Origin of the sequence: Paracoccus sp. PARArs4, assembly GCF_947311865.1 — a bacterium.
Taxonomy (GTDB): domain Bacteria; phylum Pseudomonadota; class Alphaproteobacteria; order Rhodobacterales; family Rhodobacteraceae; genus Paracoccus; species Paracoccus zeaxanthinifaciens.
The window spans coordinates 165,809-216,071 of record NZ_CAMZMW010000005.1; the positions used below are offsets into that span (position 1 = coordinate 165,809).

Sequence of the window (50,263 nt, forward strand, 5' to 3'; positions counted from 1 at the left end):
GACGGCGAGGCGCTGGAATGGGCGCATCGCCGCATGGCCAAGCGGTCCGAGGCGCGCAAGATCCTGATGGTCATTTCCGACGGGGCGCCGGTCGATGACAGCACGCTGTCGGTGAACGCGGCCAATTACCTCGAACGCCACCTGCGCGACGTGATCGCCATGATCGAACGTCGCCGCGCGGTCGAGCTGCTGGCCATCGGCATCGGGCACGACGTGACGCGGTACTATGAACGCGCGGTCACGATCACCGATGCCGAGCAGCTGGCAGGCGCGATCACGGAACAGCTGGCCTCGCTGTTCGACGCCGATCCGCGCAAGCGGGCGCGGGTGATGGGCATGGCCTCGCAGCGGCGCTGAGGGGTCAGCCGTGTTCCTCGGCGGCGGTGTCGCACAGGGCCTGGTTGAAGGCCCGCAGCGCATCGACGTGATGGACGATGCCCACGATCCGCAGCGGGCCGTCTTCCTCACCCGGCGCGGGGTCCGCGACGACGGGCAGGAAGGCCGAACCCTCGCGCTCGAACCGGGCCAGCGCCACGTCGAGGCGGCTGCCTTCGGGCAGTGACAGGCCCTGTTCGGCCAGGTTGCGCAGCAGGTCGGGCGAAGGTGCGCCCGCGCCGTCCGGGGTCCGCATCACGGGGGTGATCCGCAACTGACGCGGCAGCCAGTCCTGCGGCCCCTCGGCCAGGCGGATGCCGCGTCGTTCCAGTTGCGTCAGGAAGAACGACCGCTTGACCAGCCGCGATGCCAGCGCCGAGCTGAGCGAGACCGAGGTCATCACCGCCAGCCCCGTCTGCCAGTCGCCCGTCAGTTCGAACACGATCAGCGCGGTCGATATGGGGGCGCCCAGCACGGCGGCGCCCACAGCACCCATGCCCGCGAAGGCATAGATGTTCACCTCGCCCGAATACTCGGGCGCGATCGAGGTGGCGATGATCCCGAAGGCCAGCCCCGTCAGCGACCCCATCACCAGCGCGGGCGAGAAGACGCCCCCGCCCATGCGCCCGCCAAGCGTGATCGCGACGGCGACGGCCTTGACGACCGCGAAGACCAGCGCCTCGGTCAGGCCGATGCGGCCCGACAGGGCGGCGGCGGTGGTCTCGTATCCGACGCCGATGATATGCGGAAAGGGGATTGCGATCAGCCCGAGCGCCAGCCCCGCCAAGGCCGGGCGTGCCCAACGCGGCCAGCCCAGCCGCGCCATCGCCCGCGCGGCCAGCCGGTCCGCCCCGAAGATCCCGCGCATCATCGCCGCCGCCACCAGCCCCGCGATCAGGCCAAGCGCCATGAAGGCGGGCAGCTCGACATAGAAGGCGAGGTCCACGGCCTCGTTCAGGCGAAACTCGGTCAGGCCGCCGAATTGCAGGCGGTTGATGACGGTGCCCGCCACGGCGGAAATCGCGATGGGCGCGAATGCGTGGACGGCGAAATGGCGCAGCACGATCTCGTGGGCGAACAGCGCCCCCGCGATGGGCGCGTTGAAGCTGGCGGCGACCGCGCCCGCGACGGCGCAGCCCAGCAGCTCGCGCCCCGTGATCGGGCTGGCCTTGATGCGGTCCGCCACGCTGGTCGAGATGACGCCCGCCAGGTGGACGACCGGCCCCTCGCGGCCCGAACTGCCCCCGGTGCCAAGCGTGATCAGCGATGCCAGCGCCGAGGCCAGCCCCTCGCGCTTCTCGACGCGGCCGCCATCGAGCGCCGCCCCCTCGATCACGTCCGAGACCGACCTGACGCGCCCGTCCGGCGTGAACCGGTCGAGGATCAGCCCGACGGCAAGGCCGCCGAGGCAGGGCACGACCAGCACCCAGTACCAGGGCAGGCTGCCCGCCGTGCTGGCCAGCGTCAGGTCGTCCGCCCCATAGATCGCGCGTTGCAGCGCCGAGATGCCCAGCCGGAAGCCCAGTGCCGCGACGCCCGCGCCGATCCCGATCAGCAGGGCCAGCACCCAGAACTGCAGCTGGCTGGGGCCGCGATCGCGCATGATGTGCATGGCGCGTCGCATCCTGCGGCGCAGCGGGCGAAGCAGGCGGGCGGGCATGGTCGGTCGTGTCCTGTCTGGCATGGTGGGGCCTTCCGTCGCCCAAGCCGATCACAGATTCGTGGCAGCGTCCAGAAGGCGCGGGATTTCACGGCGCAACCCGTCCAGTCCGCGTGGCCGCCAGCCCGCATGACGCAGGAATGCGCAGTCGAGGACCCTCAGCGTGTCCGCATCGGCGGCATCGGGCAGCGGCAGGTCGCGGCCCAGCACGTCGTTCACCATGCCCAGCAGGACGCGGCGGTCCAGCGCGATGTCGCTGGCATTGACGGTGGCGGGCGGGCGGGGATGATCCAGCAGCAGGATCAGGGCGGCGGCAAGATCCTCGGCGTGAAGCTCGGTCCCGATGCGGGGCGCGACGGGGCGCTGCGCAAGATGGTCGCGAAACAGCGCGGTCCATTTCATCGCCGGACCCGGCCCGTAGACGCCCGTCGCGCGGATCGCGCAGCCCGTCAGCGGAAGGTTGGACAGGTGCTCCTCGGCGCGGGCCTTCACCTCGCCATATAGGCTGGTCGGGCGGGCGGGCAGGTCGTCGGGCAGCAGCCCCGCCGGATGGCCGTCATGGACCGCCCGCGACGACAGGAACAGCACGCGCCCGACGCCCGCCCGTGCGGCATCGTCGAACAGCCGCCTGCTGCCGTCCAGATTGGCCGTGACGAAGCCCTGCGGATCGTCGCCCTCGCCGCCGCGATACCGGCCGGGCGCATGGGCGAAGGCGCAATGGACCAGCGCGTCCTGCCCCCTCAGCGGCGCGGGCAGGCCCAGCCGCCAGCCGCTGTCGCGGTCCAGAACCGTTACCGCGTGACCCGCCGCCAGCAGCGCCCTTCGGGCAAAGCTGCCGACGATGCCGCCGGCCCCCGTCAGCGCGACCCGCATCGGGCCCCCGGCGCGGGCATCCCCGACAGGTCGGGCATCGGGCCGCCATCCGCGATCTGGCGCCACAGGTCGATCAGTGGGCGCAGCCGGTCGGCCTTGTCGTGATCCTGCCACGGTTTCTCGTACTGGAAATGCAGGACGCGGATGTGGTCCCAGCTCCACAGCTCGGGCATGGAGAACCAGGCGTATTGCAGCATGTTGTGATGCACCGACAGCCCGTGCCAGTCGGGAAAGAAGTCCTGCAGGAAGGTCTGGTCCGTGCGCCGCCAGAAGATGCCGGGCCGGTCCAGATGCGCCATCATCGCGGCGAATGTCGCGGGATCGGGTCGCGCCGTGAAGATGCCCGAGTTCATGCGGTGGAACCCGTCCAGCCCGTCATAGACATTGGGCGCGGCGCAGAACTCGGGCATCCCGAACAGCTTGTCGATATTGCGCAGCACGATCGCGTCCGCATCGACGAAGACGACGCGGCGATAGTCCAGCTGCCACAGCCGCAGCTTGATGAAATTGTCCAGCGGCGTATGGAAATCGGGCTTGCCGCCCTTGGTGAAGGCCGCGCGGGCATGCAGCGCGTCGCGGGCATGCGTCCGGTCGAATTCCTGCGAGGTGGGCAGCAGCTGCGCCCGGACCGTCCTTGCGCCAAGCGCGCGCAGCGATGTCAGCGCGTCCTCGGGCAGGTCGCGGTGCAGCACCACCATGTCGGCCTGCGATCCGACCAGCCGCAGGGACCGCAGCAGCGCCAGCGCCCCCGGCAGATAGGCCTCGTTGCTGACCAGCGTGACATAGGCGCGATCGCTGCGGGCGGGGCCGTCGGGGATCAGTCCATCGGGCAGGGGCGTTGGGGTCATCCGTTGTCCTTGCATCGCTGCGGGCATCGTTCGGGTCGCGCCAAGATGTGACAGCATGCGCGCCCGCGGCCAAGCCCCGATACGTTCCGTCGCAGGCGGGGCGCGGGAACCGCGCGGTTCAGGCGGCGTTGGCTTGCCAAGTAATCGAAGGGAATTCCCGATGTCCTACAACAACGAAGAACCGCCGCAGGCCGCGCGGCGTCACAAGCCCGCTGTCATCGCCATCGTGGCGATGCTGGCGGTCGTCCTGATCCTGACGCTGGTCATGCGTCCCGGCACCGAGGATTCCGAGGATACCGGCATTGCGACCACCGCGCCCCCCGCCGAAACCCCGGTCGAGGATGCCGAGGGGAACGGCGATGCGCCGACGCCCACGGCCGTCCCCGAGGACGGCGATCCCGATGCGGGCGATGCCGCGCCCGAGCCTTCGAACTGACCATCGGCGGGCCCCCGCGGGCCTGCCTCAACTGACGAGTTCGTGATCCCCGCCCTGCCATGACAAGTTCTCACGCATTTGAGATAACCGACCGAACCGGTGCGTCATGCGCCGGACAAACTCTGGATCGGGAAAGAGGTCGGGGCAGGGATGAAAACCTTCGGAAAACTGTTGATCGCATGCCTGGCGCTGTCGCTGGCGGTGTCATGCGCGCGAACGCCGCCAAGCGGCGGCGGATATCGCAACGCACCGGGGCCGGGCGCGAATTCGCAGCTGGGCGACCGCGCGCCGCACGATTGGGACTATGCCGCGCCCTATGGGCACCAGGTCCACGGGATCGACATTTCCCGCTGGCAGGGCGATATCGACTGGAACCGCGTGCGCGGGGCGGGGATCAGCTTCGCCTTCATCAAGGCGACCGAGGGCGGGGACCATCTGGACCCGAACTTCCACCGCTACTGGCGCGAGGCGGGGCAGGCGCGCATCCCGCGCGGGGCCTATCACTTCTACTATTTCTGCCGCTCGGGGGCGGAAAACGCGGCATGGTTCATCCGCAACGTCCCGCGCGAGGCCGGTTCGCTTCCGCCCGTGCTGGACATGGAATGGTCGCATTCGCGGACCTGCCCGCGCCGTCCCTCGGCATCCGAGATCAAGCGCGAGGCCGAGGTGTTCCTGCAGATCGTGGGGCGTCACTACGGGCAGCGGCCCATCATCTATACCACGGTGGATTTCTACCGTGACAACCGGATGGGCGACATGCGTGCCGAGTTCTGGCTGCGCTCTGTCGCCAATCACCCCAGCCGGATCTATCCGGGTCAGCGTTGGGGCTTCTGGCAATATACCGGCACCGGGATCGTCCCGGGCATCAAGGGCGATGTCGATCTGAACGCCTTTGCCGGTTCCGCAACGGATTGGGCAAGATGGTTGCAGACACGAATGGTGCGGTAGTCACGCATCGCTGGCTGAGGATCGAGTTCACGGCGCTCTATTTCGGGGCGCCGCTGGCCATGGCGGTGTTCCTGCCGCCCGGGCGCCTGTTCCAGGCGCTCGCGCTGTTCAGCCTTGCGGGCATCGCCCTTCTGTACGTGACCGGCGGCTTCCAGTGGCGGACCCTGATCCGCGGCTGGCGCCGCCTTCCCTGGCTGGAGATCGGGGGCATATCGCTGGCGACCCTGCTGGCGGGCTGGGCGATCCTTGCGACGCTGCAGCCCGACGCGCTGTTTTCGCTGATCCGCCAGCGCCCCGAATTCCTGCCCTTCATCTGGGTCTTCTATCCGCTGCTGTCGGCCCTGCCGCAGGAGCTGATCTTCCGCCCGCTGTTCTTCCATCGCTATGGCGCGATCCTGCCCGAGGGGCAGGCCGCGATCGCGCTGAACGCGGCCGTCTTTGCCTTTGCCCACCTGATGTACTGGTCGCTGATCGTGGCCGTGATGACCTTCGTCGGGGGCTGGATCTTCGGGCGCGCATATCTGCGCCACGGCTTCCCCTCGGCCTGGGTGCTGCATGCTGTGGCGGGGAACGTGCTGTTCGCGGTTGGGATGGGGGCCTATTTCTATACCGGCAACGTGGTGCGGCCCTTCTGAGCGGTTGACTTCCAGCCTTTGGCGCTGTTCATGCGGGGGCTGAACAAACCCGAAGGACCGACCATGCACGCCTATCGCAGCCATACCTGCGGCGATCTGACTGCCGCCAACGCCGGTGAAACCATCCGCCTTTCGGGCTGGGTGCATCGTGTGCGGGACCATGGCGGCGTCCTGTTCGTCGATCTTCGCGACCATTACGGCATGACGCAGGTCCTGGCCGACAGCGACAGCCCCGCCTTCGCCGCGATGGAGAAGCTGCGCGCCGAAACCGTCATCCGCATCGACGGCCGCGTGAAGCTGCGCGACGCCAGCCTCGTGAACCCCAAGCTGCCCACCGGCGAGATCGAGGTCTATGCGACCGACCTGGAGGTGCTGGGCGCCGCGGACGAGCTTCCGCTGCCGGTCTTCGGCGATCAGGATTACCCGGAAGAAACGCGCCTCGCGTACCGCTTCCTCGACCTGCGCCGCGAGAGCCTGCACAACAACATCATGCTGCGTTCGCAGGTGATCCGGTCGATCCGCAACCGCATGTGGGACCAGGGCTTCACCGAATTCCAGACGCCGATCATCACGGCCAGCAGCCCCGAAGGCGCACGCGACTTCCTGGTGCCCTCGCGTCTGCATCCGGGCAAGTTCTATGCCCTGCCGCAGGCCCCCCAGCAGTTCAAGCAGCTGATCATGGTCGCGGGCTTCGACAAGTATTTCCAGATCGCGCCCTGCTTCCGCGACGAGGATCCGCGCGCCGACCGCAGCCCGACCGATTTCTACCAGCTGGACCTGGAAATGTCCTTCGTGGACCAGGAGGACGTCTTCGCCTCGATCCAGCCGGTCGTGCAGGGCCTGTTCGAGGAATTCGGCAAGGGCCGCAAGGTCGATACCGAATGGCCGCGCATCCCCTATGCCGAGGCCATGCTGAAATACGGCAGCGACAAGCCCGACCTGCGCAACCCGATCGAGATGCAGATCGTCAGCGAGCATTTCCGCGGTTCGGGCTTTGCGATCTTCGCCAAGCTGCTGGAACAGGACGGCACCGAGGTCCGCGCCATTCCCGCGCCGACCGGCGGCAGCCGCAAGTTCGCCGACCGCATGAACGCCTTCGCGCAATCGCAGGGCCTGCCCGGCATGGGCTATATCCTGTGGCGCAAGGACGATAACGGCCAGATCGAGGCCGCAGGCCCCGTCGCCAAGAATATCGGCCCCGAGCGGACCGAGGCGATCCGCCAGCAGCTGGGTCTGGGCATCGGCGATGCCGCGTTCTTCCTTGGCGGCAAGCCCGAGGCGTTCGAGGGTGTCGCGGGCCGCGCCCGCAACGAGATCGGCCGCGAGCTGGGCCTGACCGACGAGAACCAGTTCAAGTTCGCCTGGATCGTCGATTTCCCGATGTACGAGAAGGACGACGAGGGCAAGATCGACTTCAGCCACAACCCGTTCAGCATGCCGCAGGGCGGTCTGGACGCGCTGAACGGCGATCCGCTGGCGGTCAAGGGCTTCCAGTACGACCTGGCCTGCAACGGCTACGAGCTGATCTCGGGTGCGATCCGGAACCACAAGCCGGAAATCATGTTCAAGGCGTTCGAACTGGCCGGTTACGGCGCAGACGAGGTCGAGAAGCGCTTTGGCGGCATGGTCAAGGCGTTCCGCTATGGCGCGCCCCCGCATGGTGGCTGCGCGGCCGGCATCGACCGGATCGTGATGCTGTTGGCGGATGAACAGAACATCCGCGAGGTCATCATGTTCCCGATGAACCAGCGCGCCGAGGACCTGATGATGGGTGCCCCGTCCGAACCCACCAACGAGCAGATGCGCGAGCTTCGCCTGCGCGCCCTGCCGAAAGAGTGATCTGACAGGCGGGCCCCCTTCGTGCGATGTTGCCGCAAGGCAGCATTCACGACGGGGCCCGCCGCATGATACCTTTCGATCAGCTTGCCGCGATCCGGCTGGGCTTCGGCCTGTCGCCGCGGCAGGCCCTGCCCGACACGCCTCAGGCCCTCATGGCCGAGCTTGCGGCCTCGACCCGCGCGGGCGAACTGACCACCGACCATGTCAGCACGATCATCGCCGAGGGCCGCGATCTGCGCCGCGCGTTCCGCAATGGCGATGCGGCGGCCAAGGAGCCCCTTCGCGTCCATCGCAGGCAGGCGCGGCAGCGTTTCCATGCCGCATTCCGCGAACGCGTCGCGCGCGCCGTCGATGCGCCCTCGGGGCTGGGAGAGCGGCTGGTCTGGTTCTGGGCCGACCATTTCACCGTCGAAGGGGCCGACATCTATCAGGATCTTCTGTGCGAGACCTTCGTGGACGAGGCGATCCGCCCGCATGTGAACGGTCGCTTCGCGCAGATGATGTTCAAGGCCGAGACCCATCCCGCGATGCTGCGATACCTGGACCAGGTGCGCTCGGTCGGGCCGGGCAGCGCGCTGGCCCAGAGGCGTCCGGCCAAGGGCTTCGGCCTGAACGAGAACCTTGCCCGCGAGATGCTGGAGCTGCACAGCCTGGGCGTCGGCGCCGATTACAGCCAGCGCGACATCGAGCAGCTGGCCGAGTTGCTGGCGGGCCTGTTCTATGGCCCGAAGCAGGAAAAGCTGTTCCTGCCCGCCCGTTCGGAACCCGGCCCCGAGACGGTCCTGGGCGTCGAGTACGGCACCGAGGGTCGCGGTCGCCTGCAGGACATCCGCGCGGTGATCGACGATCTGGCGGTTCATCCCGCGACGGCTGCGCATCTTGCGCGCAAGATGGCGGTGCATTTCGTATCCGACGATCCGCCCGCGGGGCTGACTGACAGGCTGACCGCAGCCTATCTGGAAAGCGATGGTGCGCTTGCGGCCATGAACCGCGTGCTGGTGCGTGCGCCGGAACTGCGGGACGGCTTCCGCGCGAAGATGCGCCAGCCCTTCGATTATATCGTGGCGGGTCTGCGGGCACTGGGGCTGACGGGCGACGATATCCGCGCGCTGGACGACCGCCAGACCCGGGTGAACCTGATCGAGCCGCTGAAGCTGATGGGCCAGCCCTGGGGCGTGCCGGGCGGGCCGGACGGCTGGCCCGAGGACGCTGCCGCCTGGGCCACGCCTCAGGGATTGGCCGCGCGCATCAACTGGTCGATGGCCACGCCCCGCCGCCTGCTGGACCGCCTGCCGGACCCCCGCGACTTCGCGGCGACCGCGCTTGGCGACACCGCGTCCGAGCCGCTGGCATGGGCGGTCCCCAAGGCCGAAAGCCGGGTCGAGGGCGTGGGCATCGTGCTCGCCTCGGCCGATTTCAACCGGAGATGAGACCGATGGATCGTCGCCTTTTCCTCAGGCATGCCGCGCTGATCGGCTGTTCCGCCGCCGCCAGCCCGTTGATCACGCCGATGGCCTTCGCCTCGGCCCCCGGCGACAACCGGCTGGTCGTCATCGTGCTTCGCGGTGCGATGGACGGGCTGGATGCGTTCCAGCCCTATGGCGATCCCGACCTTGCGGGGCTGCGCAGGACGATTTCCTTGGGCCCGGATCACGGTGCCCTCGATCTGGACGGGTTCTTCGCGCTGCACCCGGCGCTGTCGGGGCTGATGCCGCTGTGGCAGGCGGGGCAGCTGGCCTTCGCGCCCGCCGTCTCGACGCCCTATCGCGACAAGCGCAGCCATTTCGACGGGCAGGACATGCTCGAGGCGGGGACGGGCACCGATGCCCCGATCCGCAACCAGACCGACGGCTGGCTGAACCGCCTGCTGCAGCAGATGCCCGACCAGTCGTCGCAGACCGCCTATGCCGTCGGAGGAGAGCGGATGCGTATCCTCGACGGGGCCGCCGACAGCATGAGCTGGTCGCCGCGTTCGACGCTGAACCTGTCGCCGCAGGCCGAGCGGCTGCTGGCCCATGTCTATCACGACGATCCGCTGCTGCGACATTCCAGCGAACAGGCCATCGCCATCGCCGAAGGGCTGTCGCCCGACATCCTGTCCGAGGGGCGCATGTCCGAACACCTGGAACTGGCCCGGTTCACCGCCGACCGCCTGAACCGCGAGACGCGGATCGCGACCTTCTCGATCTCGGGGTGGGACACGCATGCGGCGCAGGCCAACACGCTGAAACGGGCGCTGACCCAGCTGTCCGAGGCGATCCTGACCCTGCGAGATGAGCTGGGCCGCAACTGGGACACGACGACCGTCATGGCGATGACCGAGTTCGGTCGCACGGCGCGCGAGAACGGGTCCGCCGGAACCGATCACGGCACGGGCGGGGCGATGCTGGTGGCGGGCGGCGCCGTCCGGGGCGGTCGCGTGCTTGGCGAATGGCCGGGCCTGGCCGAGGGGGATCTCTATGCCGGGCGGGACCTGATGCCCGTCCGCGACATCCGCGCCTATGCCGCCTGGGCCATGCACCAGAAGTTCGGCATCGCGAGATCCACGCTGGAGGGCGCGATCTTCCCCGGGCTGGACATGGGCGGCGACCCGCGCCTGCTGGCCTAGAAGCCCGCCACGCGGTCCAGCCGGTCCTGCACCATGCCGCTGATCCGCACGAGGTCGCTTGCCACCGCGTTCCCCGCCATGTGGTCACGCGCAAGCTCGGACGCGGCCTGTTCCAGCGCGCCGTCGCGCGCCGAACGCGCGACGCTGGCAAGGAAGCGCGCGATATAGTCGATCGAGCCGGTGTCCCGCGCCGAAGACAGCACCTCGGCCACGTGATTCAGGTCGTCGCGCAGGCCCGATTCATCGGGCTGCACCACCTCGGTCGGCAGGGCGCGGGGGGCCATGCGCGACATTTCCGGCGGCATTGCCCGAAGGATCGTCTGCTGGAAGACCGCAAGGCTTTCGACCGGCTTGGCAAGGAACCCGTCGGCGCCCGCGCCGATGGCGGTATCGCGCCCGTCGGGATCGCCCGACATGCCGAGGATGACCGGAATGCGCGGCTCGGCCGCGGTCAGAGTGGCGATCAGGTCGGCGCCGTTCCCGTCGGGCAGCCCCAGATCGACGATGGCGACCATCGGGCTGTAGCTGCGCAGATGGCGCGCGGCCGATCGCAGGCAATCCGCGCGCCTGATCCGTGCGCCGGATCGCAGGCACAGAAGGCGCACGGCCTCGCTCGCGAACCTCGAATCCTCGATCACCAGCACGGTCAGGCCCGTCAGCGGGCGGTCGGGCTGCATCAGCCGCCATTTCGGCAAGGGCTGGGCGGTGTCGGCCTTCTGTTCCGTCAGCATGTCGCAATCCCCCTTGGGCTTCTTCGTCCGGACTAGCAAGGGAATCGCTAAGGATCGGTTAATCGCGCAGCTTTTCCTTTCACCCATCCGCCGTTCGCCCTAGTAATCGGTGCAAACGGAGGATGAGATGATCGGTCGCCTGAACCATGTCGCCATCGCGGTGCCGGACCTCGACGCTGCCGCCGCGCAATACCGCAACACCCTTGGTGCCAAGGTCGGCGCACCGCAGGACGAACCCGATCACGGCGTCACCGTGATCTTCATCGAACTGCCCAACACCAAGGTCGAGCTGCTGCATCCGCTTGGGCAGGACAGCCCCATCCAGGGCTTTCTGGACAAGAACCCCTCGGGGGGGATCCATCACATGTGCTTCGAGGTCGAGGACATCATCGAGGCCCGCGACCGCCTGAAATCCGAGGGCGCCCGCGTCCTCGGCACCGGAGAGCCGAAGATCGGCGCACATGGCAAGCCGGTGCTGTTCCTGCACCCCAAGGATTTCAACGGCTGCCTGATCGAACTGGAGCAGGTCTGATGAACCTGACCGGCGGCATCGTCCTGTTCACCGTCCTGTGGTTCCTGACCCTGTTCGTCGTCATGCCCATCGGGCAGCGCAGCCAGGCCGATGACGGAGAGATCGTTCCCGGCACCCATGCAGGCGCCCCCTCGGGCACCCCCTGGCGGCGCAAGCTGATCCTGACGACCCTGATCGCGGGCGCGATCTGGGCCGTCATCGCGGGGGTGATCCTGGGCGGGTTCGTCACCCGCGGGGATATCTCGAACCTGGACGCGCTGATCCGCTGACCATGTGGAACAGATGCGTGAACGACGCCGCCGCCAGCAGCGGGACGGCGATGTTCACGACCGGGATCGACAGCGCGATCGCCGTCAGCACGCCCGTCACGGTGACCGCGACCCCCCGGCTGCGGCGCAGCGCGTGGGCGTCCTGGTCGGACAGGTGACGGCGCGCGGCCATCTGGAAGAACTCTCGTCCCAGAAGCCAGCCATTCGCGCCGAAGAACAGCACCGGCGCCAGTGGACCCAGGAACGGCGTCAGGATCAGCGACAGCACCGCCACGCCAAGCACTGCCGCCATCACGGCCAGCGATTCCAGCAGCCCGTCCAGGAAATCGGGCGATGCGCCCTGCCTGCGGGGATAGTGCATCCTCTCGACCGCGGCGGCGACGTTCTCGGCGAACAGCCCCGAGAAGCCCGCCGCGACCGGCGCCATCAGAAAGATCCCCATGACCGGCAGCAGCGCAAGCGAGGTCCAGGACAGCGCCTGCCCCAGGTCCAGCGTCCCGATCCAGGGCAGCGTCAGCCCGCCCGGCAGCCAGATCCGGATCGCCCAGAAGATCGCGGCCTGCAGCGCGACGAACAGCAGCAGGGTCAGCGCGATGCCTAGGATCACGAGCTTCAGGACCGAGGGGCGCAGCAGGTCGGCCCACCCCCTCAGCATGGCCCGGACGGGCAGGGTCACAGCCATGTGGTGATCGCGTCGATCTCGGGGCGGGGGCGTTCGGGCGGCGTGCTGCCGCGCGTGCCGATATGGATCAGCCCCGCGATCCGTTCCTGCGGCCTGACGCCCAGATGCGTGCGCCCGAAATCGTGGTTCAGCGCCGCGAAGCCCGTCAGCCAGCACGCCCCCCAACCCGAGGCCAGCGCCGCGTTGACCAGCCCAAGGCACAGCGCGCCCGCCGACAGCTCCTGTTCCCAGGCGGGCACCTTGGGGCTGTCCTTGGGGCTGAAGACGACCGCGACCACGACGGGCGATGCCAAGGCCGAGGCCGCCTTGTCGGCCTGCGCCTGATCCTGGCCATCCGCCAGCACCGCGTCGCGCAGCAGGGGCGCCAGCATGTCCAGCCGCTCGCGCCCCATCACGACGAAGCGCCAGGGTTCCAGCTTGCCGTGATCGGGCACGCGGGCGGCAAGGGTCAGCAGGTCCCGCAGGGCCGCGCGGTCGGGGCCGGGGGCGGTCAGCAGCTTGGGGGGGTGGGAACGGCGCGTCGCCAGGAATTCCAGCGCGGCCTCGTTGCGTTCGGGCATGGCATTCTCCTTCGCGGGATCTGTCGCCGATCGCGGTTTGGGCCGCAAGGGCGCTATTCCCGCTCCAGCCGGTAATTCCCCTCGGGCAGGTTCAGCGCCAGCCGCAATTCGGACAGTTGCTGCATGGTGAAGGTGACGCGCACCACCTCCGAGCCGTCATGGCTCATCTGTTCGACCACCACGCGGTCGTCGAAATTCAGGATGACGACATCCTCGTTCAGGGGGCGGGTATTCGGCTCGGCCTCGTCGATCAGGGTGATGACGGTCGCGTCGAAGTCATGCTCGATGGTGAACATCCGATTCTCCTTTGGCCTGACTGCGACAATTGCGCGTCGGGGTGGCGGCGGCAAGCGCGCGGTCTTGCTGACCTGCGGCGCGGCAAGGTAGGTTGGGCGCAACAGGCGCGTTCGGACAGCGAAGGACAGGGCGGCGATGGGCAAGACGTGGGCAAGGGGATGGATGCGGGCCGCGATGGCGCTGGCCGCGCTGGCGGTCGCGGGCTGCGCCCAGGGGCCGGTGACGCCCGCCATCACCCAGGCGCCCGCCGCGCAGACGCCGCCCGCGCCGGTGGTCCTGCCCGCGCCCAGCAGCCGCCATGACGGCACCCCGCAGGGCGCGGCCCGCAGCTTCGTGCAGGTCATGTCGCGGATGGAGCCCGCGGTCGAACGCGAATGCGTCGAGCGTCGCAGCCGCGCGATCAACTGCGATTTCGCCTTCGTCGTGGACGACCGCGCCGGGCTGGAGCCCAATGCCTACCAGACCGTCGACCGCACGGGCCGTCCGGTCGTGGGCTTTACCCTGTCGCTGATCGCGCAGACGCAGAACCCCGACGAGATCGCCTTCGTCGTCGGTCACGAGGCCGCGCACCACATCCTCGACCACCTGGACCGCAAGAGCGGGGCCGCGACGGCAGCGGCGGTGGTTCTGGGCTCGCTCGCCTCGGCCTATGGCGGCGACACCGCCGCGATCGAGCGCGCGCAGTCCATCGGCGCCTCGGTCGGGGCGCGCTACTACAGCAAGGAGTGGGAGCTGGAGGCCGATTACCTGGGCGCGATCATCACGATGAACGCGGGCTACAACCCGCTGACGGGGGCAGGGCTGTTCACGCGCATCCCCGATCCGGGCAACCACGTCCTTGGCACGCACCCGTCGCGGGCGCAGCGCATCACGCAGGTCCAGCGCGCGGTCGCGGACGTGCAGGCCGGACGCGCGCGCTGACGGATGGCTGAACATGGCAGCGTCGGCAGGATAAGGTTCCAGCTGCGGCAGCTGCTGCGCAAGCTGTGGGTCAGGGTCAGCTGCTTTGCCGCACTCGGCTTCGGGACGGCGATCGCGGGCTGGGCGCTGCGCGGGGCCATTCCCGACGACCTTGCGGGCTGGATCGGCGCGGATGCCATCGGGACGATCCTTCAGATCATCGCCTCGTCCATGCTGACGGTCACGACCTTCTCGCTGTCGATCCTGACGGCGGCCTATGCCACGGCCAGCAGCGGCACCACCCCGCGATCCGTGCGCCTGATCGCGCAGGACGGGGTCAGCCAGACGGTGCTGGCGACCTTCATCGGGGCCTTCGTCTTTAGCCTTGTCGGGCTGATCATGCTGCAGACCGAGCTGTATGGCGAAGGCGGGCGCGTCATCCTGTTCCTCGTGACGCTGTTCGTGATCCTGGTCGTCATCGTGTCGCTGCTGCGCTGGATCGACCGCCTGGCGACACTGGGCCTGGTAGGCGATACCGTCACCCGGGTCGAGGAGGCGACGGCCACCGCGCTGGAACGGCGTCTGAAATCGCCCTGGATGGGGGCGAACCCCCTGCGCGGCGCCCCCCCGCCCGAGGCGGCGGCTCTGCATCCCGACCGGGTGGGGCATGTCCAGAACTGCGACATGCAGGCGCTGTCGGACCTGGCGGAGGAGCATGATCTCCGCATCTATCTTGCCGCGATACCGGGCGATCTGGCGCATCCCGCGCAGCCGGTCTGCCACGTGGTCGGGCGCATCGACGATGCCGTCGCGGGCGATCTGCGCGACTGCTTCACGCTGGCTGCCGAGCGCAGCTTCGACCAGGATCCGGGCTTCGGCTTCCGCGTCCTGTCCGAGGTCGCGCAGCGCGCCCTGTCGCCCGCCGTCAACGATCCGGGCACGGCCGAGGTCGTGCTGACGCGGATGCTGCGCATCCTGTCGCCCTGGACCGGACAGGTCAGGCCCGATGTCAGTTTCCCGCGGCTCTATTCACCCGGTCTGGACCCTGCAGCGCTGCTGGGCGACAGCCTGCGCCCGATCATGCGCGACGGGGCAGGGGTGGCGCAGGTCCATCTTGCGATCCAGCGGATGCTTCACCTGCTGCTGCTGCAGAACCCCGAGGTCTTTGCGGGTCCCGTGCGCGATCTTGCCGCCGAATCGCTTCTTCTGGCCGATGCGCATGTCGCGCTGGACAGCGAAAAGGCCCGCATCAGGGAGCTGAGCGATCAAATGATGCACGATTTGGAATTGGTTGTGGTTACAGGGTGACAGCGCAACCAGTGAGTGAAAAAATCTCCCGATAATTTGAGAAAACTCTAGCTAATCGGCGGAAACCTGCTTTAGTCGGCAAAGATTTGCACAAAATCACCGCCCGCTGGTCGAAATCAGGTATCGGGGCAGGCGATAAGAAGAAAGGGCGCCCATGATCGGGGTTGTCGTATGGAGCTGCGCCTCTCGGGAAAAGGCGATCATCTGGTGCGAGGATCAGGCCAACCTCGCCTATCTGGAAGGCACAGCGGGGCTTGCCCAGGCGATGCGCTGGCCCGAAGCCGGCGACCTGGTCGAGCTGGAGACGCGCACCAAGGGTGAACTGCGCCACGCCTTCGACCTGCGCATGCTGTCCGAGAAAAGCTGCCCGGAACTGCCCGAGCTGCTGGCCGCCGCCGACGGAGCACCGTCACGCCCCCAGCACCTTCGCGTGGTCTCGTCGCAGCCGGGATCGCGCGAAACACCGGAAAATCGTGCCAAGAAACAGAAACCGGCCTTCGCATGGCCGCGTAGCGGCGCCGCCTGCTGAAGGCAGCGCCGAACGGCGTTCAGGCGCCGCGGGCCAATGCGGCCACGCCCGTGCGGGCCATGTCGATCAGACCCAGGGGGCGCATCAGGTCGGCGAATGCATCCAGCTTGCTGGGCGCGCCCGACAGCTCGAAGACGAAGCTTTCCAGCGTCGAATCCACCACGTTCGCCCGGAAGATCTCGGCGATGCGCAGCGCCTCGACGCGCTTGTCGCCCTGGCCCTGCACCTTGAACAGACCCAGCTCTCGTTCGACCGAAGGCCCCTCGACCGTCAGGTCGTGAACGTCGTGGACGACCACGATACGGCCCAGCTGCGCCTTGATCTGTTCGATGACCGAAGGAGTTCCGCGCGTCACCACCGTGATCCGCGAACGGTGGCCCGCATGGTCCACCTCGGCCACGGTCAGGCTGTCGATGTTGTAGCCGCGCCCCGAGAACAGGCCGATCACGCGCGCCAGCACGCCGGGCTCGTTCTCGACCATGATGGCCAGGGTGTGGCTTTCCTCGGTCTGGGCATGCGGGTCGCGCAGGTCATAGGCCGAATGGCTCGACATGCCCTTCTGGATGTTCAGTGCGTTCATATCATTGCCCTGTTGCAGATGTCTGGAAAGGGGGCGGGGCCGGTCAGACCAGCACCGCACCTTCGGTTTCGATGACGCCCTGCGTCTCGGCCTCGCCCAGAAGCATCTCGTTATGCGGCTTGCCCGACGGGATCATGGGGAAGCAGTTCTCGTGCTTCTCGACCAGCACGTCCAGGATGAACGGACCGTCATAGTCGATCATCTGCTGGATCGCGTCGTCCAGGTCGGCGGGATCGCGGACCTGCGCGCCCTTGCAGCCGAAGGCCTCGGCCAGCTTGACGAAATCGGGCAGGCTGTCGGACCACGATTGGCTGTAGCGTTCGCCGTGCAGCAGCTGCTGCCACTGGCGGACCATGCCCAGACGTTCGTTGTTCAGGATGAACTGCTTGACCGGCAAGCGGAACTGGACCGCCGTGCCCATCTCCTGCATGTTCATCAGCCAGCTTGCATCGCCCGCGACGTTCACGACCAGCGCGTCGGGATGTGCCATCTGCACGCCGATGCTGGCGGGCAGGCCATAGCCCATCGTGCCCAGCCCGCCCGAGGTCATCCAGCGGTTGGGCTCGTCGAAATCGAGATACTGCGCGGCCCACATCTGGTGCTGGCCCACCTCGGTCGTGACATAGCGGTCGCGCCCCTTGGTCAGTGCCTCCAGGCGCTGCAGCGCGTGCTGCGGCTTGATGATCGTGTCGCTCGGGCGATAGAACAGGCAGTTCTTGGCCTTCCAACCCTCGATCTGCGCCCACCACTGCTTCAGCCCCGCGGTGTTGACCTTGCGGCCCCGCGATTTCCAGACCTTCAGCACGTCTTCCAGGACATGGCCCACATCGCCGATGATCGGCACGTCGGCGCGGATCACCTTGTTGATGCTGCTGGGGTCGATGTCGATATGCGCCTTGATCGAGCCGGGGCTGAAATCGGCCACGCGGCCCGTGATGCGGTCGTCGAAGCGGGCGCCGACATTGATCATCAGATCGCAACCGTGCATCGCCAGGTTCGCCTCGTACAGGCCGTGCATCCCCAGCATCCCCAGCCAGCCCTTGCCCGATGCCGGATAGGCGCCGAGGCCCATCAGCGTCGAGGTGACGGGGAAGCCGGTCGCGTCGGCCAGCTCGCGCAGCAGCTGGCTGGCGGCGGGGCCGGAATTGATCACGCCGCCGCCGGTATAGAAGATCGGGCGCTCGGCCTGTTCGATCAGCTCGACCAGGCGGGTGATCTGGGCCAGATCGCCCTTGCGCACCGGCTGATAGGACCCGGTATCGGTCTGCTTCGGCCCGGCATAGCTGCCGGTGGCGAACTGCACGTCCTTGGGGATGTCGATCAGGACCGGACCGGGCCGCCCTGAGGTCGCCACATGGAAGCCCTTGTGGATCGTCTCGGCCAGCTTGTCGGTGTCCTTGACCAGCCAGTTGTGCTTGGTGCAGGGGCGGGTGATGCCGACGGTATCGGCCTCCTGAAAGCCATCCGTGCCGATCATGAAGGTCGGGACCTGGCCCGACAGGACCACCAGCGGAATGCTGTCCAGCAGCGCATCGGTCAGGCCGGTGACGGCATTCGTCGCCCCCGGCCCCGAGGTGACGAGCACGACGCCCGGCTTGCCCGTCGCCCGGGCGTAGCCTTCGGCCATGTGGACCGCGCCCTGTTCGTGGCGGACCAGCACATGGGTGATGTCGTTCTGCTGGAAGATCTCGTCATAGATCGGTAGCACAGCCCCGCCCGGATAGCCGAATACGGTATCGACGCCCTGATCGCGCAGCGCTTCGACAACCATTCTTGCACCCGTCATCATTCGGGACATGTTCTTGCTCCACTTTCGTCCAGATCCCGCCGCAGGCTGGATAATTCCGCCACGGCGTCGGCGCAAACTAGGGGGGCTTCAGAACGGGGTCAATGGGGTCGCGCGGTTAAAATGACGCAATAGACGCGCGGATTGAAACTTTATTTCGCGATGCGACGGGCGCTATCGGTTCGATTGCGGCAGAGCGATGCGGGCGACCTGTTCGACGATGGGATCGACGGACAGGGGATGGGCCTCTTCCTCGTGGTCGGCGGGGTCGCCGATATCCTGCCACGCGCCGCCCTTGTAGATCTCCAGCGCCGAGAAGCGGGCCTTGTAGTCCATCTTGCGGCTGCCCGGCACCCAGTACCCCAGGTAGACATATGGCAGCCCCGCCGCGCGCGCGATCTCGATATGGTCGAGGATCATGTAGGTCCCGAGGCTGGCGTGATGCAGCGTCGGTTCGTAGAAGCTGTAGACGAGGCTGAGCCCGTCATCCAGCACGTCGGTCAGGCAGACCGCGATCAGGTCGTCATCGGCGTCGCCGGGCGTGGACAGGTCCGACAGGTGGCCGCGATACTCGATCACGCGGGTCTTGATCGGCGTTTCCTCGATCATGGCGGCGAATTCGAAGATGTCCATGTCGGCCATTCCGCCATCGGCGTGCCGGCTGTCGAGATAGCGGCGGAACAGCTCGAACTGCTCCTCGGTCGCCCAGGCGCTGGTGGCGACGCGGCGCAGCCCGCCATCCTTGCGCGCGACCCGGCGCTGCGTGCGCGACGGCGCGAAATCCGCCACCCGGATGCGTGCCGACATGCAGGCCACGCAGCTTTCGCAGCTGGGACGATAGAGCACGTTCTGCGACCGCCGGAAGCCCTGCCGCGACAGCGCGTTGTTCAGCATCGCCGCGTTGTCGCCCTGAAGCGCGGTGAACAGCTTGCGTTCCGCGCGGCCATGCAGATAGGGGCATGGCTGGGGCGCGGTGACATAGAACTGCGGCGCGTGCGGAACGGTGTGGCGCATCCTGCCACCTCGGCTGTTGGGCGGTTGAACGGGGGTCGGGTCGTTCGGCAGCGCGGTGCGATCCGGACGAGCGACGTCGAAAGTCCGGCAAAGCCTAGCAACCTTTGGATGACAGGCCAAGCATCGAAAAGGGATAGGTCGACTTATCCCCTTGCGCGTCGTCGCACGGGCCGCGTTGACTGTTCCGGCGGCTGTCGCGAACATGCCGCCCATGACAATGGCCAGCCGCATCACCCGCATTCCGATCCCCGTCGACACCACGCGCGCGCAGGACGCTGCGGCGCTGTTTCCCGACGCGGACCCGCCGCTGCGCGACCTGATCGCGGGCGCGGCGGGGTCCAGCCCCTATCTGGCCGGGCTGATCCGGTCCGAGGCCGACTGGCTGGCCGCCGGCCCGCGCCCCGAAGGCATCGTCGCCGCCGAGACCGAGGGCTTCGAGGACCTGGACCCCGACGCGCTCGGGGTGGGGTTGCGGCGGGCCAAGCGGCGGGTCGCGCTGCTGGTCGCGCTGGCCGATCTGGGTGGCATCTGCCCGCTGGAGGATGTCACCGGCGCCCTGTCCGATCTTGCCGATCGCGCGGTGGACCTGGCCCTGCGCGCCCATGTCGCAACCGAGCGGCGTCGCGGCAAGCTGCCCGCGACCGAAGCCGATGCGGGCGGCATCTTCGCGCTGGCGATGGGCAAGGGCGGCGCGCGCGAGTTGAACTACAGCTCGGATATCGACCTGATCGTCCTGTTCGACGAGACCGCCTATGCCGAAGCCGACCAGATGGAGGCGCGCGCCGCGCTGATCCGGGCGACCCGGCGCATGGCCGCGACGCTGTCGGACGTGACCGAACACGGCTATGTCTTCCGCACGGACCTGCGGCTGCGGCCCGATGCCTCGGTGACGCCGGTCTGCATCTCGACCGCGGCGGCGCTGGCCTATTACGAGGCCGAGGGCCGGACATGGGAACGCGCGGCCTTCATCAAGGCACGCGCCGCCGCGGGCGACATCGCGGCGGGCCAGCGTTTCCTGCGCGAGCTGCGCCCCTTCGTCTGGCGCAAGCACCTGGATTTCGCGGCCATCCAGGACGCCCACGACATGCGGCTGCGCATCCGCGACCACAAGGGCCTGGGCGGCAAGCTGGAGGTCGCCGGCCACAACCTGAAGTTGGGCCGCGGCGGCATCCGCGAAATCGAGTTCTTCACCCAGACCCGCCAGCTGATCGCGGGCGGGCGCGACCGCGACCTGCGCCAGCGCGACACCGTGGGCGGGTTGCGCGCGCTGGCCGCCAAGGGCTGGGTCCCCCCGGAGGTGGCCGAGGAGCTGATCGACCATTACCGGCAGCATCGCGACATCGAGCATCGCATCCAGATGGTGAACGACGCGCAGACCCATTCGCTGCCCAAGGACGACCAGGGGCTGCGCATCATCGCGGCACTGTCGGCGCAATCCGATCCGCAGGCGTTCCGCGACGGGCTGCGCGACCGGCTGGCCCGCGTCCACGAACTGACCGAGGAGTTCTTCGCCCCGTCGGAACCAGCCGCCCCCGCGCCCGAACTGTCGGACGAGGCCCGCACGATCATCGACCGATGGCAGGGCTATGCCGCGCTGCGATCTGACCGCGCCCAGCAGATCTTCCGCCGGATCGAGGCGCCGCTGCTGGACCGGATGGCGCGTTCGGGCCACCCGACCGAGGCGTTGTCGCGTTTCGACAGCTTCCTGTCCGTGCTGCCGGCGGGGGTGCAGCTGTTCTCGTTGTTCGAGGCAAATCCCCAGCTGATCGACCTGATCGTCGACATCTGCGGGACCGCGCCGGGGCTTGCGACCTATCTGGCGCGGCATCCGGCGGTTCTGGATGCGGTGCTGGGGGGCAGCTTCTTCTCGGCCTGGCCGGGCGAGGGGGCCTTGCGGGACGAGCTGTCGCGCGTGCTGGCCCGCGCCGCCGACGCACCCGGTGGCGGGTATGAGCGCGCGCTGGACGCCGCGCGCCGTTGGGCGCACGAGTGGGAATTCCGCATCGGTGTCCACCACCTGCGCGGCCTGATCGACGCCGACGAGGCCGCCGTCCAGTATGCCGACCTAGCGGGGGCCTGCGTCGCGGCGCTGTTCCCGGTAACGGTGCAGGACTTCTCGCGGCGTCACGGGCCGCCGCCGGGGCGCGGGGCGGTCGTGGTGGGGATGGGGTCGCTTGGCGCGAGGGCGCTGAACGCGGGCTCGGACCTGGATCTGATCGTGATCTATGACGCGGACGGCGTCGAAGCCTCTGACGGGCCGCGCCCGCTATCGTCGCGGCCCTATTACGCGCGGCTGACGCAGGCGATGATCACGGCCCTGACCGCGCCCACCGCCGAGGGGCGGCTCTACGAGGTCGACATGCGGCTGCGTCCCTCGGGGCGGCAGGGGCCGGTCGCGACCTCGGTCCAGAGCTTCGAGAGCTATCAGCTGTCCGAGGCCTGGACCTGGGAGCACCTGGCCCTGACCCGCGCGCGCGTCGTGGCGCAGGGCGGTGCCGATCCCGGCCTGGCGGATCAGGTGGAAACGCTGCGAATGCAGGTGCTGCGCGAATGCGGCGGGGCCGAGCGCGTCATGGGCGATCTGGCCGACATGCGCAGGCGGCTGTTCGCGGCCAAGGCGCCGTCCGGCGATTTCGATGCCAAGCGCGGTGCGGGGCGGTTGCAGGATATCGACCTGTTCGCCCAGTCATGCGCGTTGCGCGCGGGCGACCCCGCGCGGGCCACGCTGGCGCAATTGCGCGCGGGCCGCCGCGCCGGGCTGATCGACGCCGACACCGCCGAGGCGCTGTCCTCGGGCTGGCGCAGGCTGTGGCGGCTTCACGCCTCGGGGCGGCTTCTGACCGATGCGCCGCTTGCCGCCGCCACGATCGGCAAGGGTGGGCAGGAGTTCCTGCTGAGAGAGACCGGCGCCGAGACGCTGGAGGCACTGGCAGGCGACATGGCCACCCGCGCCGCCGCGATCGCCGCCCTGATCGAGGACCGGCTGCCCTAGCTTGCGACCCTGTCGCGGTTCGCGCGTTGGGCCTGATCCTGCATCTCGGCGGCGACTTCGGACAGGGACCGCCCGCCGATCTTGCCCAGGACGGGGATCTGGACCAGCCCCTCGGGCAGGGCGGGGGCTTCGGGTTCCTGCGTCTCGACGAACAGGCCATGGGCGGTCTTGTCCCAGTAGAAGGGCTTGGTCACCACCTCGTAGATGGCCTTCCAGCCCGCAAGACAGCCGAGCGGGAAGTAGATGTGCAGCGTCGGCACCCATGCCAGCAGGTGTCGGTGCTTGGGGCCGCGAACGGCGCGCATGCCGACGAAGATCGACAGCAGCTCCGACGCGACGAACAGGCCGAACAGCGCGGGCATGACCCATCCGCCGAGGAAACCCTCCAGCGGGCCGCGCATCGGGTGGGGCAGCCCCGCCGTCAGCAGCCAGAAGCTCCAGAGCACGGGCGCCAGCAGGTATTGCGACAACGAGCCGAAGAACTGCACCTGGAACCCCCAGAAGCGGCGCGGTCCAAGGTCGCGCCACAGCGCAACGGGATCGCGCATATGGACCCCCCATGTCATCGCATACCCCTTGAGCCAGCGCGACCGCTGCTTGACCCATGGCAGAGCTCGGCAGTTGGCCTCTTCGTCGGTGGTGGTCTCGATGATCTCGGTCCGGTAGCCGCGACGCGCAAGGCGGACGCCCAGATCGGCATCCTCGGTCACGTTCCAGGCGTCCCAGGCGCCCACCTTCTCCAGTACGTCGCGCCGGAAGAACAGCGTGGTCCCGCCAAGCGGCACGACCAGCCCCAGCCGCGCGACGCCCGGAAGCAGCACGCGGAACCAGGCGGCGTACTCGATGGTGAAGCAGCGCGCCAGCCAGTTGGTGCGCGGGTTGTAGAAATCCAGCGCGCCCTGAAGGCAGGCGACGTCCGCGGGGGCCTCGTGAAAGCGGCGGGCGACCTTGTGCAGCTGGTCGGGGTCGGGGCGATCCTCGGCATCCCAGATGCCCACGATCCGGCCACGACAGAAGTTCAGTGCATAGTTCAACGCGCGGGGCTTGGTCTTGATCGGGCCGTCCGGCACGCGGACCACGCGGATCCAGTGGGGCAGGGTCGCGCCCTTCAGCGCGGCCTCGGTCACGTCGTCGCTGGCCTCGATCACCAGCAGCAGGTCGGTCAGGTGGCGCGGATAGTCCAGCCGCGCCAGACGCGCGACCAGCTTGCCCGCGACGTCGCTCTCCTTGAACAGCGGCACCATGACCGAGATGACCGGCAGGGGCGCGTCCTGCGACATCGCGCCCGGAACGTGCCGCCGGGCCGCCAGGAAGGCCAGCAGCTTCAGCGCACTTTGGGTCACCAGCGTCAGCGTGGCCCAGATCGTCAGCAGCACCGCGACGGCGACGGGTTGCAGCAGCAGGCCCGCAGCAAGCACGGCGATCGCTCCGATCGCAAGGCGGCTGGTCCGCGCCTGGTCCTGCGTCCGGCAGCTTTCGGCGGCGGGGACCGTCGCCTCGGCCTGGCGGACAAGGCGGGTGCCGCGAAGCGCCAGCACGCTGCGGTGGATCTGATCCTCGCTGCACAGAAGCATGCGGACATGGCCGAAACCCTGCGGCAGCAGCGGCAGGATCGCGTCGAAGCGTTCGGGATGGGCCGTGGCGATCCAGGTGACGCCGCCGATGCGCCGCCAGGGCAGCACCGAATGCGTCAGGCAGAAACCGGCGCCGACCGCGTCGATCAGGCGCGGATCGGGCGGGGTCAGCTGCGGGTCGATGGATGACGTGCGCCACCTGCGCGACAGCGCGCGCGCAAGCGCCTCGGGGGCGACGAGGTTCTCGGACAGAAGCACCTGCGGCAGGTCGGCCGAGCGCTGCTTCTGCAGGACCGTGGCGCGCAGAAGGTCCGCCGGATCCAGCGCCCCATCCTCGAGCAGGATCTGCCCGAGCGTGCGGCGGTCCTGCGGCGCGGCGGTCGGGCCGCGCAGGACGACGCCCATATCGGGGGTGGGAAGATTTGCGGGCTTGGGCAGCAGGGCGGTCAGGGCCATGGGCGAATCCCTTCTGGAACGCCCTTTCCTGACACGCCCTGGTTAACGGCGGGTTAACCCTGACCCGGAATCAGCCCTTGGCGCGACGATCGCGCATCGAATCGGCAAAGCGCTTGAACAGGTACAGGCTGTCCTGCGGACCCGGTGCGGCCTCGGGGTGGTGCTGCACCGAGAAGACCGGACGGTCGTTCATGCGGATGCCGCAATTGCTGCCGTCGAACAGGCTGATATGGGTTTCCATCACGCCTTCGGGCAGCGACTGGCTGTCCACCGCGAAACCGTGGTTCATCGAGGTGATCTCGACCTTGCCGGTCTCGTTGTCGCGGACGGGATGGTTCGCGCCGTGATGGCCGTGGCCCATCTTGACGGTCTTGGCACCAAGCGCCAGCGCCAGCATCTGGTGACCGAGGCAGATGCCGAAGATCGGCATGTCGCGGTTCAGCAGTTCCTTGATCATCGGCACGGCATATTCACCGGTCGCCGCCGGATCGCCGGGGCCGTTCGACAGGAAGACGCCCTCGGGTTCGTGGGCCATGACCTCTTCGGCGGTGGCGGTGGCGGGCAGGACCGTGACATCCGCGCCGAAGGCCACCAGCGAACGCAGGATGTTGCGCTTCGCGCCGTAATCCAGCGCGACGACCTTGAAGGGCTTGGGCTCGGGGGTGGTGCCGAAGCCTTGGCCCCATTCCCATGCGCCTTCTTCCCAACGATAGCTTTGGGCGCAGCTGACGGTTTTGGCCAGATCCAGCCCGACAAGGCCGGTCCATTCGCGGGCCTTGGCGACCAGCGCCTCGATGTCGAAGTTGCCGTCCGGATCATGGGCCAGCACGACATGCGGGGCACCCAGCTGGCGGATGGCGCGGGTCAGGCGGCGGGTATCGACGCCGCCGATCCCGATGCGGCCGCGGCGGGCCATCCAGTCCGACAGCTCGTCGGTGGCGCGCCAGTTCGACGGATCGGTCGGATCCCACCGCACGACGATGCCGCTGGCAACGGGGTCCTGTGCCTCGTCATCCTCGGTGGTGACGCCGGTATTGCCGATATGGGGGAAGGTGAAGGTGACGATCTGGCTGGCATAGGAGGGATCGGTCATGATCTCCTGATAGCCGGTCATGGCGGTGTTGAAGACCAGCTCGGACACCACCTCGCCCGGGGCGCCGAAGCCCTGGCCATAGAAGATCGTTCCGTCGGCAAGCGCCAGGCAGGCGGTCGGTTTCTTGGCCATCTTGGCACCTCTGGTCTGAAATCGGCCGACAATTACGGGGCATGGGCCGCAAGGTCAAGCGGGTTGGCGCGCTTGTTATTCATCGAACCACGCCCTAGAAGGTCAGCTTTCCGGTGCGACCCTTCCGTCGCCCGCCCCGATGGAGAGCCAGATGGATCTGCGAGCCAAGCTGCAAGCCGCGACCAAAGATGCCATGAAAGCAAAGGACAGCGACCGCCTGTCCACCCTTCGCCTGATCGGTGCCGCCGTGAAGGACCGCGAGATCGCGGCCCGCACCGGCGACGGCGACGGCACCCTGACCGAGGCCGATCTGATCCAGATCCTGTCCAAGATGGTCAAGCAACGCCAGGAATCGGCCCGCGCCTACGAAGAGGGCGGCCGCCTGGAGCTGGCCGCCAAGGAGGAGCAGGAGATCACGATCATCCAGGAGTTCCTGCCCCGCCAGATGACCGAGGAGGAGACGCGCGCCGCCATCGACGCCGCCGTGTCCGAGACCGGCGCCGAGGGGCTGCGCGACATGGGTCGCGTCATGGCCGTGCTGAAGGAACGCCACGCGGGCCAGATGGATTTCGGTGCCGCCGGCGGCATGGTCAAGGCGCGCCTGATGAACTGACGCGCCTCCTTGCGCGTTCGGGCGGGCAGGAGGTGACATCATGCCCGCCAGATCCAAGGCCCAGCAACGCGCCGCCGGAGCGGCGCTTTCGGCGAAACGAGGCGAGACGAAGGTCAAGGACCTTCAGGGTGCCTCGAAGGACATGTATGACAGCATGTCCGAGGACGAGCTCGAGGATTTCGCCTCAACCGACCATGACGACCTTCCCGACAAGGTGGATGACGACTGATCAGCGAAGGGCGGCAAGCCGGCGCGTGATTTCGTCCGACAGGGCGCGGCGTTCCTCGGGGGTCAGGAACGCGCCCAGCTCCAGTTCGCGGCGCCCGTCCGTCAGCACAAGATAGCTTTCGACCGGGCCGGGGCGGATCAGCGCGCGCACCCAGAAGCTGTTGGCCGTCCAGTCGCGCGCGGCACGGCCCGGGTCGCGGCGGACCAGCGACAGGCTGCGCGCGTCGAAGCGCAGCACCTCGTGGACATGCCCGCTGCGATAGGTCAGGTGCAGCGCGAACCATACCCCCGCCACCGCGATCGCCACGAAGACCAGCAGCGGCCACAGCGCCGCCGTCCCGATCACCGCGATCAGGGGCAGGCTGACCAGCGCCATGGTCGCCCCGATGAACCAGACGAAGCCGCGACGCGGCAGCGACCGGTGCGGCCACAGGACAAGCCGATGAGAAACGGCCCCGGAAACATCCGGGGCCGTTTCTTCTGTCCAGCGATATGGCATGTGCCGTCCGCTCAGTGGGCCGGGGTGCGGTCCCACTCCTCGCGCTTCGGCAGCTGCTCGAAGGTGTGCTCGGGCGGGGGGCAGGTCAGCGTCCACTCCAGCGTGTCGGCATATTCGTTCCAGTAGTTGTTCTGCGTCACGCGCTTGCCCGCGAACAGGGTGTAGAAGACGACCCCGATGAAGAACAGGAACGACGCGAACGAGATGTATGCACCGATCGAGCTGATGTTGTTCCAGAACGCATATTCGACCGGATAGTCAATATAGCGGCGCGGCATGCCCTGGCGGCCCAGGAAGTGCTGCGGGAAGAAGGTCAGGTTCGCGCCGATGAACATCGCCCAGAAGTGCAGTTTGCCCGCCCATTCCGGGTACTGGCGGCCCGACATCTTGCCGATCCAGTAATACACGCCCGCGAAGATCGCGAAGACCGCGCCGAGCGACATCACGTAGTGGAAATGCGCCACGACATAATAGGTGTCGTGATAGACGCGGTCCAGCGGTGCCTGGCTCAGGACCACGCCGGTGACGCCGCCCACGGTGAACAGGAACAGGAAGCCGAAGGCCCACAGCATCGGGGTCTTGAACTCGACACTGCCGCCCCACATCGTCGCGATCCAGCTGAAGACCTTGATGCCCGTGGGCACCGCGATCGTCATGGTCGCCAGCATGAAGTAGCTCTGCTGGGTCAGCGACATGCCGACGGTGTACATGTGGTGCGCCCAGACGACGAAGCCCAGGATCCCGATCGCGGCCATCGCCAGGACCATCGGCAGGTAGCCGAAGATCGGCTTGCGCGCGAAGGTCGCGATGACGTGGCTGATGATGCCGAAGCCGGGCAGGATGATGATGTACACCTCGGGGTGGCCGAAGAACCACAGGATGTGCTGGTACAGCACCGGGTCGCCGCCGCCTGCCGGGTTGAAGAAGTTGGTGCCGAAGTTGCGGTCCATCAGCAGCATGGTGATCGCGCCGGCCAGCACGGGCAGGGCCAGAAGGATCAGCCAGGCGGTGATGAAGACCGACCATGCGAACAGCGGCACCTTGAACAGCGTCATGCCGGGGGCACGCATGTTCAGGAAGGTCGTGATGATGTTGATCGCGCCGACGATCGAGGACGCACCCGAGACGTGGACGGCGAAGATCGCCAGGTCCATCGAGTAGCCCTGTTCGTTGGTCGACAGCGGCGGATACAGCACCCAGCCCACGCCCGAGCCGGACTGCTGGCTGCCGCCCGGCGCCAGAAGCGAGGCGATGCCCAGCAGAAGGCCCGCGACATACAGCCAGTAGCTGAGGTTGTTCATGCGCGGGAAGCTCATGTCCGGCGCGCCCAGCTGCAGCGGCATGAAGTAGTTGCCGAAGCCGCCGAACAGGGCCGGGATCACGACGAAGAACATCATCAGCACACCGTGATAGGTGATCATGACGTTCCACAGGTGACCGTTCGGGGTGCATTCGGCGGCGGCATCCGCGAAGAAGCGCGCGCCCTCGGTGCACATGTACTGCACGCCCGGTTCCTGAAGCTCCATCCGCATGTACACGGTGAAGGCCACCGAGATCAGGCCGGCAAGGCCCGCGGTGAACAGGTACAGGATACCGATATCCTTGTGATTGGTGGACATGAACCAGCGGGTGAAGAATCCGCGGGTGTCATGATGGTCTTCGTGGCCGTGCGAGGCTGCGTCTGCCATACCCGAACTCCCTCAAGATGTCGTCAGTCCGGCCCGGCAGCCGGCGTATCACGCATTCTTTAGACCAGCCTCGCGCTTCGGGCAATGCGTCACGAAGGCGCGAGGTCACGTTCGCTCACGACCGCGCGACGTGAACCTAGGGGGCGTCGGGGCTGTTCTGGGCAAGGAACGCGGCAAGATCGGCCTGGTTCGCGTTCAGCTTGAAGGTCATCTTGCTGCGTGCGCGATCGTCGCCCGATTTCTCGCGGACCCAGGCGGTCGGATCGGTGACATAGGCGATCATCTCCTCCTCGGTCCAGACGAAGTCGGGATTGGCCTCGCGCACCGCCAGCAGGCCGTCGCCATAGCGATAGTCCTCCTGGTGCGCGGCCGGGCTGCCGATGATGTTCCACAGATTCGGGGCGATGCGCCCGCCGCGCACGATGTCGTTGCCCTGATCGTCCTGGATCATGTGACAGGACCGGCACTTGCGAAACTCGGATTCGCCGGCCTCGGGGTCGCCCGCCTGCGCGTGGGCCATGGCTGCGGATGCAAGAAGGATGGCGGCGGCTGCCTTTGGCATCTGAAATCTCCGGATGGTTCGGCGGCAGCCTAGCGCCCATGCGGGCGGCGTCCAGCGGTCCCTTGGTCGCAGGTCAGCCGAAGACCTGGTCGAACCCCTTGCGCAGCGCGACATCCAGGTCGCCCATCTCGACGGGCAGGCCCAGATCGACAAGGCTGGTGACGCCGTGCCCGCTGATGCCGCAGGGCACGATCCCACCGTAATGCGACAGGTCCGGATCCTGGTTGATCGAGATGCCGTGGAAGCTGACCCAACGGCGCAGCTTCACGCCGATCGCGGCGATCTTGTCCTCTCGCGGGGTGCCGTCGAACAGGGGCGGGCGGTCGGGGCGCGGCACCCAGACGCCGACGCGGCCCTCGCGGATCTCTCCTCGGATGCCGAACTCGGCCAGGGCGGCGATGACCCATGCCTCGAGATTGGCGACGAAGGCGCGCACGTCGCGCCCGCGCCGGTTCAGGTCCAGCATGACATAGACGATGCGCTGTCCCGGCCCGTGATAGGTGAACTGCCCGCCGCGCCCGGTCTCGTGGACGGGGAATCGCGCATCCAGCAGGTCCTGCGCCCGCGCGCTGGTTCCCGCCGTATAGAGCGGGGGATGCTCGACCAGCCAGACGGCCTCGTCGGCCTCGCCGCGATGAATGGCGGCGACGCGCGCCTCCATGAATGCCACCGCATCCTCGTATCCGGTCAGGCCGGTGCTTTCGATCCATTCCACCATGGGGGCGATGTGGCGCGTGGCGGCGCTTTCGTCAATCGCCAAGCTTGCATGACGGGATGCGCTTTTTTGCATTATACCTCTTTTCAAGGCACGAAGGCTCGGCTAAGACGCCCGCACTGCCCGGATGCGGTCGTGGCGGAATTGGTAGACGCGCAGCGTTGAGGTCGCTGTTCCTTAACCGGAGTGGAAGTTCGAGTCTTCTCGACCGCACCAACATCTTCCTGAAAAATCGGAACGAACTGTCGGGGAACCGGGCCTTTGCGGCCCGGCCCCTGTTCGTCATTCGGCGATGCGCGTCACCGCGGCGCCCGCGCCGGTCGCGATCTGCAGCACGGCCCATTCCTGCGCCGCATCGTTGCGCGCGCTTGCCGCCGACAGCCGCGCCGAGGCACGCTGGCGGTCCGCATCCAGCAGGTCCACCAGGGGCAGGGCGCCCGCCTCGAAGTTCTGGCGTGCCAGGTCGTAGGCGCGATCATACGAGGACGCTGCCCCCTCCAGGGTCGAGACCCGCTGGCGATAGCGGCGCAGGTTCGACTGGCTGGTCTGCACGTCCTCGACCGCGGCGGCGACATCGGACCGCCATTCCAGATCGGCCTGCTGGGCCTCGGAGATGCGGCGGTTGCGCGTCGCGTTCAGCACGCCCTGGTTGGTGATCGGCAGAGACACGCGGGGGCCGAAGCTCCAGCCGTCGGTGCCGTCGCTGTCCGAGACCGACCCCGTCAACGAGATCGAGGGCAGCATGTCCGCCGTCGCCACCCCGACCTGCGCCAGGGCCTGCCCCAGCTCGGCGCGGGACTGGCGGATGTCGGGACGGTTCTGCAGCAGTTCCGCGGGAACGCCGGTGCCGGGGCCCGCCGGGATGCGCAGCGCCCCCGAGCCCGAGGACATGCGCGCCATCAGCGGCCGCGCCTGCACGTTCAGCAGCGTGGACAGCCGGAAGACCTGCGCGTTGAACTGCGCCTCGTAGGATGGCAGGTCCGCGCGGGCGGTCTGCAGCAGGGCCTCGGTCTGGGCGATGTCGTAATCGGTCGCAAGCCCGAGGGACTGCATTTCGCGCGTGACCGACAGCGTGCGTTCGCGCGCGCTGATCGTTTCGCGCGTCAGGGCCAGCGCCTGCTGCTGATACCGCGCATCGGCATAGGCGGCGATCACCTCGGCCAGCCAGGCGAGGCGCACGACCTCGGCCTCGGCCTCGGCGGCGTCCAGCGCGGATTGCGCGGCCTCGCGTTCACGGCGCGCGCCCCCGAACAGGTCGAAGACGAAGCTGGCCGACAGGCTGGAATCGGTGCTGTAGCTCGTGGCCGTCGCATCGCCGCCCGACTTGCTGCGGGTGACGGTCGCATCGCTGCCCGATACCTGCGAGGCCCAGGGCCGCGTCGCCTGCGCATCGGCCTGTGCCGCGCGGATGCGTTCGTTCGCGGTCAGGATGTCCAGGCTGTTCGTCAGCCCCTGCGCGATCAGGTCGGACAGGACCGGATCGCGATAGTCCGACCAGAAGGCCCGCGCGCCCACCTGCCCGACGGGGGTGTTGTCGCCCTCTTCGAAGGCGGGCTGGACCTTGGGGTCGGGGATGGCCGTCGGCTCGGGGCCGACCGCCGCGCAGGCCGAGATCAGAAGCAGCGCCGTCAGCGACAGGGCCGCGCGCTTGGGAATTGCCCGAACAGTCACGTCGTCTTTTCCTTTCGGGTGAAGATCCGCCGCACGGTCAGCACGGCGACATAGAAGACCGGCACCAGGAAGATCCCGATGACGGCGGACGAGGCCATGCCGCCCAGAACCCCGATACCGATCGAGTTCTGCGCCCCCGCACCCGCGCCGGATGCGATGGCCAGGGGAAGCACGCCCAGCATGAAGGCGAAGGTGGTCATCAGGATCGGGCGAAGGCGCTGGCGCGACGCGATGGCGGCGGCCTCCAGCATGTTCTTGCCCTCGGCGATCTGGGCCTCGGCGAACTCGACGATCAGGATGGCGTTCCTGGCCGCAAGGCCGATGGTCGTCAGCAGGCCCACCTTGAAGTAGACGTCGTTCGACTGCCCGAAGACCAGCGCCGCCGCCAGCGCGCCCAGGATGCCCACCGGAACGGTCAGCATGACCGCCAGCGGCACCGACCAGCTTTCGTACAGCGCGGCAAGCGCCAGGAACACGACCAGCGCCGACAGCGCGAACAGGATCGGCGCCTGGTTGCCCGACAGCCGTTCCTGGTAGGATAGCCCCGTCCAGGCCGCGCCGTATCCGCCGTCCATGTCCGTGACCAGTTCCTCCATCGCGCTCATCGCCTCGCCCGAGGACAGGCCCTGCACGGCGGCGCCGCTCAGTTCCAGCGCGCGGGTGCCGCCGAAGCGGGCCAGCGCCTGCGGTTCCTGTTCCCAGGACCGGGTCGAGAACGCGCCGAAGGACACCATCTCTCCGTCCGAGTTGCGGGCATACCAGCGGTCGATGTCGTCGGGCTGGCTGCGGGTGTCGGCCTCGCCCTGCACGATCACGGGACGCAGGTCGTTGCCAAGCGCGAAGTCGTTCACCTCGCGGCCCGCGAAGATCACGGACAGCATGGCGTTCACCTCGCTGATGGACAGGCCGAAGGCGGCGGCCTTCTGCTGGTCGATGTCCAGCTGCAGCGCCGTCTGGGTGGCGGCGTCGTTGCCGCGGAGGCTGGTGACGCGGCCGTCCTCCTGCGCGGTGGCGACCAGCTGGTCGGCGGCCGCCGACAGCGCGTCCTGGCCCTGACCGGTCTGGTCCACCAGGTACATGGTGAACCCCGACGAGGTGCCCAGCCCCTGGATCGCGGGCGGCTGCAGCGTGAAGATCTGCCCCTGCCGGTTCGTCGTGAAGAAGAACCCGTTGGCGCGGTTCACAAGGTCCGCCACCCCGTCGCCGCGCGCGTCATAGTCGCGCAGCTTGACGAAGACGATGGCGTTGTTCTGCCCGGTGCCCTGGAAGCTGAAGCCCAGTGCCGCGAAGACGGATTCGACCGTTTCGGTCTCCTGGGTCAGCATGTAGGTCTCGACCTTCTCGACCAGCGCCTTGGTCTGTTCCGTGGTCGAGCCGTCCGGCCCCTGGATCATCACGATCGCCACGCCCTGATCCTCGTCGGGCAGGAACGAGCCCGGCAGCCGGTCGAACAGCGCCGCGATCCCGAAGCCGATGATGACCAGCACGATCAGCGACCGCAGCGGGCGCCGGATCAGGCGCGTCACCGTCCCGACATAGCCGTCGGTGGCGCGGTCCATGTTGCGGTTGAACCAGCGCGCGGGCGCGATGCCGCCCTTGTGGTCGCGCGGCTTCAGCAGGCTGGCGCACATGGCGGGCGTCAGGATGACCGCGACGCCAAGGGACAGCACCATCGCCGTGATGATCGTGACCGAGAACTGGCGATAGATCACGCCCGTGGCCCCCGTCATGAAGGCCATCGGCAGGAACACCGCCGACAGCACCAGCACGATGCCGACCAGCGCCGAGGTGATCTCGTCCATGCTCTTCTCGGTGGCCTCGACGGCGCTCAGGCCGTCCTCTTCCATGACGCGTTCGACGTTCTCGACGACCACGATGGCGTCGTCCACCAGAAGGCCGATGGCCAGCACCATGGCGAACATCGTCAGCGTGTTGATGGAAAAGCCCGCGAAGGCCAGCATCGCGAAGGTGCCCAGCAGCACGACCGGGATCGCGATGACCGGGATCAGCGTCGCGCGCCAGCTCTGCAGGAAGACCAGGATGACCAGGAAGACCAGCACCACGGCCTCGGCCAGGGTGTGATAGACCTGCTCGATGGATTTCTCGACGAAGGGCGAGGTGTCGTAGGGATAGACGATCTCGACGCCCTCGGGCAGCGATCCCTCCATGCCGTCGATGACCTCACGCACGCGTTCGGCGGTGTCGACCGCGTTCGCGCCGGTCGCAAGGTTCACGGCAAAGCCCGCGGCGGGGTTGCCGTTGTGGCGCGATGCCCCGCCATAGCTTTCCTGCCCGATCTCGATACGGGCGACATCGCCCAGGAACACGGTCGAGCCGTCGGTGGCCACGCGCAGCAGGATGCGCTCGAACTCCTCGGCGGTGGACAGCTGCGACTGCGCCGAGACCGGCACCGTGATCTGCTGGCCCTGCGCACTGGGCTGCGCGCCCAGATCGCCCACCGTGACGTTGGTGTTCTGTTCCGCGACCGCGGCGGTCACGTCCGAGGGCGTGACCTGGTACTGGACCATCTTCATCGGGTCCAGCCAGATGCGCATGGCATAGCCCGAACCGAAGGTGTTGATCGAGCCCACGCCCTCGGTCCGCTTGACCGGATCCTCGATAAGCTGGGCGACCAGATCGCCCAGTTCGACGGAATCGTAGCCGCCATCGGGCGCGGTCAGCGCGCCCACCAGCAGGATCGAGCTGGTCGAGCGTTCGACCTGCACGCCCTGCTGCTGCACCACGTCCGGCAGCTGCGAGGTCACCAGCTGCAGCTTGTTCTGGACCTGCACCTGCGCGATGTCGGGGTCCACGCTGTCGTCGAAGGTCAACGAGATCGAGGTCGAACCCGGCGTCGAGTTCGAGGTCATGTAGGTCAGCCCGTCGATGCCGGTCATCGCGTCCTCGATCACCGTGGTGACAGAGCTTTCGACGATTTCAGCCGACGCGCCGGTATAGGTCGCGCTGACACGCACCGTGGTGGGCGCGATCTGCGGGTACTGCTCGATCGCGAGGCTGTTGAGGCCCATGACCCCCACCAGCATCGTGACCAGCGCCAGCACCCATGCGAAGACGGGGCGGTGGATGAAGAAACGTGCCATCTGGCCTTACTCCGCTTCGGGCTGCGCGGCGTCGCGGACGACCCCGGCCTCGTCGACGGTGACGGGCGCGGTCTGGACCTCGGCGCCCTCGGACAGGCCGGACATGCCGTCCACGACCAGCGTCTCGCCGTTCGCCAGCCCCTCGGTCACGATCCACTGGTTGCGATAGCTGCCATCGGCGGTCAGGTCGCGCTTCGAGGTCTTGCCGTCCTCGACCACCCATGCCGAGAGCTGGCCGATCTTGTCGCGGCTGGCGGCGGTCTGCGGCACCAGGATCGCGCGGGTCACGCCCAGTTCGACCTGTCCGCGCAGGAACATGCCGGGCAGGATCAGCTTGTCGGGATTGTCGAAGCGGAAGCGCGTGTCGATGGACCCGGTCGAGGTCGAGACCGTGACCCCCGGCGCGATCAGCTCGCCCACCGCCTGGTAGGTGCGGCCGTTCTCCAGCGTCAGGGTCGCGCGCAATTCGTCGTTCAGGCGCAGGCGCCCGTCATTGATGTCGTCCAGCACCGACAGGAAGCGCGACGAGGGTTCGTACATGTCCACCTCGATCGGGTCCAGCTGGGTGATCGTGGCCATCGCATCCGACTGGTTCGCCGTGACCAGGTCCCCGATCGAGGCCTCGGCCACGCTGGCGATGCCGTCCAGCGGGCTGGTGACGGTGGTCCAGTCCAGTTCGGCCTGCGCCTGCACCAGCGCGGCCTCGGCGGCGCTGACCTGCGCCTGTGCCTGGTCGCGGGTCGCCTGCGCGCTTTCGACCTGGGCCTGGGTCGTCCCCGATCCCAGCAGCGCCTGGTTGCGCCGCAACGAGGATTCGGCCTCGGTCAGCTGGGCGCGGGCCGATGCCAGGTCGGCTTCGGCTGCGGCGACGCTGGCCTGATAGGTGGTGTCGTCGATGCGGAACATCGGCGTGCCGCGCGCGATCTCCTGGCCGGGTTCGTACAGCACCTCGGTCACGATGCCGCTGACGCGGGGGCGGATCTCGGCGGCATTGGCGGCCACGGCGCGGCCGGGCAGGGTGAAGATCCGGGGAACGTCCTGTTCCTCGATCTGCATCACGCCGACGGTCTTGGGGGGCATTCCCTGGGCCGCCACGCTGGAAGCAAGCATGAGCGATGCGCCAAGCGCCGCGCCCGTCATTCGCAAGAAGTCGCGCATCTGTGTCTCCGATTGCGGCCGGACGCTGCGTCGGCCCTTGCGCGGCTCATTGCACGGAATTGCCGACTATGCAATATTTGCCGGAAACGCAAATTCGGAACTGCTGCAAGAATGAACACAAGCCTTCGTGATCGGCGCCGCCGCCAGACCGCCCGAGAGATCCAGACCACCGCGCTGAAACTGGTGATGGAACAGGGGCTGCACGCCGTGACGACGGACGCCATCGCGCATAAGGCAGGGATCAGCACCCGGACCTTCTTCAACTATTTCCCGAACAAGCAGGCCGCGCTGGTCGGCCCGCTGCCGGTGCTCGAGCCCGAGGATTGCGCCTTCATCGCGACTTCGCGGGAACCGGTGCTGGAGGATCTGACCCGCGCCGTGACGGCGCTTCTGGAAACCAGCCCGCCCGATCGCCCGACGCTTCTGATGCTCGAGACGATGCTGGACCAGTTGCCCGAGGTCACCTGCACCTTCCGCGACACGCTGGACACCATCGCCATGTCGATCAGCGGTCCCCTGCAGGCGCGGCTGGGGCCGGGGTCGCAATGGCAGGCGGACATGATGGCGCACATGACGATGCATGCGCTTGGCAACGCGGTTCGGCAATGGGCCTCGACCGAGGACATGCCCGAGGACCGCATCCCCGCGATGGTGCGCGAACAGCTTCTGGCGGTCTGCGAGACGCTCTCGGCCCGATGACCCGTCAGCCGGCGCCGCCCTGCCATTCCAGCCGGGTGTGGCGCCGGGTCTCGGACTGATCGACCTCCAACTCGGCGCCGATCTGCGCGGCGGCACCCTCCAGCAGGACCGAGCCGAAGCCGCGATCGGGCTGGATGTCGGCGCGCGCCACGTCGTAATCCTCGGTCCAGTTCAGGATCAGGTCGCGGCCTTCGGTCTGCCAGCCGATGCGCAGCGCGCCCTGCACCGGACCCAGCACGCCGTATTTGAAGGCGTTGGTGGCCAGTTCGTGCAGGATCAGCGACAGCGGCACCACGTTCACGGGGCGGATCTGCGTCTCGTCGCCCTCCAGCGTGATGCGCGCCCCGCGATAGGGGGCCAGCGAGGTCTCGATCAGCTGGCGCAGCGGCAGTTCCTCGGACTTGCCCTTGGCCGTCGTCAGGCTGTGCGAACTGGCCAGCGCCGAGATGCGCGAGGACACCTCGTCCACGACCTCGCGCGCGTCGTCGGTCTCGCGCGCGGCCATCCGCAGCATGGCCGAGATCTGGGTGAAGAGGTTCTTCACCCGGTGATCCATCTCGCGGATGACGGCCTCGCGCAGCTCGGCCGCCGATTGCGCGGCGGTCACGTCCACCATGACGCCCAGCACGCGGGCATTCGCACCCGTGCCGACCCGTTCGCCCGATGCCTCGAGCCACGTGCCCGCGCGTTCCCTGGCTGACGGGCGCAGCACCCGGCGGAAGCCCTGGCCATCGGCGCAGGCCCGCAGGTCCGTCAGCAGATCCTCGCGGTCGTCGGGCGCGATCAGCGCGGCGAATGCCTGCATCGGCAGCTGCGCGGTCTGGCCCACGCCCAGAAGGTCCGAGCTGTCGTCGATGGTCAGGCTGCGCGTGTCCGCGTCGAACTGCCAGACCGCGATCCGCGCAAGGTGGCGGACCGAGTTCAGGCGATCCTCCTGCCGCTCGATCTGGATGCGCAGGTCGCGCAGGGCGGTCACATCCTCGAAGACCAGCATGGCCCCTTCGAGGTTCCCCTCGGGGCCGCGATAGGCCTTGGCGTCGATCCGCCAGACGCGGTCCGAACCGGCCTCGGTCAGCTCGGTCCCCTGCGCCTCGCCCTGGCGGATGACCTCTCGGGCCATCTCCTCCAGCGCGGGGCTGTTGAAGGCGTTCGACACGTCGGCCAGCGGGCGTCCGTAATCGGACCGCCGCAACGGGAATATCTGCAGCGCGGCATTGGTGAAGTTGCGGACCTTCACGTCCCGATCGACGACCAGCAACGGGATCTTGGTGGCCGAGAAGAAGTTCTGCAGGTCGCTGTTGGCGGCGGTCAGATCGTCGATCTTGGATTTCAGCTCGTCGTTGACGGTGCTCAGTTCCTCGTTGGTGGACTGAAGCTCCTCGTTCATCGACATCATTTCTTCGTTCGAGCTCTTCAGCTCCTCGTTCGCCGTCTCCAGTTCCTCGACCGCGCCATGCAGCTCGATCTGGGTCAGGCGCAGCTCCTCCTCCAGCAGGTCGGCGCGGGATTCGGTGATGCTCAGCTCGTCGGTGTCGGTATCGGTGTCTGCCTGCTGCTGCGCGGCCTCCTGGAAGACCAGAAGGATGCTGCGGTCGGGCAGGGGTTCGGCGAACAGCGACACGGCCTGAGAGCCGATATCGGACCGCGCGACGAGATCGCGCACGATGACGGCGCGGCCGCTGTTGCCGACCTGGTCCAGCGCGGCGGTCACGGCCTCCTTCAGGCCGGGATGCACGATCTGCTGGGCCAGCACGGGCTTGCGGGCGGTCGGCTCGACCGACAGGAAGCGCGACAGGCGGCCCGCGGACCAAAGCACCTCGCCCGCGCGGGAGACCTGCAACGAGGCAGGCGCGAAACGGTCCAGCACGCGGCGCTGCGCGGCAGCGACGGCGTGACGGCTGCCGGTCGCCTCGGATCGCTGATCGCTGCGATCGGTCGCGGCGGGCCTGCGGAAGGGCAGGTCCAGCGGCAGGCGGGCGGTCGTCTCGTCGCGCTGGAACAGGCGGGCAGGGCGGTCCAGTTCGTTGAAATGCACCGATTCCCGGCGCACCCCCTCGGACGGCCCGAGGAACAGGAAACCGCCGGGCCGCAGCGCGTAATGGAACAGCGGCAGCACGCGGGACTGCAGTTCCTCGTCCAGGTAGATCAGCAGGTTGCGGCAGGAAATCAGGTCCACCCGCGCGAAGGGCGGATCGCGCAGCACGCTGTGGATCGAGAAGCGCACCCGGTCGCGTAGCTGCGGCGTGATCTGCATCAGCGCGTCGCGATGGGTGGTGTATTCGCCGCGCAGCTCCTCGGGGATGTCGGCCAGCGCGCTGATGGGATAGCTGCCGGTCCGCGCGACCTCGATCATCTTCTTGTCGATATCCGAGGCGAAGACGGTGAAGCGCGGGCGCATCCCCGCCGCGCGCATCTCGGCGTCGATCAGCATGGCGATGCTGTAGGCTTCCTCGCCCGACGAGCAGCCGGGCACCCAGATGCGCAGCTCCTCTCCGTCGCTGTCGCGGACCATGGGGCGGATGGCGCGGTCGCGCAGCGTGCGGAACAGTTCGGGGTCGCGGAAGAAGCGCGTGACGTTGATCAGGAACTCGTTCTGCAGCGCGTCGCATTCGTCGCAGTCGCGTTCCAGATGCGCCAGGTAGGCGCGCGCGGTCTGGATGCCCAGGACCTGCATCCGGCGGCGGATCCGGCGCACCAGCGTGGACATCTTGTAGCCGCCGAAATCGTGGCCGCATTGCTCGTGCAGCACCTCGCAGATCCTGCGGGCGTCGGCCATCATGGATTCCTCGGCCACCTCGTCGTCGCGGCTTTCGAAGAATTGCAGGATCGCGGGGACGATGCGGTCGGGCGGCAGCACGAAGTCCACGAGCCCCGTCGATTCCGCCGACAGCGGCATCCCGTCATAGCGGGCGGTGCGGGGTTCCTGCACGACGCAGACCCCGCCATGTTCCTTGATCGCCCGCAGCCCCAAGGTGCCGTCCGCGCCGGTGCCCGACAGGATCACGCAGGCCGCGGCCGAGCCCTGCTGCTGGGCGAGGCTCTCGAAGAAATCGTCGATGGGGCGGCGCAGGCCGCGCGGCTGGTCGAATTCGGTCAGGACCAGCTTGCGCCCCTCGATCAGCATCCGCGCGCCGGGGGGGATGGTATAGACGTGGCCGGGGCTGAGTTCGGTGCCGTGTTCGGCCTGCCGGACGCTCAGCGCGGTGCGGCGGTCCAGAAGCTCGGCCAGGACGCTGTCATGCGTGGGGTCCAGGTGCTGGATGATGACATAGGCCGCAGGATCGTCGCGGCTGGCATCGCGCAGCAGGTCCTGCAGCGCTTCGAGGCCACCGGCCGAGGCGCCGATCGCCACGACCGCGAAATCGCGCCGTGCGCCGGCGGGCGACATCTCGTCCTTCTGGGGGCTGGCGTCATTCATCGCGGATCGCAAGCCTCGCCAAGGTCGAGATGGACCGCGCGATGATGGCCGAACTGTCGGACATGATCAGCCCGAACTGGCTTGCCGCCTTGCGCACATCCTCCATCCTCGTCTTCAACTCCGCGTCGTTGGTCAGCAATTCGTCCTTGCTGCCATGTCGTCCCATGTCGAACTGCGAGGCGATGACGAAGCGAAGCTGTCCGGCACCGTCGCGCAGCTTGGACATGAACACCAGGTTGGCGAAGCTGGATCCATCCGCGCGGTAATTCAGCACGGGAAAGCGCCCATCTTCCGAGGATTGATGCGCCAGGAACACGGACATGGCGGTCACCTGTTCGCGCGGCGTGTCCGGACCCTGAAGAAAGCGGCAATTGTGCCCCACGACATCGTCGATGCCATAGCCGGTCAGCTTCAGGAACCCGTCATTGACCATGCACAGCGGCATGTCGCCCGTGCCATGCGCCAGCGCAAGCGGGATCCGCGACCGACTGAACTGGGCGGTCAGGGCCTCGGGCGGGTCGTGAAACTTGGCGCGGTGCATGAAGCTCCCATCTGCCTGGCGAACAGGCGGTCTGGGCCGAGACTATGCCTTCGTCGCAGGCGTCACAAGCTAACTTTTGTTTTCCCGCCCGGGCGATAACCAAGCGTTATGATGCTCGGCAGGCCTCGATCCAGGCGTTCAGGACGGCCAGGGATTCCGGCTCGTCCAGCCAGGGGATATGCGCGCGTCCGGGTACGTCGGCCATGATCAGGTCGGGGCGCATCTGGGCCATCCGCTGCGCGGTCGCGCTGGACAGAAGGTCCGAATTCGCGCCCCGGATCAGCGCGACGGGCATGCCTTGGGTCGCGGTCCACAGCGGCCACAGGTCGGGGGCCTCACCCTCGAACGCGGCAAGGAACGCCTCGCGCAGGGTCGGGTCGTAGTTGATGCGCAGGCCGCGGTCGGTTTCCGTGTAATGGGCGCGCACATCCTGCAGCCAGCGCCCCTCGGGCACGTCCGAGAAGCCGGCCATCATGGCGGGCAGGCGTTCCGCGAGTTCGGCATGGCTGCGCGCGGCGGGGTTGCGCCCGACATAGTCGAAGATCTTGTGCAGCCCGTCCCGTTCGATCACCGGCCCGACATCGTTCAGGCACAGCCCGATCATGCGGTCCCGCGCGGTCGCGGCCAGGAACAGCCCGTTCAGCCCGCCGCGCGATGTCCCGAGGATCGCCGCGCGGTCCAGCCCCAGGTGATCCAGCAGGTTCAGCGCATCGCGGCTTTCGCGCGGAACGGTATAGGTCGCGGCGCCGGTGAAATCCGACGCGCCGCGGCCGCGGTAATCCATGCGGATCAGCCGCACGCCGGACAGATGCGGGGCGAAATGGTCGAAATCGGCCATGTTGCGCGTCAGTCCGGCAAGGCACAGCAGGGGCAACCCGCGGCCTTCGTCGCGAAACGCAATCTTCGCGCCGTCATCCGCAACGAAATGCTGCATGGCTGCCCCCATTGCGGTTGCTTACAGGTTCTCGCTCTGGGGCATGCCCAGCACGTGATAGCCGCCATCGACGGTCACGATCTCGCCGGTGGTGCAGGCGCCCCAGTCCGACAGAAGCCAGACGGCGGTACCGCCGATGGCCTCCAGCGTCGCGTTCGCGCGCATGGGGGCATTGGCCTCGGTATGGCGGAAGGTCTTGCGCGCGCCGCCGATCGCGGCACCGGCCAGCGTCTTCATCGGGCCGGGGCTGACCGCGTTCACGCGGATGCCGTCCGGGCCAAGGTCGTTGGCAAGATAGCGCACGCTGCTTTCCAGCGCGGCCTTGGCGACGCCCATGACGTTGTAGAAGGGCGTGACGCGGTTCGATCCGCCATAGGTCAGCGTGATGATCGACCCGCCCTCGGACATCATCGGATGCGCGCGGCGGGCGACCTCGATCAGCGAATAGCAACTGATCTCGAGGCTGTGCTTGAAGTTCGAGCGGCTGGTATTGATGAACCGGCCCGTCAGCTCGTCCTTGTTGGAATAGGCGATGGCATGGACCAGGAAGTCCAGCTTGCCCCATTTGTCCTGGAGCGAGGCGAAGGCCGCGTCCAGCGATGCGTCGTCGGTCACGTCCACGTCCAGAAGCGTGTCCGAGCCGACCGAGGCGGCAAGCGGTTCGACCCGCTTGCCGAAGGCCTCGCCCTGATAGGTGAAGGCCAGTTCGGCCCCCTCGGCGGCGGCCGCCTTGGCGATCCCCCACGCGATGGAGCGGTCATTGGCGACCCCCATCACAAGCCCGCGCTTGCCCTTCAGAAGATCGCCCATGATGTCCTCGTTCTTTCGTAATCAGTCGCGGAAGCGCGACATCAGCAGAGAGGCGTTGGTGCCCCCGAAGCCGAAGCTGTTCGACAGGATCGAATCCAGCCCTGCATTGTCCACGCGGTCGGTCGCAATCTCGCCCGGCTTGATCTCGGGGTCCAGAGTCTCGACATTCGCCGAGGCCGCGATGAAGTCATTCTGCAACATCAGCAGGCTGTAGATCGCCTCGTGGACGCCGGTCGCGCCCAGGCTGTGACCGGTCAGGGACTTGGTCGAGCTGACGGGCGGCGTGCTGCCCTCGCCGAAGATGCGGCGGATGGCCTGGATCTCGCCCAGGTCGCCGACCGGGGTCGAGGTGCCGTGCGCGTTCACATAACTGACCTTGCGGCCTTCGGGCAGGGTGTCCATGGCCACGCGCATCGCACGCTCGCCGCCCTCACCCGAGGGGGCGACCATGTCATAGCCGTCGCTGGTCGCGCCGTAACCGGTGACCTCGGCATAGATCTTGGCACCGCGCGCCAGGGCATGGGACAGCTCCTCCAGCACGACGACGCCGCCGCCGCCCGCGATGACGAAGCCGTCACGCGTCGCGTCATAGGGGCGCGAGGCGGTTTCGGGCGTGTCGTTGTATTTCGACGACATCGCGCCCATCGCGTCGAACAGGCAGGACAGCGTCCAGTCCAGTTCCTCTCCGCCGCCGGCGAAGACGATGTCCTGCTTGCCCATCTGGATCTGCTCGACCCCGTTGCCGATGCAATGCGCCGATGTCGCGCAGGCCGAGGTGATCGAGTAGTTCACGCCCTTGATCTTGAAGGGCGTCGCAAGGCAGGCCGAGTTCGTGGACGACATGCAGCGCGTCACCATGAAGGGGCCCATGCGCTTGGGTGCGCCCTTCTCGATGACGATCTGGTGGGCGTCGAAGAAGTTCGACGTCGACGGCCCGCCCGAGCCCATGATCAGGCCGGTGCGCGGGTTCGAGATCTCGCGATCCTCGAGGCCGCTGTCCTTGATCGCCTGTTCCATGGCGATGAAGTTGTAGGCAGCGCCCGGACCCATGAAGCGCAGGTTGCGCTTATCGATATGGTCCTCCAGCTTGATCTGGGGCATGCCGTGAACCTGGCTGCGGAAGCCGTGTTCGGCATATTCGGGGGCGAAGACGATCCCGGAACGCCCGTTGCGCAGGCTTTCGGTGACTTCTTCTGCATTGTTACCGATGGGCGAAACGATGCCCAGGCCGGTGATGACGACGCGCCGCATTGGGGTGCCTCCTCGGGTAAATTTCATCAGCTGGTCGACAGGGCGACCTTCATGTCCTTGACCTGGTAGATCAGTTCGCCATCCGCCTCGACGCGGCCGTCGGCCACGCCCATGGTCAGGCGACGGGTCTGCACGGCCTTCGTGAAGTCCACGTGATAGCGCAGCATCTTGCGGTCGGGGCGGACCATGCCGGTCAGCTTGACCTCGCCCACGCCCAGGGCATAGCCGCGGCCTTCCCAGCCGCGCCAGCCCAGGTTGAAGCCGGTCAGCTGCCACAGGCCGTCAAGGCCCAGGCAGCCCGGCATGATCGGGTTGCCGGGGAAGTGGCAGCCGAAGAACCACAGGTTGGGGTCGATGTCGAACTCGGCCACGACGTGACCCTTGCCGTGTTCGCCGCGATCCTCCGAGATGTCGGTGATGCGGTCCATCATCAGCATCGGCGGTTCGGGCAGCTGGGCATTGCCGGGGCCGAACAGCTCTCCGCGCGCGCAGGCAAGCAGGTCGTCGCGATCGAAGCTGGTCTTGGTCATCGCCATGCGTGTGGTGCCTTCCATTCCGGCCCGCCCCGACGGGGGACGGGCGTTTTCAAGTTGCCGCACGGTCTATCATCTGGGGTCGGAAAGGCGCAAGCGAAAGGCGGTGCCGCAACGTAAGGCGCGGTCAGAACCACTGTCCGGGTTCCATCAGGCCCAGATCCATCAGCTGCTGGCTGTTCCATCCGAAGGGGTGCGAATTGCGCCAGACCATGTCGCCCACCTGGTCGCGCGACCCCGGATTGGTCGCCAGCGCCTTGGCCACGCGGAATGACGCGATGGTCGCAGTCAGATTGTGGTGCCAGGGGCAGGAATAGGTGTTGTATTCCTCGAGGTTGAAGCGGTGGTCCGCGGTGATCCGCAGGCCCGCCTCCGCCCGGAACAGCGCGATGCGGTCGATGCGCCGACGGTCGGGCGGCAGCAGTTCCTCGTATCGCCAGCGCAGGCCGCCGTGGAAATCCAGCTGCCTGTCGCGCGGATGCCCGTCCGGCCCCTTGCGGCCAAGCGCGTAATACCCGGTGCGGTCGAACATCGGGTTGTCCAGATCGACCGCGTCCGGGAACCGCCCCAGATCGCCCGCATAGAGGTCGATCACATAGGTCAGCATTGCGCCGCGGCGTTCCTCGGTGTGGAAGGCCAGCATCTCTCCGACGCTGCGGCTCTCTCCGAAGGGGTGGAACAGGAATTCGGCGTTGAAGCAGTAATACAGCCAGGTGCCCGCGGGCACGGCGGCGATCACGGCGTTCACCCCCTCTACATGGGCGTCGGGACGGCGCGAATCGTGGCGCAGCTGCGTGACCCGCGCAGCCAGGTCGGGCGGCAGGGATATCTGCAGCTCGGACATGATCAGGATGTGGCGGAAGCCGCGCGCGACGTGATGGGCGACGGTTTCGGTGACGGCGACGCCATCCTCGACGAAGAGGATGGCGATCGGGCCCTTGGCCAGCTGCGCGCGCGGGCGGGACAGGAATTCCTGCCGGTCGGTGACGGGCAGGACCGGCATCAGCGCATCACCGCCTTCACCTGGTCCAGCGCGGCGCGCAGCAGTTGCGGGTTGTCGCTGGCCGACTGGACCAGCCGCTTCAGCGTGGCCTTCTGCGCGTCGGGGATGTCGGCGCCCTCGATCATCTCCTCGATCCGGGCGGCGTCGAAGCCCTCGGGGGTCAGAAGCGTCTCGATCCGGGCGGCGACGGCGGCGGCATTCGCCGTTTCCTCGGCATGTTCGGCGGCGGTCTCGGCGGCGTCGGCGGCCTCCTCGACGGTGGCGGCCTCGGGTTCGGTGGCGGCGGCCTCGGCTGCGCGGCCGGCGGCGGCGATGGCGGCCTCGGCTGCGGCCTCGGCCTCGGCCGCGGCATCCGAGGCGGGGGGAACGCCCGCATCCTCCGAGGCGCGAACGGCCTCGGCCGCGGCATCGGCCGCGATGGCGGCAGCATCGGCCGCGGCGTCGGCGGCCGCATCGGCGGCTTCGGCCGCCTCTTCCTCGGCGGGGTCGGCTACTGCTTGCGGCGCAGGCTCCGGCTGGGCGGGGGCCTCGGCCAGTCGGGTGTCCTTCGGTGCCTGCGACTGGCTCCAGAACCACGCGCCCCCCGCCGCCAGCAGCAGAATCACGACGATCAGCCCAAGTTTCTTCATCCGGCACCCCCGGCCATCAAGTTGTCCTTGGGCCATCTATGGCACAGCCCTTCGGGACCGAAAAGCCGCGCGCCCCCCGGATACGGGCGCAGATGCGCCCAAATGCGCAATTTGCACCGTGAAACGCATCAAATCCGGTTGAAAACGCGGGCCGCTCGCCTTAATTTCCCTTCACTTCCGACTTGGCTGCATAAGGAGTATCGCCATAGCTCGTCGACCGCATAACGCACCGCCCACCCGTGACACCGGCCCCCGCGTGAACGAACGCATCCGCGTGGCCGAAATCCGCCTGATCGGCCCTGACGGAGAGAATGTCGGCGTGGTGCCGCCCTCGGTCGGATTGCAGATGGCGCAGGACTCGGGGCTGGACCTGGTCGAGATTTCGCCGAACGCGGCCCCTCCGGTCTGCAAGGTCATGGACCTCGGCAAGTACAAGTACGAACAGCAGAAGCGCGAGGCCGAGGCCCGCAAGAAGCAGAAGGTCATCGAGGTCAAGGAGATCAAGTTCCGTCCGGGAACCGACATCCACGACTATGACGTCAAGATGCGCAACGTGCTGAAGTTCCTCGAGGCCGGCGACAAGGTGAAGGTCACCCTTCGCTTCCGTGGCCGCGAGATGGCCCACCAGGACCTGGGCCTGGAGCTGCTGAACCGCGTCAAGTCCGACGTGGACGAGGTCGGCAAGGTCGAATCCATGCCGAAGCTCGAAGGCCGCCAGATGGTCATGATGATCTCGCCGCGCTGATCGCCGCGAAATCGCACCGAACTTGGACCGAACTTGGGCCGCGCAGGCATTGCCGCGCGGCCTTTGCTTTTGCAGGATGCGCCCATGATGAACGATCCGCGAATCCTGCCGCCCCCCGCCATCCGGCTGAAAGCCCTGCCCGATGCCGATCCCGCCCTTCCCGCGCCGCGCTATGAAAGCGCGGGCGCTGCCGGTGCCGACCTGCGCGCCAACCTGCCCGCTGCGATCCGCGAGGCGGGCATCGTGCTGCCGCCCGGCGGTCGCGCGCTGATCCCGACGGGCTTTGCCATCGCCGTCCCCGCGGGGTGGGAGGCGCAGGTCCGCGCCCGTTCCGGCCTTGCGCTGAAGCACGGCATCGCGCTGCCCAATGCCCCCGGCACCATCGACAGCGATTATCGCGGCCCCTTGGGCGTCATCCTGATCAACCTGGGCGATGCCGATTTCCACGTGGCGCATGGCGACCGCATCGCGCAGCTGGTGATCGCGCCCGCCCCGCAGGCCGCGTTCGATCTGGTCGAGGAACTGGACGACACGCAGCGCGGGCAGGGGGGCTTCGGCTCGACCGGATCGGGGCGCGAGTGATGCTGGGCCTGTGGCTGATCGTGGCGCTGCTGATCCTGGGCCGGGTGCTGCGCGCGCCCGGACGGGTGGTGCTGGCCATGATCGGCACGCTGCTGGCGGCGATGGTGCTGATCCAGCTGGCGGTCCCCGGATCGGCGGTCGCGGATGCGATCGGCGGGTCGGCGGCGGGCTGGCTGGTGCTGGGCGCGGCGATCGCGCTTGGCTGGGGCTATCGCGCGGGCCTTCGCCGCCTGCGCGCCCGCGCCGCACCGCCCCCCGAACCCGAACGCAGCCCCGATGCGGGCCTTACGGACCCCGAGATCGACCGCTATGCCCGCCACCTGGTCCTGCACGAGATCGGCGGGCCGGGGCAGATGCGGCTGAAGGGTGCGCGCGTGCTGATCGTGGGCGCGGGGGGCCTCGGTGCGCCGGTCTGCCTCTATCTTGCGGCGGCGGGGGTCGGGCGGATCACGCTGGCCGATGACGATACCGTCGCGCTGTCGAACCTGCAGCGGCAGGTGATCTTCCGCGACGACCTGCAGGGCGAGCCCAAGGCCTATGCCGCCGCCGAGGCGATGCTGCGCCTGAACCCGCATCTGGACGTGACGCCCCTGACGCGCCGCATCACCGAGGACGATATCGACCTGATCCGCCAGCACGACCTGGTCATCGACGGAACCGACAGCCACGCCACCCGCAGCGCGATCAACCGCGCCTGCGTTGCGGCGGGCGTTCCGCTGGTCTGGGGCGCCATCGGCCGGTGGGAGGGTCAGCTGACCCTGTTCGATCCGGCCCGTGGCGGCCCCTGCATGAACTGCGTCTTCCCCGAGGCCCCCGTCCATGATGCCCCCTGCGCCGAGGCCGGCGTGGTCGGCGCGCTGCCCGGCGTGATCGGGTCGATGATGGCGCTGGAGGCGGTCAAGGAAATGACCGGCGCGGGGCAGGGGATGCGCGGCCGCCTGATGATCCACGACGCGCTCTATTCCGAGACGCGGGTGATCCGCACCTCGGCCGATCCGGCCTGCACCGTCTGCGGCCCCGCCCGCACCGAAAAGGAACACTGAATGAACCCCGAACTGACCCGCTGGACCGGCCCCGAGGGGCTGCCGCGCTTCGACCTGATCGCGGATGCGGATTTCGCCCCCGCCTTCGACCGCGAACTGGCCGCCGCCGAGGCCGCGCACGAGGCGATCGCCGCCAACCCGCAACCCCCCAGCTTCGAGAACACCATCGCCGCGATGGAATTGGCGGATGAGGGGCTGGGGCGGATGCTCTCGATCTTCTATACGCTGGCGGGCGTTGATTCGAACCCCGCCCGAGAGGCGCTGAGCCGCGATTTCGCGCCGCGCCTTGCCGACTACGGCAGCCGCATCAGCATGGACCCGCGGCTTTACGACCGCGTCAAGGCGGTGGCCGAGGGCGCCGATGCGCTGCCGCCGCAGGATGCGCGGATCACCCGGCTGGCCCTGCGCGACCTGACGCGCGCGGGCGCGGGGCTGGCACCCGAGGGCCGGGCCCGGATGGCTGCGATCCGGGGGCGGCTGGCCACGCTGACGACGCAGTTCACGCAGAACGTGCTGGCGGATGAACGCGACTTCGTGATGCCGGTCGCCGACGACCGGCTGGACGGGCTGCCCGACTGGCTGCTGCGCGCGATGCGGGCCGCGGCGCGCGAACGCGGGCTGCAGGGGCAGGTGGTGACGCTGAACCGGTCGCTGATCGTGCCCTTCCTGGAGCATGCAGGCGACCGCGCCCTGCGCGAGGATGCCTTCCGCGCATGGGCCGCGCGCGGGTCGGGGCAGGGTGCGGGCGGGCAGGCGACGGACAACCTGCCGCTGATCCACGAGATCCTTGCCCTGCGCCATGAACGCGCGCAGCTGCTGGGTCATCCCGATTTCGCCTCGTGGAAGCTGGAGACCCAGATGGCGGGCACGCCCGACCGCGTGCAGGATTTGCTGGGGCAGGTCTGGACGGCGGCCAGCGCCCGTACGGCCGATGACGAGGCCCGCCTGACCGAGATGCTGCGCGCCGATGGCGTGAACGACAGGCTGCGCGGCTGGGACTGGCGGCTCTATGCCGAACGGCTGCGGCAGGCGGAACATGACGTCGATGCGGACCGTGTCGCGCCCTATCTGACGCTGGACGCGATGCTGGGCGCGGTGTTCGACGTGGCCCACAAGCTGTTCGGGCTGGAATTCGCGCCGATCGACGCGCCCCTGTGGTCGCCCGACGTGCGGGCCTTCCGCGTCACGCGCAATGGGCGGCTGATGGCGATCTTCCTGGGCGATTTCCATGCCCGTCCGGGCAAGCGGTCGGGTGCCTGGTGTTCGTCGCTGCAATCGCAGCACCGGATCGGCGAGGGGCAGCGCGCCATCGTGGTCAATGTCTGCAACTTCACCCCGCCCGAGGCGCCGGGCGCGCCCTGTTTCCTGTCCTGGGACGACGCGCATACGCTGTTCCACGAATTCGGCCACGCGACGCATCACATCCTGTCCGAGGTGGACTGGCCCTCGATCTCGGGGACGTCGGTGGCGCAGGACTTCGTCGAGTTGCCAAGCCAGCTGTACGAGCACTGGCTGGAACAGCCCGAGGTGCTGGATGCCCATGCCCGCCACCACGAGACGGGCGAGGCGCTGCCCGCCGATCTGCGCGACCGCGTGATCGCGGCGGGGAACGCGGATGCGGGATTTTCCACGACGGAGTACCTGGAAAGCGCGCTGGTGGACCTGGCCTTCCATCGCGGCACCCCGCCCGATGACGCGATGGCCGCGCAGGCGCGGGTGCTGGCGGATCTGGGCGCCCCCGAGGCGATCCCGATGCGGCATGCGACGCCGCATTTCGCGCATGTCTTCGCGGGCGACAGCTATGCCGCGGGGTATTACAGCTACATGTGGTCCGAGGTGATGGACGCCGATGCCTTCGCCGCCTTCGAGGAGACGGGCGACATCTTCGACCCCGCCACGGCGAAACGGCTGGAGGAGACGATCCTGTCCAAGGGTGGATCGGCGCCTGCGGATCAGCTGTGGATGGATTTCCGGGGCCGCATGCCGGGGGTCGAGCCGCTGCTGAAGGGGCGCGGGCTGTCGTGAGACGCCCAGGGGGTGCCGACCGTCGGTCGGCACCCTGCCGGGCAGGCCGGGGGCGGGGGGGGGGGGGGGGGGGGGGGCAACGGGGTATCCTTGGCGGGCGGGGCAAGGACCGAAGCGTCCCGCCCCCTGCCCTGTCTGTCAAGCGATGGCGCGGGTCA

At 68.1% G+C, this 50,263-nt stretch carries 48 protein-coding genes and 1 tRNA gene (1 of these 49 only partly in view); 22 read left to right on the forward strand and 27 right to left on the reverse strand.

Translation table 11 applies throughout. The features are described from left to right. Positions 1 to 357: the 3' portion of a cobaltochelatase subunit CobT gene (gene cobT / locus QMZ16_RS06080; protein WP_282602524.1), read on the forward strand. It extends 1,509 nt beyond the left edge of the window; the window shows 357 of its 1,866 coding nt (coding positions 1,510-1,866); its start codon lies off the left edge, out of view; its stop codon occupies positions 355 to 357. A gap of 4 nt (positions 358 to 361) precedes the next feature. Here the strand turns inward: cobT and QMZ16_RS06085 are convergent, their stop codons facing one another. The 3 genes from QMZ16_RS06085 to QMZ16_RS06095 are packed head-to-tail and all read right to left on the reverse strand — an operon-like array spanning position 362 to position 3,756. After that, positions 362 to 2,035 (reverse strand): chloride channel protein, encoded by a 1,674-nt coding sequence (locus QMZ16_RS06085; protein WP_282602561.1) that lies wholly within the window; start codon positions 2,033 to 2,035, stop codon positions 362 to 364. Positions 2,036 to 2,086: 51 nt separating this feature from the next. After that, a complete protein-coding gene (locus QMZ16_RS06090; RefSeq protein WP_282602525.1) occupies positions 2,087 to 2,908 on the reverse strand; it encodes an NAD(P)-dependent oxidoreductase in 822 nt (273 codons plus the stop codon). Further along, entirely contained in the window at positions 2,893 to 3,756 is an 864-nt protein-coding gene (locus tag QMZ16_RS06095; RefSeq protein WP_282602526.1) for a glycosyltransferase, read from the reverse strand. The genes QMZ16_RS06090 and QMZ16_RS06095 overlap by 16 nt, the downstream gene beginning before the upstream one ends. A 160-nt stretch (positions 3,757 to 3,916) precedes the next feature. Between QMZ16_RS06095 and QMZ16_RS06100 the strand changes: the two genes are divergently transcribed. The 6 genes from QMZ16_RS06100 (at position 3,917) to QMZ16_RS06125 (ending at position 10,222) form a co-directional block, all read left to right on the forward strand. Further along, on the forward strand, positions 3,917 to 4,192 hold the full coding sequence (locus tag QMZ16_RS06100; RefSeq protein ID WP_282602527.1) for a hypothetical protein: 276 nt from the start codon (positions 3,917 to 3,919) through the stop codon (positions 4,190 to 4,192). A gap of 150 nt (positions 4,193 to 4,342) precedes the next feature. Continuing rightward, on the forward strand, positions 4,343 to 5,140 hold the full coding sequence (locus QMZ16_RS06105) for a GH25 family lysozyme (protein WP_282602528.1): 798 nt from the start codon (positions 4,343 to 4,345) through the stop codon (positions 5,138 to 5,140). Next, a complete protein-coding gene (locus QMZ16_RS06110; RefSeq protein ID WP_282602529.1) occupies positions 5,113 to 5,775 on the forward strand; it encodes a CPBP family intramembrane glutamic endopeptidase in 663 nt (220 codons plus the stop codon). Before QMZ16_RS06105 ends, QMZ16_RS06110 begins: the two co-directional genes overlap by 28 nt. Positions 5,776 to 5,838: 63 nt before the next feature. Continuing rightward, a complete protein-coding gene (aspS, locus tag QMZ16_RS06115) occupies positions 5,839 to 7,614 on the forward strand; it encodes an aspartate--tRNA ligase (protein WP_282602530.1) in 1,776 nt (591 codons plus the stop codon). 65 nt (positions 7,615 to 7,679) lie between these two features. After that, on the forward strand, positions 7,680 to 9,044 hold the full coding sequence (locus QMZ16_RS06120) for a DUF1800 domain-containing protein (protein WP_282602531.1): 1,365 nt from the start codon (positions 7,680 to 7,682) through the stop codon (positions 9,042 to 9,044). Continuing rightward, entirely contained in the window at positions 9,041 to 10,222 is a 1,182-nt protein-coding gene (locus tag QMZ16_RS06125) for a DUF1501 domain-containing protein (protein ID WP_282602532.1), read from the forward strand. Before QMZ16_RS06120 ends, QMZ16_RS06125 begins: the two co-directional genes overlap by 4 nt. Here the strand turns inward: QMZ16_RS06125 and QMZ16_RS06130 are convergent. Further along, the gene (locus QMZ16_RS06130) at positions 10,219 to 10,899 is read right to left on the reverse strand and encodes a response regulator (RefSeq protein ID WP_051142290.1); all 681 of its coding nucleotides are present in this window, start codon (positions 10,897 to 10,899) and stop codon (positions 10,219 to 10,221) included. The genes QMZ16_RS06125 and QMZ16_RS06130 overlap by 4 nt on opposite strands. A 181-nt stretch (positions 10,900 to 11,080) precedes the next feature. Between QMZ16_RS06130 and mce the strand changes: the two genes are divergently transcribed. Then, complete coding sequence (mce, locus tag QMZ16_RS06135; protein ID WP_022706533.1) at positions 11,081 to 11,485, forward strand: methylmalonyl-CoA epimerase; 405 nt, start codon at positions 11,081 to 11,083, stop codon at positions 11,483 to 11,485. Beyond that, positions 11,485 to 11,754 carry a DUF1467 family protein gene (locus QMZ16_RS06140; RefSeq protein WP_282602533.1) on the forward strand — a complete coding sequence of 90 codons (270 nt, stop codon included), beginning with the start codon at positions 11,485 to 11,487 and terminating at the stop codon, positions 11,752 to 11,754. The genes mce and QMZ16_RS06140 overlap by 1 nt, the downstream gene beginning before the upstream one ends. On the opposite strand, the gene QMZ16_RS06145 is transcribed toward QMZ16_RS06140, so the two are convergent. Genes QMZ16_RS06145 through QMZ16_RS06155 form a run of 3 tightly spaced genes read right to left on the reverse strand, consistent with a single transcriptional unit; the run spans position 11,711 to position 13,292 of the window. Then, positions 11,711 to 12,436, reverse strand: coding sequence for an EI24 domain-containing protein (locus QMZ16_RS06145; RefSeq protein WP_022706531.1), 726 nt, complete (start codon positions 12,434 to 12,436; stop codon positions 11,711 to 11,713). The two genes, QMZ16_RS06140 and QMZ16_RS06145, sit on opposite strands and share 44 nt — an antisense overlap. Continuing rightward, the gene (locus QMZ16_RS06150) at positions 12,427 to 12,996 is read right to left on the reverse strand and encodes a nitroreductase (RefSeq protein ID WP_282602534.1); all 570 of its coding nucleotides are present in this window, start codon (positions 12,994 to 12,996) and stop codon (positions 12,427 to 12,429) included. Before QMZ16_RS06150 ends, QMZ16_RS06145 begins: the two co-directional genes overlap by 10 nt. Before the next feature lie 53 nt (positions 12,997 to 13,049). Next, the gene (locus tag QMZ16_RS06155) at positions 13,050 to 13,292 is read right to left on the reverse strand and encodes a hypothetical protein (protein ID WP_022706529.1); all 243 of its coding nucleotides are present in this window, start codon (positions 13,290 to 13,292) and stop codon (positions 13,050 to 13,052) included. A gap of 136 nt (positions 13,293 to 13,428) precedes the next feature. Between QMZ16_RS06155 and QMZ16_RS06160 the strand changes: the two genes are divergently transcribed. The 3 genes from QMZ16_RS06160 (at position 13,429) to QMZ16_RS06170 (ending at position 16,030) form a co-directional block, all read left to right on the forward strand. Then, positions 13,429 to 14,214, forward strand: coding sequence for a M48 family metalloprotease (locus tag QMZ16_RS06160; protein WP_282602535.1), 786 nt, complete (start codon positions 13,429 to 13,431; stop codon positions 14,212 to 14,214). Between the two features lie 3 nt (positions 14,215 to 14,217). Beyond that, the gene (locus QMZ16_RS06165) at positions 14,218 to 15,501 is read left to right on the forward strand and encodes a DUF2254 domain-containing protein (protein WP_282602536.1); all 1,284 of its coding nucleotides are present in this window, start codon (positions 14,218 to 14,220) and stop codon (positions 15,499 to 15,501) included. 154 nt (positions 15,502 to 15,655) lie between these two features. After that, complete coding sequence (locus tag QMZ16_RS06170) at positions 15,656 to 16,030, forward strand: hypothetical protein (protein WP_282602537.1); 375 nt, start codon at positions 15,656 to 15,658, stop codon at positions 16,028 to 16,030. 19 nt (positions 16,031 to 16,049) lie between these two features. Here QMZ16_RS06170 and ilvN read toward each other — a convergent pair whose 3' ends face one another. From ilvN to QMZ16_RS06185, 3 genes are all read right to left on the reverse strand, one after another. Further along, complete coding sequence (ilvN, locus tag QMZ16_RS06175; RefSeq protein ID WP_022706525.1) at positions 16,050 to 16,610, reverse strand: acetolactate synthase small subunit; 561 nt, start codon at positions 16,608 to 16,610, stop codon at positions 16,050 to 16,052. Positions 16,611 to 16,653: 43 nt separating this feature from the next. Beyond that, positions 16,654 to 18,408: an acetolactate synthase 3 large subunit gene (locus QMZ16_RS06180; protein WP_282602538.1), complete on the reverse strand. Its 1,755-nt coding sequence runs from the start codon at positions 18,406 to 18,408 to the stop codon at positions 16,654 to 16,656. 162 nt (positions 18,409 to 18,570) lie between these two features. Next, entirely contained in the window at positions 18,571 to 19,410 is an 840-nt protein-coding gene (locus tag QMZ16_RS06185) for an arginyltransferase (protein ID WP_022706523.1), read from the reverse strand. A gap of 211 nt (positions 19,411 to 19,621) precedes the next feature. Between QMZ16_RS06185 and QMZ16_RS06190 the strand changes: the two genes are divergently transcribed. Continuing rightward, the gene (locus tag QMZ16_RS06190) at positions 19,622 to 22,402 is read left to right on the forward strand and encodes a glutamine-synthetase adenylyltransferase (RefSeq protein WP_282602562.1); all 2,781 of its coding nucleotides are present in this window, start codon (positions 19,622 to 19,624) and stop codon (positions 22,400 to 22,402) included. Here QMZ16_RS06190 and QMZ16_RS06195 read toward each other — a convergent pair. Both QMZ16_RS06195 and carA read right to left on the reverse strand, forming a co-directional pair. Next, a complete protein-coding gene (locus tag QMZ16_RS06195) occupies positions 22,399 to 24,432 on the reverse strand; it encodes a glycosyltransferase (protein WP_282602539.1) in 2,034 nt (677 codons plus the stop codon). The genes QMZ16_RS06190 and QMZ16_RS06195 overlap by 4 nt on opposite strands. A 70-nt stretch (positions 24,433 to 24,502) precedes the next feature. Next, positions 24,503 to 25,657: a glutamine-hydrolyzing carbamoyl-phosphate synthase small subunit gene (gene carA, locus QMZ16_RS06200; RefSeq protein ID WP_022706520.1), complete on the reverse strand. Its 1,155-nt coding sequence runs from the start codon at positions 25,655 to 25,657 to the stop codon at positions 24,503 to 24,505. Positions 25,658 to 25,808: 151 nt separating this feature from the next. On the opposite strand from carA, the gene QMZ16_RS06205 reads away from it, so the two are divergent. After that, positions 25,809 to 26,270: a GatB/YqeY domain-containing protein gene (locus tag QMZ16_RS06205; RefSeq protein WP_022706519.1), complete on the forward strand. Its 462-nt coding sequence runs from the start codon at positions 25,809 to 25,811 to the stop codon at positions 26,268 to 26,270. Between the two features lie 40 nt (positions 26,271 to 26,310). Next, positions 26,311 to 26,499 (forward strand): DUF3008 family protein, encoded by a 189-nt coding sequence (locus tag QMZ16_RS06210; protein ID WP_022706518.1) that lies wholly within the window; start codon positions 26,311 to 26,313, stop codon positions 26,497 to 26,499. Here the strand turns inward: QMZ16_RS06210 and QMZ16_RS06215 are convergent, their stop codons facing one another. The 4 genes from QMZ16_RS06215 to lipB form a co-directional block, all read right to left on the reverse strand. Further along, the gene (locus QMZ16_RS06215; RefSeq protein ID WP_282602540.1) at positions 26,500 to 26,997 is read right to left on the reverse strand and encodes a DUF2244 domain-containing protein; all 498 of its coding nucleotides are present in this window, start codon (positions 26,995 to 26,997) and stop codon (positions 26,500 to 26,502) included. Between the two features lie 11 nt (positions 26,998 to 27,008). Continuing rightward, positions 27,009 to 28,685, reverse strand: a complete 1,677-nt coding sequence (gene ctaD / locus QMZ16_RS06220) for a cytochrome c oxidase subunit I (protein ID WP_022706516.1) — start codon at positions 28,683 to 28,685, stop codon at positions 27,009 to 27,011. 136 nt (positions 28,686 to 28,821) lie between these two features. Next, on the reverse strand, positions 28,822 to 29,247 hold the full coding sequence (locus QMZ16_RS06225; RefSeq protein WP_282602541.1) for a cytochrome C: 426 nt from the start codon (positions 29,245 to 29,247) through the stop codon (positions 28,822 to 28,824). Between the two features lie 73 nt (positions 29,248 to 29,320). Then, entirely contained in the window at positions 29,321 to 29,974 is a 654-nt protein-coding gene (gene lipB, locus QMZ16_RS06230; protein ID WP_282602563.1) for a lipoyl(octanoyl) transferase LipB, read from the reverse strand. Positions 29,975 to 30,091: 117 nt separating this feature from the next. Between lipB and QMZ16_RS06235 the strand changes: the two genes are divergently transcribed. Beyond that, positions 30,092 to 30,178: transfer RNA gene (locus QMZ16_RS06235), tRNA-Leu, on the forward strand. A gap of 66 nt (positions 30,179 to 30,244) precedes the next feature. Here the strand turns inward: QMZ16_RS06235 and QMZ16_RS06240 are convergent. Genes QMZ16_RS06240 through QMZ16_RS06250 form a run of 3 tightly spaced genes read right to left on the reverse strand, consistent with a single transcriptional unit; the run spans position 30,245 to position 35,814 of the window. Next, a complete protein-coding gene (locus QMZ16_RS06240) occupies positions 30,245 to 31,633 on the reverse strand; it encodes an efflux transporter outer membrane subunit (protein WP_282602542.1) in 1,389 nt (462 codons plus the stop codon). Continuing rightward, a complete protein-coding gene (locus tag QMZ16_RS06245) occupies positions 31,630 to 34,734 on the reverse strand; it encodes an efflux RND transporter permease subunit (RefSeq protein WP_282602543.1) in 3,105 nt (1,034 codons plus the stop codon). The genes QMZ16_RS06240 and QMZ16_RS06245 overlap by 4 nt, the downstream gene beginning before the upstream one ends. A 6-nt stretch (positions 34,735 to 34,740) precedes the next feature. Beyond that, positions 34,741 to 35,814, reverse strand: coding sequence for an efflux RND transporter periplasmic adaptor subunit (locus QMZ16_RS06250; RefSeq protein WP_282602544.1), 1,074 nt, complete (start codon positions 35,812 to 35,814; stop codon positions 34,741 to 34,743). A gap of 28 nt (positions 35,815 to 35,842) precedes the next feature. On the opposite strand from QMZ16_RS06250, the gene QMZ16_RS06255 reads away from it, so the two are divergent. Continuing rightward, positions 35,843 to 36,007, forward strand: coding sequence for a hypothetical protein (locus QMZ16_RS06255; RefSeq protein WP_169447675.1), 165 nt, complete (start codon positions 35,843 to 35,845; stop codon positions 36,005 to 36,007). After that, entirely contained in the window at positions 36,004 to 36,591 is a 588-nt protein-coding gene (locus QMZ16_RS06260) for a TetR family transcriptional regulator (RefSeq protein WP_282602545.1), read from the forward strand. The genes QMZ16_RS06255 and QMZ16_RS06260 overlap by 4 nt, the downstream gene beginning before the upstream one ends. A 4-nt stretch (positions 36,592 to 36,595) precedes the next feature. Here QMZ16_RS06260 and QMZ16_RS06265 read toward each other — a convergent pair whose 3' ends face one another. The 8 genes from QMZ16_RS06265 to QMZ16_RS06300 form a co-directional block, all read right to left on the reverse strand. After that, positions 36,596 to 40,009 (reverse strand): chemotaxis protein CheB, encoded by a 3,414-nt coding sequence (locus tag QMZ16_RS06265; RefSeq protein ID WP_282602546.1) that lies wholly within the window; start codon positions 40,007 to 40,009, stop codon positions 36,596 to 36,598. Further along, the gene (locus QMZ16_RS06270) at positions 40,002 to 40,550 is read right to left on the reverse strand and encodes a PAS domain-containing protein (RefSeq protein ID WP_282602547.1); all 549 of its coding nucleotides are present in this window, start codon (positions 40,548 to 40,550) and stop codon (positions 40,002 to 40,004) included. Before QMZ16_RS06270 ends, QMZ16_RS06265 begins: the two co-directional genes overlap by 8 nt. 106 nt (positions 40,551 to 40,656) lie before the next feature. Continuing rightward, complete coding sequence (locus tag QMZ16_RS06275) at positions 40,657 to 41,484, reverse strand: alpha/beta hydrolase (RefSeq protein ID WP_282602548.1); 828 nt, start codon at positions 41,482 to 41,484, stop codon at positions 40,657 to 40,659. A 21-nt stretch (positions 41,485 to 41,505) separates the two neighbouring features. Continuing rightward, positions 41,506 to 42,294 (reverse strand): enoyl-ACP reductase, encoded by a 789-nt coding sequence (locus tag QMZ16_RS06280; RefSeq protein ID WP_282602549.1) that lies wholly within the window; start codon positions 42,292 to 42,294, stop codon positions 41,506 to 41,508. A 21-nt stretch (positions 42,295 to 42,315) separates the two neighbouring features. Next, complete coding sequence (fabB, locus tag QMZ16_RS06285; protein ID WP_282602550.1) at positions 42,316 to 43,545, reverse strand: beta-ketoacyl-ACP synthase I; 1,230 nt, start codon at positions 43,543 to 43,545, stop codon at positions 42,316 to 42,318. A gap of 26 nt (positions 43,546 to 43,571) precedes the next feature. Then, entirely contained in the window at positions 43,572 to 44,081 is a 510-nt protein-coding gene (fabA, locus tag QMZ16_RS06290; protein ID WP_282602564.1) for a bifunctional 3-hydroxydecanoyl-ACP dehydratase/trans-2-decenoyl-ACP isomerase, read from the reverse strand. Positions 44,082 to 44,205: 124 nt separating this feature from the next. Beyond that, positions 44,206 to 45,081, reverse strand: a complete 876-nt coding sequence (locus QMZ16_RS06295) for a glycosyltransferase family 2 protein (RefSeq protein WP_282602551.1) — start codon at positions 45,079 to 45,081, stop codon at positions 44,206 to 44,208. Continuing rightward, positions 45,081 to 45,710, reverse strand: a complete 630-nt coding sequence (locus QMZ16_RS06300) for a hypothetical protein (RefSeq protein WP_282602552.1) — start codon at positions 45,708 to 45,710, stop codon at positions 45,081 to 45,083. Before QMZ16_RS06300 ends, QMZ16_RS06295 begins: the two co-directional genes overlap by 1 nt. A 205-nt stretch (positions 45,711 to 45,915) precedes the next feature. Here QMZ16_RS06300 and infC point away from each other — a divergent pair, with 205 nt between their 5' ends. From infC to QMZ16_RS06320, 4 genes are all read left to right on the forward strand, one after another. Then, entirely contained in the window at positions 45,916 to 46,455 is a 540-nt protein-coding gene (gene infC / locus QMZ16_RS06305) for a translation initiation factor IF-3 (protein ID WP_348984655.1), read from the forward strand. Positions 46,456 to 46,542: 87 nt separating this feature from the next. Then, positions 46,543 to 47,037 carry a dUTP diphosphatase gene (gene dut / locus QMZ16_RS06310; RefSeq protein ID WP_282602554.1) on the forward strand — a complete coding sequence of 165 codons (495 nt, stop codon included), beginning with the start codon at positions 46,543 to 46,545 and terminating at the stop codon, positions 47,035 to 47,037. Further along, positions 47,037 to 48,080, forward strand: coding sequence for a HesA/MoeB/ThiF family protein (locus QMZ16_RS06315; RefSeq protein ID WP_282602555.1), 1,044 nt, complete (start codon positions 47,037 to 47,039; stop codon positions 48,078 to 48,080). Before dut ends, QMZ16_RS06315 begins: the two co-directional genes overlap by 1 nt. Beyond that, on the forward strand, positions 48,081 to 50,105 hold the full coding sequence (locus QMZ16_RS06320; RefSeq protein WP_282602556.1) for a M3 family metallopeptidase: 2,025 nt from the start codon (positions 48,081 to 48,083) through the stop codon (positions 50,103 to 50,105). Positions 50,106 to 50,263 lie beyond the last annotated feature (158 nt).

Bases quoted from the DNA above. Each gene is read 5' to 3' on its own strand.
- QMZ16_RS06270 (WP_282602547.1), bottom strand. From the start codon at position 40,550: ATGCACCGCGCCAAGTTTCACGACCCGCCCGAGGCCCTGACCGCCCAG.
- QMZ16_RS06300 (WP_282602552.1), bottom strand. From the start codon at position 45,710: ATGAAGAAACTTGGGCTGATCGTCGTGATTCTGCTGCTGGCGGCGGGG.
- QMZ16_RS06315 (WP_282602555.1), top strand. From the start codon at position 47,037: ATGCTGGGCCTGTGGCTGATCGTGGCGCTGCTGATCCTGGGCCGGGTG.
- aspS (WP_282602530.1), top strand. From the start codon at position 5,839: ATGCACGCCTATCGCAGCCATACCTGCGGCGATCTGACTGCCGCCAAC.
- QMZ16_RS06275 (WP_282602548.1), bottom strand. From the start codon at position 41,484: ATGCAGCATTTCGTTGCGGATGACGGCGCGAAGATTGCGTTTCGCGAC.
- fabB (WP_282602550.1), bottom strand. From the start codon at position 43,545: ATGCGGCGCGTCGTCATCACCGGCCTGGGCATCGTTTCGCCCATCGGT.
- QMZ16_RS06140 (WP_282602533.1), top strand. From the start codon at position 11,485: ATGAACCTGACCGGCGGCATCGTCCTGTTCACCGTCCTGTGGTTCCTG.
- QMZ16_RS06105 (WP_282602528.1), top strand. From the start codon at position 4,343: ATGAAAACCTTCGGAAAACTGTTGATCGCATGCCTGGCGCTGTCGCTG.
- mce (WP_022706533.1), top strand. From the start codon at position 11,081: ATGATCGGTCGCCTGAACCATGTCGCCATCGCGGTGCCGGACCTCGAC.
- QMZ16_RS06150 (WP_282602534.1), bottom strand. From the start codon at position 12,996: ATGCCCGAACGCAACGAGGCCGCGCTGGAATTCCTGGCGACGCGCCGT.
- QMZ16_RS06100 (WP_282602527.1), top strand. From the start codon at position 3,917: ATGTCCTACAACAACGAAGAACCGCCGCAGGCCGCGCGGCGTCACAAG.
- ctaD (WP_022706516.1), bottom strand. From the start codon at position 28,685: ATGGCAGACGCAGCCTCGCACGGCCACGAAGACCATCATGACACCCGC.
- QMZ16_RS06165 (WP_282602536.1), top strand. From the start codon at position 14,218: ATGGCTGAACATGGCAGCGTCGGCAGGATAAGGTTCCAGCTGCGGCAG.
- QMZ16_RS06180 (WP_282602538.1), bottom strand. From the start codon at position 18,408: ATGTCCCGAATGATGACGGGTGCAAGAATGGTTGTCGAAGCGCTGCGC.
- dut (WP_282602554.1), top strand. From the start codon at position 46,543: ATGAACGATCCGCGAATCCTGCCGCCCCCCGCCATCCGGCTGAAAGCC.
- QMZ16_RS06085 (WP_282602561.1), bottom strand. From the start codon at position 2,035: ATGCCCGCCCGCCTGCTTCGCCCGCTGCGCCGCAGGATGCGACGCGCC.
- QMZ16_RS06280 (WP_282602549.1), bottom strand. From the start codon at position 42,294: ATGGGCGATCTTCTGAAGGGCAAGCGCGGGCTTGTGATGGGGGTCGCC.
- QMZ16_RS06320 (WP_282602556.1), top strand. From the start codon at position 48,081: ATGAACCCCGAACTGACCCGCTGGACCGGCCCCGAGGGGCTGCCGCGC.
- QMZ16_RS06095 (WP_282602526.1), bottom strand. From the start codon at position 3,756: ATGACCCCAACGCCCCTGCCCGATGGACTGATCCCCGACGGCCCCGCC.
- QMZ16_RS06155 (WP_022706529.1), bottom strand. From the start codon at position 13,292: ATGTTCACCATCGAGCATGACTTCGACGCGACCGTCATCACCCTGATC.
- QMZ16_RS06245 (WP_282602543.1), bottom strand. From the start codon at position 34,734: ATGGCACGTTTCTTCATCCACCGCCCCGTCTTCGCATGGGTGCTGGCG.
- QMZ16_RS06210 (WP_022706518.1), top strand. From the start codon at position 26,311: ATGCCCGCCAGATCCAAGGCCCAGCAACGCGCCGCCGGAGCGGCGCTT.
- QMZ16_RS06130 (WP_051142290.1), bottom strand. From the start codon at position 10,899: ATGCAGCCCGACCGCCCGCTGACGGGCCTGACCGTGCTGGTGATCGAG.
- QMZ16_RS06225 (WP_282602541.1), bottom strand. From the start codon at position 29,247: ATGCCAAAGGCAGCCGCCGCCATCCTTCTTGCATCCGCAGCCATGGCC.
- fabA (WP_282602564.1), bottom strand. From the start codon at position 44,081: ATGGCGATGACCAAGACCAGCTTCGATCGCGACGACCTGCTTGCCTGC.
- QMZ16_RS06205 (WP_022706519.1), top strand. From the start codon at position 25,809: ATGGATCTGCGAGCCAAGCTGCAAGCCGCGACCAAAGATGCCATGAAA.
- ilvN (WP_022706525.1), bottom strand. From the start codon at position 16,610: ATGAACGCACTGAACATCCAGAAGGGCATGTCGAGCCATTCGGCCTAT.
- QMZ16_RS06185 (WP_022706523.1), bottom strand. From the start codon at position 19,410: ATGCGCCACACCGTTCCGCACGCGCCGCAGTTCTATGTCACCGCGCCC.
- QMZ16_RS06090 (WP_282602525.1), bottom strand. From the start codon at position 2,908: ATGCGGGTCGCGCTGACGGGGGCCGGCGGCATCGTCGGCAGCTTTGCC.
- QMZ16_RS06145 (WP_022706531.1), bottom strand. From the start codon at position 12,436: ATGGCTGTGACCCTGCCCGTCCGGGCCATGCTGAGGGGGTGGGCCGAC.
- QMZ16_RS06110 (WP_282602529.1), top strand. From the start codon at position 5,113: ATGGTTGCAGACACGAATGGTGCGGTAGTCACGCATCGCTGGCTGAGG.
- QMZ16_RS06260 (WP_282602545.1), top strand. From the start codon at position 36,004: ATGAACACAAGCCTTCGTGATCGGCGCCGCCGCCAGACCGCCCGAGAG.
- QMZ16_RS06265 (WP_282602546.1), bottom strand. From the start codon at position 40,009: ATGAATGACGCCAGCCCCCAGAAGGACGAGATGTCGCCCGCCGGCGCA.
- QMZ16_RS06295 (WP_282602551.1), bottom strand. From the start codon at position 45,081: ATGCCGGTCCTGCCCGTCACCGACCGGCAGGAATTCCTGTCCCGCCCG.
- QMZ16_RS06195 (WP_282602539.1), bottom strand. From the start codon at position 24,432: ATGGCCCTGACCGCCCTGCTGCCCAAGCCCGCAAATCTTCCCACCCCC.
- QMZ16_RS06255 (WP_169447675.1), top strand. From the start codon at position 35,843: ATGAGCGATGCGCCAAGCGCCGCGCCCGTCATTCGCAAGAAGTCGCGC.
- QMZ16_RS06160 (WP_282602535.1), top strand. From the start codon at position 13,429: ATGGGCAAGACGTGGGCAAGGGGATGGATGCGGGCCGCGATGGCGCTG.
- QMZ16_RS06215 (WP_282602540.1), bottom strand. From the start codon at position 26,997: ATGCCATATCGCTGGACAGAAGAAACGGCCCCGGATGTTTCCGGGGCC.
- QMZ16_RS06190 (WP_282602562.1), top strand. From the start codon at position 19,622: ATGACAATGGCCAGCCGCATCACCCGCATTCCGATCCCCGTCGACACC.
- QMZ16_RS06120 (WP_282602531.1), top strand. From the start codon at position 7,680: ATGATACCTTTCGATCAGCTTGCCGCGATCCGGCTGGGCTTCGGCCTG.
- QMZ16_RS06250 (WP_282602544.1), bottom strand. From the start codon at position 35,814: ATGCCCCCCAAGACCGTCGGCGTGATGCAGATCGAGGAACAGGACGTT.
- carA (WP_022706520.1), bottom strand. From the start codon at position 25,657: ATGGCCAAGAAACCGACCGCCTGCCTGGCGCTTGCCGACGGAACGATC.
- QMZ16_RS06125 (WP_282602532.1), top strand. From the start codon at position 9,041: ATGAGACCGATGGATCGTCGCCTTTTCCTCAGGCATGCCGCGCTGATC.
- QMZ16_RS06170 (WP_282602537.1), top strand. From the start codon at position 15,656: ATGATCGGGGTTGTCGTATGGAGCTGCGCCTCTCGGGAAAAGGCGATC.